Origin of the sequence: Enterobacter cloacae complex sp. IR5422 (assembly GCF_049238165.1) — a bacterium.
GTDB classification, from domain to species: Bacteria; Pseudomonadota; Gammaproteobacteria; order Enterobacterales; family Enterobacteriaceae; genus Enterobacter; species Enterobacter roggenkampii.
In genome coordinates this window covers 1-57671 of sequence record NZ_JBMKHT010000021.1, presented here as the reverse complement: position 1 = coordinate 57671, position 57671 = coordinate 1, and the positions used below count along the sequence as shown (strand labels likewise).

The 57671-nt window shown below is 57.5% G+C and carries 51 protein-coding genes (1 of these 51 running past the window's edge); 13 read left to right on the top strand and 38 right to left on the bottom strand.

All coding sequences use genetic code 11. The annotated features are described in order from the left end of the window. From ACOTXT_RS12355 to queA, 7 genes are all read right to left on the bottom strand, one after another. A protein-coding gene (locus tag ACOTXT_RS12355; protein WP_333165149.1) for a YafY family protein crosses the window boundary here: on the bottom strand, positions 1-330 show its beginning. 351 nt of this gene lie to the left of the window's left edge; 330 of the gene's 681 nt are visible here — the first part of the coding sequence; the start codon lies at positions 328-330; its stop codon lies beyond the left edge, outside the window. Between the two features lie 14 nt (positions 331-344). After that, positions 345-710 carry a VOC family protein gene (locus tag ACOTXT_RS12350; RefSeq protein ID WP_008503341.1) on the bottom strand — a complete coding sequence of 122 codons (366 nt, stop codon included), beginning with the start codon at positions 708-710 and terminating at the stop codon, positions 345-347. 142 nt (positions 711-852) lie between these two features. Then, a complete protein-coding gene (secF, locus tag ACOTXT_RS12345) occupies positions 853-1824 on the bottom strand; it encodes a protein translocase subunit SecF (protein WP_008503342.1) in 972 nt (323 codons plus the stop codon). Between the two features lie 10 nt (positions 1825-1834). Then, positions 1835-3682 carry a protein translocase subunit SecD gene (secD, locus tag ACOTXT_RS12340; RefSeq protein ID WP_021241665.1) on the bottom strand — a complete coding sequence of 616 codons (1848 nt, stop codon included), beginning with the start codon at positions 3680-3682 and terminating at the stop codon, positions 1835-1837. Positions 3683-3709: 27 nt separating this feature from the next. Further along, complete coding sequence (gene yajC / locus ACOTXT_RS12335) at positions 3710-4042, bottom strand: preprotein translocase subunit YajC (protein WP_000007630.1); 333 nt, start codon at positions 4040-4042, stop codon at positions 3710-3712. A 22-nt stretch (positions 4043-4064) separates the two neighbouring features. Next, complete coding sequence (gene tgt, locus ACOTXT_RS12330; protein ID WP_003859110.1) at positions 4065-5192, bottom strand: tRNA guanosine(34) transglycosylase Tgt; 1128 nt, start codon at positions 5190-5192, stop codon at positions 4065-4067. A 53-nt stretch (positions 5193-5245) separates the two neighbouring features. Further along, a complete protein-coding gene (gene queA, locus ACOTXT_RS12325) occupies positions 5246-6316 on the bottom strand; it encodes a tRNA preQ1(34) S-adenosylmethionine ribosyltransferase-isomerase QueA (protein WP_023326778.1) in 1071 nt (356 codons plus the stop codon). 92 nt (positions 6317-6408) lie between these two features. Here queA and acpH point away from each other — a divergent pair, with 92 nt between their 5' ends. Then, positions 6409-6990, top strand: coding sequence for an ACP phosphodiesterase (gene acpH / locus ACOTXT_RS12320; RefSeq protein ID WP_021241667.1), 582 nt, complete (start codon positions 6409-6411; stop codon positions 6988-6990). Between the two features lie 127 nt (positions 6991-7117). After that, the gene (locus ACOTXT_RS12315) at positions 7118-7720 is read left to right on the top strand and encodes a peroxiredoxin (RefSeq protein WP_008503347.1); all 603 of its coding nucleotides are present in this window, start codon (positions 7118-7120) and stop codon (positions 7718-7720) included. Between the two features lie 43 nt (positions 7721-7763). Here ACOTXT_RS12315 and ACOTXT_RS12310 read toward each other — a convergent pair whose 3' ends face one another. The 7 genes from ACOTXT_RS12310 to phoB form a co-directional block, all read right to left on the bottom strand. Further along, positions 7764-9149, bottom strand: a complete 1386-nt coding sequence (locus ACOTXT_RS12310; RefSeq protein WP_333165146.1) for a DUF3999 domain-containing protein — start codon at positions 9147-9149, stop codon at positions 7764-7766. Continuing rightward, a complete protein-coding gene (locus tag ACOTXT_RS12305; protein ID WP_126348523.1) occupies positions 9146-11767 on the bottom strand; it encodes a DUF2339 domain-containing protein in 2622 nt (873 codons plus the stop codon). The genes ACOTXT_RS12310 and ACOTXT_RS12305 overlap by 4 nt, the downstream gene beginning before the upstream one ends. 86 nt (positions 11768-11853) lie before the next feature. Further along, entirely contained in the window at positions 11854-13671 is a 1818-nt protein-coding gene (gene malZ, locus ACOTXT_RS12300; protein ID WP_008503350.1) for a maltodextrin glucosidase, read from the bottom strand. A gap of 162 nt (positions 13672-13833) precedes the next feature. Continuing rightward, positions 13834-15207 (bottom strand): proline-specific permease ProY, encoded by a 1374-nt coding sequence (gene proY, locus ACOTXT_RS12295; RefSeq protein WP_032674248.1) that lies wholly within the window; start codon positions 15205-15207, stop codon positions 13834-13836. Positions 15208-15288: 81 nt separating this feature from the next. Next, positions 15289-16608, bottom strand: a complete 1320-nt coding sequence (gene brnQ, locus ACOTXT_RS12290; protein ID WP_008503262.1) for a branched-chain amino acid transporter carrier protein BrnQ — start codon at positions 16606-16608, stop codon at positions 15289-15291. A gap of 408 nt (positions 16609-17016) precedes the next feature. Then, positions 17017-18312 (bottom strand): phosphate regulon sensor histidine kinase PhoR, encoded by a 1296-nt coding sequence (phoR, locus tag ACOTXT_RS12285; protein WP_008503264.1) that lies wholly within the window; start codon positions 18310-18312, stop codon positions 17017-17019. A gap of 21 nt (positions 18313-18333) precedes the next feature. Then, positions 18334-19023 carry a phosphate response regulator transcription factor PhoB gene (gene phoB, locus ACOTXT_RS12280; RefSeq protein WP_008503265.1) on the bottom strand — a complete coding sequence of 230 codons (690 nt, stop codon included), beginning with the start codon at positions 19021-19023 and terminating at the stop codon, positions 18334-18336. 187 nt (positions 19024-19210) lie between these two features. Between phoB and sbcD the strand changes: the two genes are divergently transcribed. Together sbcD and sbcC are read left to right on the top strand one after the other, a co-directional pair. Further along, complete coding sequence (gene sbcD, locus ACOTXT_RS12275; RefSeq protein ID WP_045371761.1) at positions 19211-20416, top strand: exonuclease subunit SbcD; 1206 nt, start codon at positions 19211-19213, stop codon at positions 20414-20416. After that, the gene (gene sbcC, locus ACOTXT_RS12270) at positions 20413-23544 is read left to right on the top strand and encodes an exonuclease subunit SbcC (RefSeq protein ID WP_055321820.1); all 3132 of its coding nucleotides are present in this window, start codon (positions 20413-20415) and stop codon (positions 23542-23544) included. The genes sbcD and sbcC overlap by 4 nt, the downstream gene beginning before the upstream one ends. 110 nt (positions 23545-23654) lie before the next feature. Here sbcC and mak read toward each other — a convergent pair whose 3' ends face one another. After that, on the bottom strand, positions 23655-24560 hold the full coding sequence (mak, locus tag ACOTXT_RS12265) for a fructokinase (protein WP_055321821.1): 906 nt from the start codon (positions 24558-24560) through the stop codon (positions 23655-23657). Between the two features lie 123 nt (positions 24561-24683). Here mak and rdgC point away from each other — a divergent pair, with 123 nt between their 5' ends. After that, entirely contained in the window at positions 24684-25598 is a 915-nt protein-coding gene (gene rdgC / locus ACOTXT_RS12260) for a recombination-associated protein RdgC (protein WP_008503269.1), read from the top strand. 48 nt (positions 25599-25646) lie between these two features. On the opposite strand, the gene ppnP is transcribed toward rdgC, so the two are convergent. The 5 genes from ppnP to ACOTXT_RS12235 form a co-directional block, all read right to left on the bottom strand. Beyond that, positions 25647-25934 carry a pyrimidine/purine nucleoside phosphorylase gene (ppnP, locus tag ACOTXT_RS12255; RefSeq protein WP_008503270.1) on the bottom strand — a complete coding sequence of 96 codons (288 nt, stop codon included), beginning with the start codon at positions 25932-25934 and terminating at the stop codon, positions 25647-25649. Positions 25935-26005: 71 nt separating this feature from the next. Beyond that, on the bottom strand, positions 26006-26683 hold the full coding sequence (locus ACOTXT_RS12250) for an AroM family protein (RefSeq protein ID WP_008503271.1): 678 nt from the start codon (positions 26681-26683) through the stop codon (positions 26006-26008). Positions 26684-26920: 237 nt separating this feature from the next. Beyond that, positions 26921-27112 carry a protein YaiA gene (gene yaiA, locus ACOTXT_RS12245; protein WP_008503272.1) on the bottom strand — a complete coding sequence of 64 codons (192 nt, stop codon included), beginning with the start codon at positions 27110-27112 and terminating at the stop codon, positions 26921-26923. A gap of 44 nt (positions 27113-27156) precedes the next feature. After that, positions 27157-27681 (bottom strand): shikimate kinase AroL, encoded by a 525-nt coding sequence (aroL, locus tag ACOTXT_RS12240; protein ID WP_008503273.1) that lies wholly within the window; start codon positions 27679-27681, stop codon positions 27157-27159. 141 nt (positions 27682-27822) lie between these two features. Further along, on the bottom strand, positions 27823-28284 hold the full coding sequence (locus ACOTXT_RS12235; protein ID WP_021241674.1) for a YaiI/YqxD family protein: 462 nt from the start codon (positions 28282-28284) through the stop codon (positions 27823-27825). A 97-nt stretch (positions 28285-28381) separates the two neighbouring features. On the opposite strand from ACOTXT_RS12235, the gene proC reads away from it, so the two are divergent. Continuing rightward, entirely contained in the window at positions 28382-29191 is an 810-nt protein-coding gene (proC, locus tag ACOTXT_RS12230; protein ID WP_021241675.1) for a pyrroline-5-carboxylate reductase, read from the top strand. Positions 29192-29207: 16 nt separating this feature from the next. Here the strand turns inward: proC and adrA are convergent, their stop codons facing one another. The 6 genes from adrA to ACOTXT_RS12200 all read right to left on the bottom strand — a co-directional run bounded on the left by adrA (position 29208) and on the right by ACOTXT_RS12200 (position 34874). Next, positions 29208-30311 (bottom strand): diguanylate cyclase AdrA, encoded by a 1104-nt coding sequence (gene adrA / locus ACOTXT_RS12225; protein WP_421625318.1) that lies wholly within the window; start codon positions 30309-30311, stop codon positions 29208-29210. A gap of 102 nt (positions 30312-30413) precedes the next feature. After that, a complete protein-coding gene (gene psiF / locus ACOTXT_RS12220; protein WP_008503278.1) occupies positions 30414-30734 on the bottom strand; it encodes a phosphate starvation-inducible protein PsiF in 321 nt (106 codons plus the stop codon). Positions 30735-30823: 89 nt separating this feature from the next. Beyond that, positions 30824-32239: an alkaline phosphatase gene (gene phoA, locus ACOTXT_RS12215; RefSeq protein ID WP_094944483.1), complete on the bottom strand. Its 1416-nt coding sequence runs from the start codon at positions 32237-32239 to the stop codon at positions 30824-30826. 99 nt (positions 32240-32338) lie between these two features. Further along, positions 32339-32599 carry an anti-adapter protein IraP gene (gene iraP / locus ACOTXT_RS12210; RefSeq protein ID WP_023293178.1) on the bottom strand — a complete coding sequence of 87 codons (261 nt, stop codon included), beginning with the start codon at positions 32597-32599 and terminating at the stop codon, positions 32339-32341. 209 nt (positions 32600-32808) lie between these two features. After that, positions 32809-34023 carry a multidrug efflux MFS transporter gene (locus ACOTXT_RS12205; protein ID WP_045335382.1) on the bottom strand — a complete coding sequence of 405 codons (1215 nt, stop codon included), beginning with the start codon at positions 34021-34023 and terminating at the stop codon, positions 32809-32811. A 167-nt stretch (positions 34024-34190) separates the two neighbouring features. Beyond that, a complete protein-coding gene (locus ACOTXT_RS12200) occupies positions 34191-34874 on the bottom strand; it encodes an extensin family protein (protein WP_025912610.1) in 684 nt (227 codons plus the stop codon). A 103-nt stretch (positions 34875-34977) separates the two neighbouring features. On the opposite strand from ACOTXT_RS12200, the gene ddlA reads away from it, so the two are divergent. Beyond that, on the top strand, positions 34978-36078 hold the full coding sequence (ddlA, locus tag ACOTXT_RS12195; RefSeq protein ID WP_021241680.1) for a D-alanine--D-alanine ligase: 1101 nt from the start codon (positions 34978-34980) through the stop codon (positions 36076-36078). Here ddlA and ACOTXT_RS12190 read toward each other — a convergent pair. Further along, positions 36075-36311 (bottom strand): DUF2754 domain-containing protein, encoded by a 237-nt coding sequence (locus ACOTXT_RS12190; RefSeq protein ID WP_008503286.1) that lies wholly within the window; start codon positions 36309-36311, stop codon positions 36075-36077. The genes ddlA and ACOTXT_RS12190 overlap by 4 nt on opposite strands. 247 nt (positions 36312-36558) lie before the next feature. Between ACOTXT_RS12190 and ACOTXT_RS12185 the strand changes: the two genes are divergently transcribed. After that, positions 36559-36858 carry a DUF2755 family protein gene (locus tag ACOTXT_RS12185; RefSeq protein ID WP_008503287.1) on the top strand — a complete coding sequence of 100 codons (300 nt, stop codon included), beginning with the start codon at positions 36559-36561 and terminating at the stop codon, positions 36856-36858. On the opposite strand, the gene ACOTXT_RS12180 is transcribed toward ACOTXT_RS12185, so the two are convergent. From ACOTXT_RS12180 to ACOTXT_RS12170, 3 genes are all read right to left on the bottom strand, one after another. Further along, positions 36855-37952 (bottom strand): DUF1615 domain-containing protein, encoded by a 1098-nt coding sequence (locus ACOTXT_RS12180; RefSeq protein WP_248249700.1) that lies wholly within the window; start codon positions 37950-37952, stop codon positions 36855-36857. The two genes, ACOTXT_RS12185 and ACOTXT_RS12180, sit on opposite strands and share 4 nt — an antisense overlap. Before the next feature lie 14 nt (positions 37953-37966). Then, positions 37967-39187: a peptide antibiotic transporter SbmA gene (sbmA, locus tag ACOTXT_RS12175; RefSeq protein ID WP_008503289.1), complete on the bottom strand. Its 1221-nt coding sequence runs from the start codon at positions 39185-39187 to the stop codon at positions 37967-37969. Positions 39188-39301: 114 nt separating this feature from the next. Further along, positions 39302-39835 (bottom strand): isochorismatase family protein, encoded by a 534-nt coding sequence (locus tag ACOTXT_RS12170; protein WP_023343468.1) that lies wholly within the window; start codon positions 39833-39835, stop codon positions 39302-39304. Positions 39836-40039: 204 nt separating this feature from the next. Here ACOTXT_RS12170 and ampH point away from each other — a divergent pair, with 204 nt between their 5' ends. Further along, positions 40040-41200 (top strand): D-alanyl-D-alanine-carboxypeptidase/endopeptidase AmpH, encoded by a 1161-nt coding sequence (ampH, locus tag ACOTXT_RS12165; protein ID WP_008503291.1) that lies wholly within the window; start codon positions 40040-40042, stop codon positions 41198-41200. A 2-nt stretch (positions 41201-41202) separates the two neighbouring features. On the opposite strand, the gene ACOTXT_RS12160 is transcribed toward ampH, so the two are convergent. Both ACOTXT_RS12160 and ACOTXT_RS12155 read right to left on the bottom strand, forming a co-directional pair. After that, complete coding sequence (locus ACOTXT_RS12160) at positions 41203-41826, bottom strand: helix-turn-helix domain-containing protein (protein ID WP_008503292.1); 624 nt, start codon at positions 41824-41826, stop codon at positions 41203-41205. 93 nt (positions 41827-41919) lie between these two features. Further along, positions 41920-44694, bottom strand: a complete 2775-nt coding sequence (locus ACOTXT_RS12155) for an autotransporter outer membrane beta-barrel domain-containing protein (protein WP_023343467.1) — start codon at positions 44692-44694, stop codon at positions 41920-41922. Between the two features lie 453 nt (positions 44695-45147). Between ACOTXT_RS12155 and hemB the strand changes: the two genes are divergently transcribed. Together hemB and ACOTXT_RS12145 are read left to right on the top strand one after the other, a co-directional pair. Continuing rightward, positions 45148-46122 carry a porphobilinogen synthase gene (gene hemB, locus ACOTXT_RS12150; protein WP_021241687.1) on the top strand — a complete coding sequence of 325 codons (975 nt, stop codon included), beginning with the start codon at positions 45148-45150 and terminating at the stop codon, positions 46120-46122. Positions 46123-46249: 127 nt separating this feature from the next. Next, positions 46250-47950, top strand: a complete 1701-nt coding sequence (locus tag ACOTXT_RS12145) for a lysophospholipid acyltransferase family protein (protein ID WP_049121525.1) — start codon at positions 46250-46252, stop codon at positions 47948-47950. 106 nt (positions 47951-48056) lie between these two features. Here the strand turns inward: ACOTXT_RS12145 and tauD are convergent, their stop codons facing one another. The 6 genes from tauD to mmuP all read right to left on the bottom strand — a co-directional run bounded on the left by tauD (position 48057) and on the right by mmuP (position 54010). Continuing rightward, positions 48057-48905, bottom strand: a complete 849-nt coding sequence (gene tauD, locus ACOTXT_RS12140; protein ID WP_087449776.1) for a taurine dioxygenase — start codon at positions 48903-48905, stop codon at positions 48057-48059. Further along, positions 48902-49729, bottom strand: a complete 828-nt coding sequence (gene tauC / locus ACOTXT_RS12135) for a taurine ABC transporter permease TauC (protein ID WP_023326764.1) — start codon at positions 49727-49729, stop codon at positions 48902-48904. The genes tauD and tauC overlap by 4 nt, the downstream gene beginning before the upstream one ends. Then, positions 49726-50493 carry a taurine ABC transporter ATP-binding subunit gene (gene tauB, locus ACOTXT_RS12130; protein ID WP_023343464.1) on the bottom strand — a complete coding sequence of 256 codons (768 nt, stop codon included), beginning with the start codon at positions 50491-50493 and terminating at the stop codon, positions 49726-49728. The genes tauC and tauB overlap by 4 nt, the downstream gene beginning before the upstream one ends. A 10-nt stretch (positions 50494-50503) precedes the next feature. After that, positions 50504-51466: a taurine ABC transporter substrate-binding protein gene (gene tauA, locus ACOTXT_RS12125; protein WP_023293188.1), complete on the bottom strand. Its 963-nt coding sequence runs from the start codon at positions 51464-51466 to the stop codon at positions 50504-50506. Positions 51467-51690: 224 nt separating this feature from the next. Beyond that, entirely contained in the window at positions 51691-52623 is a 933-nt protein-coding gene (gene mmuM / locus ACOTXT_RS12120) for a homocysteine S-methyltransferase (RefSeq protein ID WP_333166127.1), read from the bottom strand. After that, the gene (gene mmuP, locus ACOTXT_RS12115) at positions 52610-54010 is read right to left on the bottom strand and encodes an S-methylmethionine permease (protein WP_008503244.1); all 1401 of its coding nucleotides are present in this window, start codon (positions 54008-54010) and stop codon (positions 52610-52612) included. The genes mmuM and mmuP overlap by 14 nt, the downstream gene beginning before the upstream one ends. Positions 54011-54374: 364 nt before the next feature. On the opposite strand from mmuP, the gene ACOTXT_RS12110 reads away from it, so the two are divergent. Together ACOTXT_RS12110 and ACOTXT_RS12105 are read left to right on the top strand one after the other, a co-directional pair. Continuing rightward, positions 54375-55484 (top strand): AI-2E family transporter, encoded by a 1110-nt coding sequence (locus tag ACOTXT_RS12110; protein WP_055321830.1) that lies wholly within the window; start codon positions 54375-54377, stop codon positions 55482-55484. Positions 55485-55603: 119 nt separating this feature from the next. Beyond that, positions 55604-57388, top strand: a complete 1785-nt coding sequence (locus tag ACOTXT_RS12105) for a diguanylate cyclase (protein ID WP_055321831.1) — start codon at positions 55604-55606, stop codon at positions 57386-57388. The last annotated feature ends 283 nt before the right edge of the window (positions 57389-57671 follow it).

Sequence of the window (57671 nt, the reverse complement as noted above, 5' to 3'; positions counted from 1 at the left end):
CAGAATCGCCAGCACCTTTTCCTGAGCCGACTCCAGCTCGCGCGACAGCGATTCCCCGCCCCAGGTTTTGAGCAGGCGAATCGCGACGATCAGCGCCTCGGACTCCTTATTTGTCAGCATCAGCGGCGGCAGGTCAAAGCCCGACATGAGCCGATATCCGCTCCCCGCCTCACCTTCCACCGGCACGCCGGAAAGCGACAGGTCGCGGATATCGCGGTAGACCGTGCGCTCGGACACGCCAAGCCGGTCCGCCAGATGCGCTGCCGTTGTCAGACGCCTGCCCCGCAGGATCTGCACAATCTGAAACAAACGGTCAGCACGTCGGGTCAACTCTTAGTTCGCTCTCAGGCAGGTTGATGGAGGCCGACGCGGTTACCCTCGCTGTCGGTAAACAAGGCGATAGTGCCAATGCCATGCGGCAGTTCCAGCGGGCCAAACACGCACTCGCCGCCCGCAGAGGCGATGCGATCGAGCGTTGCCGCCAGATTGTCAGTATGCAGGTAAATAATAGCGCCCTGCAAAGACGGTGTAACGCCGTCAAATTTTGCAAGGGCGCCTCCGGTGGCGGGATCCTCATGCGGGAAAACGGCCAGCTCCGCACAGTCCATTTTCTCGCGACGCAGCGCAAGCTGCATCACCGGCTCATAAAATTTGATGGCGCGATCCATATCCGAGACCGGAATTTCAAACCAGTTAATGACGCTTTTCATACATCCTCCTGCCTGTTGTTTGGGTTCAGAAGGAGTCTACGACAGGGCTCCTGACAGCATACTGTCAGGAGTGTTTGTCAGGAGCAGATAAAAAAAATCCCGGTCAACAGACCGGGATTTTGATAACGCGCTAAACGTCGCCTTACGGCAGAATGGACGGCTGATCCGCCCCTTCTTTTTCGACTTTCTGCTGGAGCAGGTGCTCGCGCTTCATGCCGAGTTTCAGCGCCAGGGCGGACGCAACGTAGATAGACGACGCCGTACCGATGGTGACACCAATCAACATGGTCAGCGAGAAGCCTTCCAGAACCGGACCACCGAACAGGAACAGCATCAGGATCACCATCAGGGTGGTACCGGATGTGATCAAGGTACGGTGTAGCGTCTGGGTCAACGACACGTTAAAGATTTCGTACGGCGTGCCGCGACGGATCTTACGGAAGTTTTCACGGATACGGTCAGATACCACGATACTGTCGTTCAGTGAGTAACCGATGACGGACATCAGGGATGCCACAATCGTCAGGTCAATCTCAATGTGGAACAGCGACAGTATGCCCATGGTGATCACCACGTCGTGCGCCAGAGCGATAACCACACCGGCCGCCAGTCGCCACTCAAAGCGGAAACCGACGTACACCAGGATGGAGATCAGCGCCACCAGCAGCGCCATCGCGCCGGTCTGCGCCAGGTCAGCACCTACGCTTGGGCCGACGAACTCAATACGCTTAACCGCCGCGTTCTGGCTGGTTGTTTCGTTAATCACGCTAACAACCTTACTGCCCAGCTCCTGGCTGCCGTTGGCATCGTGCACCGGCGGCATACGTACCATGATGTCGCGACTGCTGCCGAAGTTCTGCAGCAGCGGCTCTTCAAAGCCCGCTTTCTGCAGCGATTCGCGCATCTGGTCCATATCGACCGGTTTTTCAAGGGAGATTTCAATTACCGTACCACCGGTAAAATCGAGCCCCCAGTTAAAGCCTTTCACGCCCATAATGACGATGGACAGAATCAGCAGGAAACCTGAAATGCCGAAGGCCCAGTAGTCCCAGCGCATAAAGTCCCAGACTTTACGGCCGTGGTTCAATTGTTCAACAGTATATTCCTGTGCCACAACGCACTCCTCAGATAGACAGCTTTTTGACGCGCTTGCCGCCGTACAGCAGGTTCACGATGGCACGGGTGCCGACAATAGCGGTAAACATTGACGTTGCGACACCGATACCGGTTGTAATCGCAAAGCCTTTGATCGCGCCAGTACCCACTGCATACAGGATAAGAACCTTAATCAGTGTTGTTACGTTCGCATCGAAGATAGAGCTGAACGCGCCTTTATAACCTTCATCAATCGCCTGCTGAACAGAGCGACCGTTGCTCAACTCTTCTTTGATACGTTCGTTAATCAGTACGTTGGCGTCGACCGCCACCGCAAGGGTCAGAACGATACCCGCAATCCCCGGCATGGTCAGCGTCGCTCCCGGCAGCAGGGACATGATGCCGATAATCAGCACCAGGTTCGCGATCAGCGCGGAGGTCGCAATCAGACCAAACTTCTTATAGAAGAAGATCATGAAGAGGATAGAGACCACCAGACCGGCCAGACACGCTTCCAGCCCCTGCTGGATGTTTTGCATACCCAGAGTTGGACCAATGGTACGTTCTTCAACAATCTGAATTGGCGCTATCAGCGCACCGGCACGCAGCAGCAGGGAGAGCTGACGCGCTTCGTTCGGGTTGTTAATACCGGTAATACGGAAGCTGTTACCCAGACGAGACTGGATATTGGCGATGTTAATCACCTCTTCCTCTTTCACCAGCACAGCACGGCCGTTTGCATCTTTCTTACCGCTGTCTTTGTACTCCACGAACAGGGTCGCCATCGGTTTACCGATGTTGTCCTTGGTGAAGTTAGACATGATGTTACCACCCGCGCTATCCAGCGAGATGTTAACCTGCGGCTGGTTGTATTCATCCTGGCTCGACGTGGAGTCGGTGATGTGGTCACCGGTCAGAATCACACGTTTGTACAGCACAACCGGCTGACCTTCGCGGGTCTGTTTCACTTCGGAGTCACCCGGAATACGGCCAGAAGCGGCAGCAGACTGGTCAACGTTGGTATTCACCAGACGGAATTCCAGCGTTGCGGTCGCACCGAGAATCTCTTTCGCACGCGCGGTGTCCTGGATACCCGGCAGTTCAACCACGATACGGTCAGCACCCTGACGCTGTACCAGCGGCTCGGCCACGCCCAGTTGGTTTACACGGTTACGCAGAATGTTGATGTTCTGCTGAACGGCATATTCACGCGCTTCTTTCAGGCGCGCATCGGTCATCACCGCGCGCAGCTGGTTGCTGCCCTGCGAGGAGATCACCAGGTCACGGTGACGTTGGGTCAGGTAATCTACAGCCTGATCGCGCGCCGCGCTGTCGCGGAACGTGATGCTCATGCCGTAGTTATCTTCTTTACGCACGGTGGTGTAAGCGATGCCTTTATCACGCAGATCGCTGCGCAGGCTGTCGATATTCTGTTCCTGCAGCTTGCCGAGCGCGGTATCCATATCCACCTCCATCAGGAAGTGAACGCCGCCACGCAGGTCAAGACCGAGTTTCATTGGCTCTGCATTCATCGCAGCCAGCCAACGCGGGGTTGCAGGGGCAAGGTTAAGCGCCACGACGTATTTATCACCCAGCACGCCCATCAGCGCTTCACGTGCGCGGAGCTGCGTGTCGGTGGTGTCGAAGCGAGCAAGAATTGCGCCCTCTTCCAGTGCCACAGACTTAGCGGTAATTTTTTCTTCTTGTAACGTTTTCTGGACCTGGATCAGCGTTTGCTCACTGGCGGCGACACCGCGCGCGCCAGTGATTTGAACAGCCGGATCCTCACCATACAGGTTGGGAAGCGCGTACAGCAGGCCGACGAGAATCACGACGACCAGCATGATGTACTTCCACAAAGGATAACGGTTTAACACGGCAGTTCCCTTTGGGAAAAGTTGGGATTACAGCGCCTTCATGGTGCCTTTCGGCAGAACGGCAGCTACGAAGTCACGTTTGATGACCACTTCAGTGGTGTCGTTCAGGGCGATTGCAATGTAGCCACTTTCAGCCACTTTGGTTACGCGACCGACCAGACCACCGTTGGTCAGCACTTCATCGCCTTTCGCGATGGAGTCCATCAGCTTTTTGTGCTCTTTGGTGCGCTTCTGCTGTGGGCGCAGGATCATGAAATAGAAGATCAGACCGAACACAACCAGCATCAGAATCAGAGACATTGGGCTGCCCTGCGCTGGAGCGCCTGTTGCTGCTACCGCATCAGAAATAAAAAAGCTCATTCAAATTCCCTCATTATTAAAATTAATCAACGTTCAACGGTGGAACATCCCGCCCCTGACGTTGGTAGAAATCGGTCACGAAGCTCTCTAATTTACCCTCTTCGATAGCCTTACGTAAACCAGCCATTAAGCGCTGATAATAACGAAGATTATGAATGGTATTGAGACGCGCGCCCAAAATCTCGTTGCAACGATCGAGATGATGCAGGTACGCGCGAGAATAATTGCGACAGGTATAGCAATCGCACTCGGAATCGAGCGGGCTGGTGTCACTCTTATGCTTCGCGTTACGGATTTTCACCACGCCATCGGTAACGAACAGATGGCCGTTACGCGCGTTGCGGGTTGGCATGACGCAGTCGAACATATCAATGCCGCGGCGTACGCCTTCAACCAGATCTTCCGGTTTGCCCACGCCCATCAGGTATCGTGGTTTATCCGCCGGGATTTGCGGGCAGACGTGCTCCAGAATGCGGTGCATGTCTTCCTTCGGCTCACCCACAGCCAAACCGCCGACAGCGTAGCCATCAAAACCTATCTCTACCAGACCTTTAACAGAGATATCGCGTAAATCTTCGTAAACGCTGCCCTGGATAATGCCGAACAGCGCATTTTTGTTCTGCAGGGAGTCAAAACGGTCACGGCTACGCTTCGCCCAGCGCAGAGACATCTCCATGGAACGCTTGGCGTAGTCCCAGTCGGCCGGATACGGCGTGCATTCGTCGAAGATCATCACGATGTCAGAGCCGAGATCGTACTGAATCTCCATTGATTTTTCGGGATCGAGGAAAATCGGATCGCCGTTGATCGGGTTACGGAAGTGAACGCCCTGCTCGGTGATCTTGCGGATATCCCCCAGGCTGAAGACCTGGAAACCGCCGGAGTCGGTCAGGATAGGGCCTTTCCACTGCATGAAGTCGTGCAGGTCGCCGTGGAGCTTCATGATCTCCTGACCCGGTCGCAGCCACAGGTGGAAGGTATTGCCGAGGATAATCTGCGCGCCAGTGGCTTCAACTTCTTCCGGCGTCATCCCTTTTACGGTGCCGTACGTGCCCACAGGCATAAACGCGGGGGTTTCCACCACGCCGCGATCAAACACCAGGCGACCGCGGCGCGCGCGACCGTCGGTGGTATCGAGTTCAAATTTCATTTTTTCTCCGACGTCAGAAAAACAGTCCAACGTTGTAAAACGGTGCCGCGGACTTATTCCCCGACACGCTCATTCAAAGCCTGCGGATTGTACGTGATAAACATCGCGTCCCCGTAGCTAAAAAAGCGATATTTTTGTTCTACCGCAGACTTGTAGGCATTCATCGTATGCTGATACCCCGCGAACGCAGAGACCAGCATAATCAGCGTCGATTCAGGCAGATGGAAGTTGGTCACCAGCGCGTCAATCACTTTGTACTGGTAACCCGGGTAGATAAAGATCTGCGTATCGCCAAAGAACGGCTCAATCAACTCGCTTTTCGCGGCCTGCGCGGCGCTCTCCAGCGAGCGCACCGACGTCGTACCGACCGCCACGACGCGGCTACCGCGCGCTTTCGCCGCCAGCACCGCGTCCACGACATCCTGCGGCACTTCAGCATACTCAGAGTGCATGATGTGGTCTTCAATGCTGTCCACGCGCACCGGCTGGAAGGTTCCCGCCCCGACGTGCAGCGTAACAAACGCCATCTCAACGCCTTTCGCGCGCAGTTTTTCCAGCAGCGGTTCATCAAAGTGCAGGCCTGCCGTCGGGGCCGCGACCGCGCCAGGCTTCTGGCTGTAGACGGTCTGGTACAGCTCGCGGTCAGCCTCTTCGTCAGGACGCTCAATGTACGGCGGCAGCGGCATGTGGCCGATGGCGTTCAGGATATCAAGCACCGTGCGCTCGTCGTTGAACTCCACCTCGAACAGTGCGTCGTGGCGCGCGGTCATGGTCGCCTTGATGCTCTCGTCATCGCCCAGCAGCAGCTCCGCGCCCGGCTTTGGCGCTTTGGATGCGCGAATATGTGCCAGAATACGTTTATCATCGAGCATACGTTCGACCAGCACTTCAATCTTGCCGCCGCTGGCCTTACGGCCGAACAGGCGCGCCGGGATCACGCGGGTATTGTTAAAGACCAGCAGATCGCCAGGGTTGAGCTTGTCGAGCAAATCGGTGAAAGTACCGTGCGTCAGCTCGCCCGTTGGCCCATCCAGTGACAGTAAACGACAGCTGCTGCGCTCAGGCATGGGATAGTGAGCAATCAGGGATTCAGGTAGTTCAAAGGAGAAATCGGCGACGCGCATGACGTATACTCGTGACTTAAAAACAGGCGGCATAGTCTAGTGCTCACACCCTTTTGCTGCAACAACTAGCCGCCCCCGGACAAATAAAACGCATGAATTTTCTCGCTCACCTGCATCTCGCTCACCTCGCTGACAGCTCCCTGTCCGGCAATTTGCTGGCAGATTTCGTACGCGGCAACCCCGCGGAAGCGTACGCCCCTGAGGTTGTCGACGGGATTTTTATGCACCGCCGCATCGACGTGCTGACGGATAAGCTGCCGGAAGTGACGGAAGCCAAAGCGTGGTTTCGGCCGGAAACGCGCCGCGTCGCACCGATCACGCTTGATGTGATGTGGGACCATTTCCTGTCGCGCCACTGGGCACAGCTCTCGCCGGAGCTACCCCTGCCGGAATTTGTGCGTTATGCCCATCAGCAGGTGTCGATCATTCTGCCCGACTCGCCGCCGCGCTTTGTGAATCTGAATAACTACCTGTGGTCAGAGCGCTGGCTGGAGCGCTATCGCGAGATGGATTTCATTCAGAACGTGCTGAATGGGATGGCGAGCCGTCGCCCGCGCCTGGATGCGCTGCGGGATTCCTGGTATGACCTGGATGAACATTACGATGCGCTGGAGACCCGCTTCTGGCAGTTTTACCCGCGCATGATGGCGCAGGCGAAAAACAAACAGCTCTGACAGAATTCGTATTGATAGGTAAAAGCTGGCGGAACGATTGTCACCACCTCTTTGTCTTATCCATGAACACTCTCTATACTGGCTCGCGTTGCGTTCCAAATAACCTTAGTATCTACAGGAGAATCATATGGTTCTGGTAACTCGTCCGGCTCCGGATTTTACAGCTGCAGCAGTTCTGGGCAACGGTGAAATCGTTGAAAACTTCAACTTCAAACAGCACACCAACGGTAAAGCGACCGTTCTGTTCTTCTGGCCAATGGACTTCACTTTCGTTTGCCCGTCTGAGCTGATCGCGTTCGACAAACGTTATGAAGAATTCCAGAAGCGTGGCGTAGAAGTGGTTGGCGTCTCCTTCGACTCTGAGTTTGTACACAACGCATGGCGTAACACCCCTGTCGACAAAGGCGGCATCGGTGCGGTGAAATACGCAATGGTTGCGGACATCAAACGCGAAATCCAGCAGGCTTACGGTATCGAACATCCGGACGCTGGCGTTGCGCTGCGTGGTTCCTTCCTGATCGACGCGAACGGCATCGTTCGTCACCAGGTTGTGAACGATCTGCCGCTGGGTCGTAACATCGACGAAATGCTGCGCATGGTTGACGCGCTGCAGTTCCACGAAGAGCACGGCGAAGTGTGCCCGGCTCAGTGGGAAAAAGGTAAAGAAGGTATGGCTGCTTCCCCAGACGGCGTAGCTAAATACCTGTCTGAGAACGTATCCAGCCTGTAATCGGCACGGTTTACGAGAAAGGCCCGCTTATGCGGGCCTTTTTTTATGCCTTGCGCTGCGTTTCCCGCCAGATGCGCCAGGCCATGCCCGCCAGCAGGAGCACGCCCGCGATCAGCACGCCCCACACCAGCAGGGCGTTCATCCAGCTCGCCCGCTCGCCTGCAGAGGTGGCGTTTAGCCGCCCCTCACCGCCCAACGCGACATCATCCAGAATATCGGCCTGCGGCAGGTTCGCCATATCATAGGTCTTGCGCAGATCGGCTGGGATCAGCATGTCAGGTTCCACCTGTGCAGGCTTTGCGGCGCCGTTGCCCCAGGCGAGCACGTACGGCGCTTTACCCTGCGCGTTGAACACCAGGTCATAGCGGTCGCGATGCCCCGTGACGCTCGGCAGGTATTCTGGCAGACGCGCATTCAGCGTCGTGATTTTCACGGCCTGCACCAGGTCCCCGTTAAGCGAAACCGGTCCGGATGTTTTCCCCTCCAGGCGGTAAATCACCTCTTTTTTCAGGGGATGCCATGTGTCTTTTTCCGTACGCCGCCAGGCGATCTCCACGGGAAGGACGCCATCGCCGTTCAGCGAGATGCTGACAGCGCTCAGCGGCTGCGGACGCGTCCAGCGCCACTGCGCTTCGGTTGTCGATAGCTGCTCCCCTTCCCCCTCAAGATTGATCTCTTCCGGGGCCGCCTGCGCAGGTGCGCTGATTGCGTTTACGCCGGTCAACGTTACCCCCTGGCCCTGCGTATTCAGCACCACCATGAGATAGCAATTCGCCTCGGGAGATAAAACCGTGTCGATATCGATCCGATCGAGCTTAAGGCGATCCTGGCCGCTGGCGACGTCCAGCAGCGGCATATCTTCGCGAAGGGTATACCAGCGCTTAAGATCCTCGCTGTAATAGACCGACGCCGTTCCCTGCCACGGCGTCTGCGGGGTATTCCAGAGCAGCTGCAGCTGGGATATGGCCAGCTCACCCGACGTCTGCTCCGGCAAGCTCAGCAGGTAATGTTGCCCGGCTGCGGCGGCTTTTTGCCCCTCCAGCACAATCTCAACGCCGTTTCGGGAACGGAGCCGGACCTTATCGCTGTCACCGGCGTCTGAGGCAGCCGCGAGCGGCGAGGCATCCAGCGGAAAGAGGCGCAGCGCCGTGGATTGCGCTGTGGCCTGCGGGCGCGTCGCGGCGATCAGGCTAAAGGGAACCGGCTCACCCGACTGGTTAAAGACGCGAACATCATGCAGATCCGCGGATGTGCTCTGCTCATAGACGGCAAGCGGCAGCATCACTCGATACCACCGGGAAGGAACGGACGTGTCGAGTGAACGACCAAAGGCGTAGTCCCGTGGCGATTCCGTTGGTACTTCGTCGCAGAACGCCGGGCCGGAAAGCGCCAGCAGCGCGGTACACGCTACCGCTTTCATCCATTTCATTTTTCATCTCCTGTTTTTGGCGGTAGCGGCGAGAAATAGCCCACTATCAGTACCAGTATCGCCACGCCGATAAACGCCACCGCGCGCGACAGACCGCCTCCGCCCGCGCTGTCCACCAGCATCAGTTTAACCATCACCACACCCAGCAGCGCGGCCCCGCAGAGCCACTCCTGCCGGGAAGCCCGACGGGTGGCATGGATCATGACCACCAGCGCACTCAGCATCCAGAACAGGGCAAAACTGGTCTGGATAAGCCGCGAATCCCACAGCGATGCCATATTCCAGGCCACGTCGCCGTACCAGGCCAGGGCGCGCATCAGCGCACCGTTCAGCCACCAGAAGCCAAACGCCATGAGCGCGACGCCAGGCCACGGACGCGCTTGCGCAAGCAATGCCGGGTAGTAGCGGTCCACCGCCCGATAAAAGACCACCAGCCCCAGCAACGCGAACGCTGCGCCTTCCTCAAGCGGGTTTACCAGCGGGAGCCAGGTCTGGCGATAGACCACGCCGTCCTGGAAATTAGTCACCACCAGCAATACCAGCAGCGCCACGACGGCAGGGATCGGAGCCAGACACGCATAGAGCGCAGGCCATTCCCGGAACGGCCACGCGCGACGCCGTACCGCAGCAGAGAGCGCCATAATCACCCCGCCGCCTGCGGCCATCGCTAATCCGCTGCCCCAGGCCGCCATGCCCCACGGCAGAGACCGGGCAAACCAGTAAAGCTCGGCGGCCAGCGCCAGTAAAATCATCCAGCACAGCGACAGGTGTAGCCCCATCGCGATACGCGGCAGAACCCTTTCACCATCGCGCCGCAACAGCATCAGCGCGGCAGGAAGCGCAACGCACCAGGCCAGGTTTGACCAGCCGGCGGCAACGATCTGCTGATGCCAGATCTGATACCCCACCATCAGCAGCATAACCGGCCACAGCAGCCATTTGCTGGCGTCCAGCTCTCGCCACGCCAGACGAGCGGCCACCTGCCGCCAGCACCAGGCTGACGCCGCCGTCAGCGCCAGCACGCCCGCCAGAATCGGTAATTCTTTCGTAAGTACAAGCTGCGACGCACCCAGCTGCGCTACCAGCCAGAACAGCAGCCCGCCTGCCAGCAGCGCCCAGCTGACCGGCAGAAAAAGAGTCCGCCACAGCCAGGCCGCTGCCAGCCAGCAAAGGCTGAGGATGGCGAAGATAAGGAGCAGGCTCAGCGACGTAACGCCGTCCGTTTGCGCCCACAGCGCGCTGCCGAGGGCCAGCACCAGCAGCGCCGTCCCGCTATAGCTCATGCGCCGCTGGTGCTGCTGCACGCCCAGCCAGAGGATACCCAGCCCCTCCAGTGCCCAGGCCATTGCCGTCCAGCGCGCCGACAGCGCCAGCGGAATGGCGAGCGTGGCAAACCCGCCGCCGATCGCCAGCGCCGCCATGACCAGCGGCCGTCCGAGGGAGGGATAGCGCCGCAGCGCGAGGTACGCGAGGGTGAGATAAAATGCGCCGTATCCCAGCGCGCTCAGCGCCGGGCCATATTCCCAGTGTCGGGTCATGCCGTACTGCATTCCGAAGCCGATCAGCGGCGGGGCAAACAGCAGCACACCGTCAACGATCTGCTTCCCTTTTTCCTGCGCCCGCAGCGACAGCGCCACGCTCAGCACGCCGAAGATCAGCGTATTGGCAATCAGGAACAGCTGGCAGATCCAATAGTCTTCAGGCTGGTAATCACTCAGCCCCCACAGGCCGCCCACGCCGAACGTGAACAGCAGCCCGAGCAGGTTCAGCTCGCGCCAGTGCTGCCAGATGCTGATAGCAAGAATGCCGATGGACAGCAGGAGATAGAAAGAGAACAGCGCGACAAAGCTGCCGCCCCCGGTAGACAACAGCAGTGGCGCAAGATACCCGCCGAGGCTCGCCAGCATGGCAAGGCTCAGGGCCTTCTGCAGCACCGCCAGCCCGACGCTCGCCGCGCAGATCACCACCAGCAGCGCAAAAGCCAGCGTCATCGGCAGCATTTGCCAGAGCCGGAAGGCGCCAAACACCGTCAGGTAGAGCACGCCGGTCGCCCCGCCCTGGAGGATCAGCGCATAGACCCGCTGCCTGTGCCGCAGCCGCCACCCAATCGCCAGCAGAACAACGGCAAACAGCGCCGCTGCCACGAGGCGCAGCTCAAGCGGGAACAGGGAATGTTCGACGGTATAGCGCAGCAGGAAAGAGAGGCCGAGGAAGAGCAGCAGAATGCCCAGCTTCGCCAGCGGATTGCCCTGCATGAACCAGCGCGCCAGCGACGTCAGGATGCCGCCAAAGGCTGAAGGCTGTTTTGCCGCAGGGGTCGGGGCCTGAGAAGAAGCGGGTTCTGCCACCGCTGCGGGAATATCGGGTCGCCAGGGGTCGACAGGCGCGAGAGCGTCCTCCACCACTGGCGCGGTAATTGCCTCCGGCGCGGCGGTCTGCACCGGTTCCGACGCGTTCTCAGGCACGCCGCGCTGCTCAAGCGCCTCTATGCGCTGGCGCAGCCGAGCGATCTCCTGCTGCGCCGCCGTACTGCGATTAAACCCGATAACCGCAAGCACGGGCGCAACCAGCAGCGCAAAAACCAGGAATAAACAGCCAAGGATGTAAAGCTCGTCCATGTTTCCACCTTCACCGTAAACGATCTGTTAAGATTGACACAAATCGTTGCATTTGCGCCATCTTAAAAGGTGGAAACAATCGCGTATTAGCTGCCGAACCAGATCGTCGCGGATATTGCAGGCAGCGCCAGCACGCCGTCCTGTATTGTCGCCTTGCCCTCTTTGCTCTTCCACGCAGCGACATTCAGCAGCGGTGAATCATCCAGCACCACTTCGCAGGCCTCGCCCCGGTTAATCGCCACCAGCACGCGCTGCTGGTTATAAACGCGGGCAAAGACCACGACGTTATCATGAGCGTATACCACCTGGCAGCCGCCGTAGCGCAGGGCAAGACTCTGCTTACGCAGCTTCGCCAGCCGCTGATACAGGCTGAACAGCACTTTGTCCTGTTTCTCTGGTGCCCACGGGAAGGTTTTGCGGCAGAACGGATCGTTGTTGCCGTCCAGCCCCACCTCGTCTCCGTAGTAGATGCACGGCACGCCCGGCCAGGTGAAGAGCCAGGTCACCGCCAGCGGCAGACGCGCGACATCCTTGCCCAGCAGGGATTTAAAACGCGCGGTATCGTGGCTATCGAGCTGGTTAAACATCCGCAGCTGCTGCTGATGCGACAGCCCGGCGCGGTAGTTCTCCATCCACGCCATGCAGGTTTCCGCGTCGATATGATTTGGATCGTAGGAGATATCGGTGTTGGCGAGGAATCCCCACAGCGGGAAGGTAAAGCCGCGATAGTTCATCGCCGCATCTTCCGCATCATTCTGCAGCCACTGGCGCGCGTCACCAAAGTGCTCGCCAAAAACGAACGCTTCCGGCTGTGCGGCTTTTGCCGAGCGCGTTATGCCGGCGACGTGCTGAAGATTGTTCCGCGCCCCGCCCGCTTCGCCGAGCATATGCACCACGTCCAGACGCCAGCCGTCCATATTCCACGGCGCCTTCAGCCAGTGTCGGACGATGCTGTCTTCGCCGCCGTAGATTTCATTAACGAGCGTTGGCGACTGGAAATCCAGCTTCGGCAGGCTCGGGTAGCCCAGCCAGTCCAGCGCGCGGCCCTCCTCGTTAAAGCTGTACCAGTCGCGCTGCGGCGAATCCGGGTTATGACATGCCCCGCCCATCGACTGGTTATGCCGATCAAACCACGCATGCGAATCGCCGCTGTGGTTGAACACGCCGTCCAGGATCAGGCGCATCCCCTCTTTTTGCGTATTCTTACGCAAGCGCAGCAGCGCCTCGTCGCCGCCAAACTGCTCATCAACGTGGCGATAATCTTCGGTATCGTATTTGTGCACGCTCGGGGCTTTAAACACCGGGTTGAGGTATAGCGCCGTCACGCCCAGTTTTTTCAGGTACGGCAGCTTTTCGCTGATACCGTCGAGATCGCCGCCGTAGAAGGTCGAGCCGCCCGCCTGCGCGGTTAACGGCTCATCCCACGCTTTCAGGATAATGTCGTGGCCCGCGGCATGGTGGTAATAGATCTTATCCTGGTCGGCAGTGCGCTTTTCGCTGCGCGCAAAACGGTCCGGGAAAATCTGGTAAAAGACCTGATCGTTAACCCACTGCGGGCCGTTATCCGGATAATCGACCGCAAACTGCTCCAGCCGTGCAGGCGGGAAACGGCTAAACCCCTGCGGGGTAAACCACAGCTGACGGTTGTTCCACAAAAGCTTAAAGCTGTAGCGGCGGCGCGGCTGTCCGCTGTTCAGGTCGATATTCGCCCGCCAGGCGGTGATACCCGGCTGCGGCTGGCTGCGCAGCTTGTGCATTTTCAACCCGGTCTCTTCGTTATCGATTTCGGCGCGGAGCGTCACGCGATCGGGCTGGTTTTCCCCCGCCAGCCAGAGCGTAATCACAAGGTTGTCTTTGTTTTGCTTAACAAATGGGGCAACCGGAAGGTGCCAGGCGTTTAACATCACGAATCCCCTCTGATGAAATTGACGTCACCTTGCCACAGGGTGGTTAAGGATAGCTCACCATGATGGGATTTATTGGGGGAGGAGGACGGGGGAGGAGTTTTTTGGGGGGTAAAAGGGAGTGTAGGCCGGGTAAGCGCAGCGCCACCCGGCATTTTTACCTTACTGCGCTTCCGCCAGCTGACGGTCGCGGCGGCATTTAAACACCCAGCCCACCAGCAGCAGCACGATCCACGCGCAGCCAACGTAGAGCGAAATGCGGGTGTCCGGATGGTAGCCAATCAGGCCAATGATAAACACCAGGAAGATCAGCCCGACGATGGTCGTCGCAACGCCGCCCGGTACTTTGAACTTCAGCGCTTTCGCCTCATCCGGCGACAGGCGACGGCGGAAGGCAATCTGCGACAGCAGGATCATGATCCACACCCACACCGTCGCGAAGGTCGCCAGAGATGCAATCACCAGGAAGACGTTCTCCGGCATGATGTAGTTCAGATAAACCGAGAACAGCAGCGCCACGGTCATCACCACAACGGTCACCCACGGCGTGCCGCGGCGCGAGGTTTTGGCGAACACCTTCGGCGCGCTGCCCTGCTCTGCCATGCCGTGCAACATACGACCCACGCCAAAGACGTCACTGTTGATCGCTGAAAGCGACGCGGTCAGCACCACAAAGTTGAGAATGCTGGCGGCAAACGCAATGCCCATATGCTGGAAGGTCAGGACAAACGGGCTACCGTTGGTACCCACCTGATTCCACGGGTAGATGGACATGATCACAAACAGCGTACCCACATAAAACACCAGAATACGCATCGGCACCGAGTTGATGGCGCGCGGAATGGATTTCTCCGGGTCTTTCGCTTCCCCGGCAGTAATACCGATAATCTCGATACCGCCGTAGGCGAACATCACCATCTGCAGCGACATCACCATGCCGAGCCAGCCGTTGCTGAAGAAGCCACCGTTGCTCCAGAGGTTATGGATCCCGGTCGGCTGCCCGCCGTTGCCAATCCCCCAGATGATGATCCCGAAACCGGCCACAATCATGATGATAATGGTGGCGACCTTGAAGAAGGAGAACCAGAACTCCAGCTCGCCGAACACCTTCACGCTCATCAGGTTGACGGCGCAAATGATCAGCACCACGCTCAGCACCCAAATCCAGTGCGGCACCGCCGGGAACCAGACGCCCATATAGATGCCAAACGCCGTCACGTCGGCTATTGCCACGATCAGGATTTCGAAGCAGTAGGTCCAGCCGGTGATAAACCCGGCCAGCGGGCCGAGGTTTTCCTGCGCGTAGCGCGAGAAGGAGCTGGCGGAGGGGTTATGAACCGACATTTCGCCGAGGGCGCGCATGATGATATACGCCGCCACGCCGCCGATGATGTACGCCAGCAGCACGCTTGGACCGGCCATTTTGATGGCATCTGCCGAGCCATAAAAAAGACCGGTGCCAATAGCAGAGCCCAGCGCCATAAAGCGGATGTGGCGCGTGCTCAATCCACGTTTAAGTTTGTTAGTGCTTTCCATTTAAATCTTGCCATTCAACACGAAAAAAACAAAAAACCACGGGGCCTTAAGCCCCGTGGTTAAACAGTTTGTTGCCGTTGATTAATGGGCGTTCGATGCGACCTGACGCCCTGCAGCACGGTCCCAGATAACCGCCAGAACCAGTGCAACAACGGTAGGCATCAGCCAGGCCAGGCCCTGCTCGGACAGCGGCAGACGCTGTGTCCAGGCTGGCAGAATTTCAGCGAACGCTGATGCTTTAATCCCGTCAAGGATACCAAAAATCAGGCTGATAAACATGGCTGGCGCAATAATTCGTGAGGAGTTGTTCCACCACGGGCGGGTGAAGCTCAGCACCACCAGCACGATGCACGGCGGATAGATCGCCGTCAGTACCGGAATAGAGACCTGAATCAGGTGGCTCAGACCGAGGTTGGATACCGCCATGGAGAAGATACCAAGGATAAACACCAGGGTGCGGTAAGAGAGCGGCAGGTACTGCGCAAAGAACTCAGCACAGGCGCAGGTCAGGCCAACCGCGGTAACCAGGCAGGCCAGGAAGATGAGCGCCGCCAGCAGCATACTGCCTGCACCACCGAAGGTGTGCTGGACGTAGGCGTGCAGGATAGCCGCACCGTTGGCGTTCTGGTCGACCAGCATCGCGCTATCGGAGCCCAGGCGGAACAGAGCCAGATACAGCAGCGTCAGGCCTACACCGGCCATCAGGCCAGCCCAGATGGTGTAGCGGGTCAGCAGACGCGCTTCGGTCACACCGCGGGAACGCGCGGCGTTAACGATAACGATACCAAACACCATCGCGCCAAGCGTATCCATCGTCAGGTAGCCGTTCACAAAGCCGTTAGAGAACGCGGCGTTTTTATAGGCGTCCATCGCGTCGCTAATCGGGCCTGCAGGCCAGACGATAGCCGCCACCGCCAGAACAATCAGCGCCACAATTTTCAGCGGAGCCAGGAAGTTACCCACGGTATCCAGCAGCTTGCCCGGATAGAGGGAAACCAGAATCACGATCGCGAAGTAGATCAGGCTGTAGATGAACAGCGGCATCGCGCCGTCACCGGTCAGCGGAGCAATACCCACTTCAAAGGAAACGGTCGCGGTACGCGGGGTGGCAAACAGCGGACCCACGGCCAGATAGCAGACGGTTGCCAGCAGAACGCCCGCCACTTTGCCAATCGGGGTGCTGAGGCTATCCACACCGCCGCCGACTTTCGCCAGCGCGATGACGGTCAGCACCGGCAGACCCACGGCAGTAATCAGGAAACCAAACGCGGCGGTCCAGACGTGTTCACCCGCCTGTAAGCCAACCATTGGAGGGAAAATGATGTTGCCTGCGCCAACGAACAGCGCAAATGTCATAAAGCCCAGCGCGATGATGTCACGCGATTTTAAGTGATGGGTCATAAAACCTTACTGCCTGTGGATGTGGTGTTGAAAACATTGAGATTTTCGCTGCCCCTGACGGGACGATACAGCCGAAAATTTGCTCAATTTTAGCGGGATATGCTCCCGTCCTGGCGTGGAGAAGAATAGTTTTTCGATTTACCACGCAAATACAGTCGGTCTGACAGTATCTGGGGGCAATTTAAACGCTTATAACGTTTAAAGGCAAGGTGGGATCGTAAAACCAGAACAATATGCCAGCATGAAAATACACTCCAGCACAATACGCTAATTATAAGAAAAACCCATGGCTAATCATGCGAACAAAAAACAGCCAGCCGTATAAAATTCACACGCGTTTCGCTTGACTGCAAAGCAAACGGGCCAGCGATGGCTGACCCGTGGAAAGGTAAAATGACACACCTGCCGTCAGGCGATCTTTTTGGCAATTAATCGTTCCGGGATCACGAAGCTGAAGCGGGTTCCTTTACCCAGGGTACTCTGAATATCGAGACGACTTTCATGGTGATTCACCGCGTGTTTCACAATCGCCAGCCCCAGGCCGCTTCCGCCCGTCTGCCGCGATCGCGCTTTATCCACGCGATAGAAGCGTTCGGTCAGACGCGGAATATGCTCCGGCGCGATCCCCGGCCCGTTGTCCTCCACGCTAAACTCGGCCCCCGTTGGGGTATGCTGCCAGCGCACCACGATCTCCGTCCCTTCCGGCGTATGGTTTACCGCGTTATACACCAGGTTGGAGATAGCGCTGCGCAGCTCATCTTCACTGCCCAGCACCTTTAGCGTGTTGTCGACCTCAAAGGTCAGGTGATGCTTTTTGTGGCTTAACGTCTGCGCTTCACGCTCCACGACCCGCAGCATCATCGGCACATCAATAGTGTCATTCAGCGCGAGCGTGGGTGCCGCTTCAATCTTCGAGAGCGTCAGCAGCTGCTTCACCAGGCCTTCCATCCGGTGCGTTTGCTCGCGCATGGTGTGCAGCGCTTTTTCACGCGGCGCACCTTCCAGCGTTTGCTCCTGCATCATCTCCAGGTAGCCTTGAAGCACGGTCAGCGGGGTACGCAATTCGTGACTGACGTTGGCGAAGAAGTTGCGGCGCGCCCCTTCCAGCTGGTGCATCTGGGTGACATCGCGCGCCACCATCAGCCACTGCTTATCGCTGTAGGGCATCACGCGGATCTCCAGATGGCGACCGTTATTGAGCTTGAGATTGTGCGGACGGGTAAAATCACGCTTTTTCAGGTACAGCGTAAACTCGGGATAACGCAGAAGGTTGAGGATATTCTGGCCATTATCGTCCGGCCAGCGCAGGCCCAACAGCTGCTGCGCCAGGCCGTTACACCAGAAGATCGTCCCTTCTTCGGTGGTCAGAATGACCGCATCCGGTAGCGACTCCGCACCGCTGCGAAAACGCTTAATCAGGCTTCCCAGCTCGCGGCGGCGCTTTTTATTTCGCATCTGCATCTGGTGCAGACCGTACAGCAGCGGCTCCCAGCTGCCGCTTCCGGGCGGCGGCGTCATGCTTCGGTCAACCCACAGCCACCAGGAGAGGCGCAGCAGGTTCCAGAAATGCCAGATCAGCAGCCCGGTGACCGACGCCAGCAGAAACCACGGCAGATGTCCAAGAAAGGCCCCCAGAATGAAGGCCGGAATACAGCATAAGATCAGTTCAAAGACGAGCCTTTTCCATGACAGACGTTCCAGCACGCGTCACACTCCTGTCATTGTTCAGAAACGGGTAGAAAAACGATAACCCGTGCCGCGGACCGTCTGCACCATGCGATCGTGGCCGCTCAGTTCCAGCGCTTTTCGCAGGCGGCGGATATGTACGTCAACCGTCCGGTCTTCGACATACACGTTAGTTCCCCAGACGTTATTCAGCAACTGCTCGCGGCTGTACACGCGTTCCGGGTGGGTCATAAAGAAGTGCAGAAGTTTAAATTCGGTAGGCCCCATGTCGAGGGGATTTTCACCGGTCATCACGCGGTGAGAAGTCGGATCAAGGCTCAGCCCCTGCATCTCAATCACCTCTTCCACCGCCATCGGCGAAATACGGCGCATCACGGCTTTAATGCGGGCCACCAGCTCTTTGGGGGAGAACGGTTTGGTAATGTAATCGTCCGCGCCGGTCTCCAGACCGCGCACACGATCCTCTTCTTCTCCGCGCGCCGTAAGCATCACAACCGGGATGTCGCGGGTCAGCGCTTCACGCTTCAGGTGTTTGATAAACTGCAGTCCGGAGCCGCCGGGCAGCATCCAGTCCAGCAGAATCAGATCGGGCCAGGGTTCATTCAGCTGGTTCACTGCGCTGTCATAATCTTCCGCTTCAACCGGCTGGAAGCCGTTTTGCTCGAGCACGAAGCACACCATTTCACGAATTGGAGCTTCATCTTCTACGACCAGAATACGTCTCGCCATACTTTGCCCTGTCTTATCTTATTTACGTTACAAGTTTGTAATTCGGCGCCATTATGCGTCAGATTTATGACAGATTTATGAAAAACAGTACCACTATAAATGGCAAACTGTTGTTTTATTACAGCGGTTATTTTCCCTTCTCTGAACGTTTATAATCCTGCTTTCTCTTTTTTGCCACGGATCAGCTATGCGCATACTTCACACCTCGGACTGGCATCTGGGTCAAAATTTTTACAGCAAAAGCCGTGCGGCTGAACATGAAGCGTTCCTGAACTGGCTGCTGGAAACGGCCCGGACGCATGAGGTGGACGCGATTATCGTGGCGGGAGATATTTTTGATACCGGCTCGCCGCCGAGCTATGCGCGTGAGCTGTACAACCGCTTCGTGGTGAATCTGCAGCAAACCGGCTGTCATCTGGTGATTGTCGCCGGCAACCATGATTCCGTCGCGACGCTTAACGAATCCCGCGACATCCTGGCGTTTCTCAATACCACCGTCGTCGCCAGCGCCGGGCACGCCCCGCAGATCCTGAAAAAGCGCGACGGGTCGCCCGGGGCGGTACTGTGTCCGATTCCCTTTTTGCGTCCGCGCGACATCGTGCAAAGCCAGGCGGGGCTGTCGGGCGCGGAAAAGCAGCAGCATTTATTACAGGCGATCGCCGACTATTACCGCCAGCAGCACGCCGAAGCCTGCGCCCTGCGCGGTGATCAGCCGATTCCGGTGATTGCGACCGGGCACCTCACCACCGTCGGGGCCAGTAAAAGTGACGCCGTGCGTGACATCTATATCGGCACGCTGGATGCCTTTCCGGCGCAGCACTTCCCGCCAGCCGACTACATTGCGCTCGGACACATCCACCGGGCGCAGATCGTCGGCGGCTGCGAGCACATCCGCTACTGCGGCTCGCCCCTTTCGCTCAGCTTTGACGAAACGGGCAAAGCCAAATCCGTACATCTGGTGACCTTCTCCGACGGAAAACTCAGCGCCGTCGACACGCTGGAGGTGCCCGTTACCCAGCCACTGGCGGTGCTGAAAGGCGATCTCGATGCCATCACCGCCCAGCTGGAGCAGTGGCGCGGCGTCGAGCAAGATCCCCCCATCTGGCTGGACATCGAAATCACCACCGACGACTACCTGCACGATATGCAGCGGAAAATCCAGGCGCTGACCGAAGACCTGCCGGTAGAGGTCTTGCTGGTGCGCCGCAGCCGCGAGCAGCGCGAGAAAATTCTGCTAAGCGCTCAACGCGAAACGCTCAGTGAACTGGGGGTCGAAGAGGTATTTGAACGCAGGCTCTCACAGGAGGAGATTGACGATGCGAAGCGCGCAAGGCTCAGCGAACTGTTCAGCCATACCCTGCATGCGCTCAATGATGAGGAAGAAAACGCGTGAAAATTTTGAGCCTGCGCCTGAAAAATCTCAACTCCCTCAAGGGCGAGTGGAAAATTGACTTTACCGCTGAGCCGTTTGCCAGCAACGGGCTGTTTGCCATCACCGGCGCGACCGGGGCAGGTAAAACCACCCTGCTCGACGCCATCTGTCTGGCGCTTTATCACGAAACGCCGCGCCTGAATAAAGTCTCCCAGGCGCAAAATGACCTGATGACCCGCGACACCGCCGAATGTCTGGCGGAAGTGGAGTTCGAGGTAAAAGGCATCGCCTATCGCGCCTTCTGGAGCCAGAACCGGGCGCGCAACCAGCCGGACGGCAACCTGCAGGCGCCGCGCGTGGAGCTGGCGCGCTGCGAAGATGGCAAAATCCTGGCCGACAAAGTGACGGATAAGCTGGAGCAAACCGCCGCACTCACCGGGCTGGACTACGGGCGCTTTACCCGCTCGATGCTGCTCTCTCAGGGGCAGTTTGCCGCCTTCCTTAATGCCAAGCCGAGCGATCGCGCCGAGCTGCTGGAAGAGCTGACCGGCACCGAAATCTACGGTCAGATTTCCGCCATGGTGTTTGAGAAACACAAAGCGGCCCGCAGCGTGCTTGAAAAGTGCGAGGCGCAGGCGGCGGGCGTCGTGCTGTTGAGCGAAGAACAACAGCAGCAGTTACAGCAAAGTTTGCAGGCACTTACTGACGCAGAGAAAACCCTGCTGGAACAGCAGCAAAACCAACAGAAACATTTTCAGTGGCTTACGCGCTATGATGAGCTCGTGCGCGAGCAACAGCGCGCCGCCGCGATGCAGCAGCAGGCGCAACAGGCGCTGACGGACGCTGCGCCTGAGCTGGCAAAACTGCAGCTTGCTCTGCCCGCCGCCCAGCTGCGACCGCTCTGGGAGCATCAGCAGGAGCAAACCGCGCGTCTGGCACAAACGCAGCAGCGAATTATCGAAGTAAATACTCGCTTACGAGCCAGAACCGCGCTGCGTTCACGTATTCGCAATACCGCCCTGCGTAACCACGAGCAGCTTCAGACCGAACTGACGGCGTTGGCGCAGTGGCTGGCGGAGCACGAGCGCTATCGTCTGTTAGGCCAGGAGATTGCAGGCTGGCGCGCCCAGTTCTCGCAGCTTAACCGCGATAAAACGCAGTTAGCCTCGCTTGCTGCGCGGATAGGTGAATTACGCAACAGGCTGGCTGCGATGCCGGAAAACGCGCTGACGCTGACGGCGGATGAGGTCAGCGCGGCCATGGAGCAGCAGTCCAGGTCCCGCACGCTGCGCCAGCAGCTGACGTCGCTGCATGCCCGCTATCAGCCGCTGCAAAAGCGCCTGCGCCAGAGCGGTGAAAACGTGCAGAAGGCGCAGGCCGAACAAAATAAACTCAATGAAACGCTGACCCTGCGCCGCCAGCAGTACAAAGAGAAAAACCAGCACTATCTCGACCTGAAAGCCCTGTGCGAAACCGAAGCAACAATTAAGAAGCTGGAGCATTACCGCTCCCGGCTTGAGGCAGGCAAACCCTGTCCGCTGTGCGGTTCCTGCGAACATCCGGCCGTTGAGCAATATCAGTCACTTGAGCTGACGGATAACCAGCGCCGCCGTGATGCCCTCGAAAAAGAGGTCGCCGCCCTTAAAGAGGAAGGCCTGCTGGTGCTGGGACAGGTCAATGCTCTGACTCAGCAGATCCAGCGCGAGACAGACGACGCGCAGACGCTTTCTCAGGAAGAGCAAGCGCTCACTCAAGAGTGGGTGGCGGCCTGCACGTCCCTGAACATTACCTTGAATATTCAGGACGATATCGCGCCATGGTTGAACGAACAGGAACAGTACGAGCGCCAGCTTTATCAGCTCAGTCAGCGTCTCACCCTGCAGAACCAGCTCAACGAACAGGACGCGCAGGAGCGGCAGTATCAGCAGCAGCTGGCGGCCACGCGGCAGGCGCTGGAACATGCCCTGCTCGCGCTCTCACTTAACGCACCTGAAGAGGGTCAGGAAGCCGCCTGGCTTCAGGCCCGCGAAGCGGAATTCGCGCAGTGGCAGGAGAAGCAAACGCAGCACGGCGTGCTTCAGGAACGCATAAACGCCCTGAAGCCGCTGCTCGACGCGCTTCCGGCAGCGAACAGCGAAGACGCCGAACCGGTTATTCCTGATAACTGGCGCGCCATCCACGACGAGTGCGTGTCGCTGCAAAGCCAGCTGACCGCGCAACAGCAGCAGGAAGCGCTGGAGCGAGAGCGCCTGCAGCAGTCGCAGACGCAGTTCACCGCGGCGCGCTCGGCGAGCTGCTTTGCCGACCAGGACGCGTTTCTTGCCGCCCTGCTGGATGATGATGCCATTCGCCACCTTGAACAGCTGAAACAGTCGCTGGAAAACCAGATCCAGCAGGCTGCGGCGCTGTCCGGGCAAGCGAACCAGCAGCTGCAGTCTCATCTGGCGCTGCGCCCGGAAGGGCTCGACGCCGATGCCGCCACGCTGCAAATCCAGCTGCAGCAGCTGGCGCAACAGCTGCGCGAGAACACCACGCATCAGGGCGAGATCCGCCAGCAGCTTAAGCAGGACAGCGATAACCGGCAGCACCAGCTGGCGTTGATGCAGGAAATTGAAGAGGCCGCGCGCCAGGCAGACGACTGGGGGTACCTGAACGCGCTGATCGGCTCGAGCACCGGCGACAAGTTCCGCAAGTTCGCCCAGGGGCTGACGCTGGACAATCTTGTCTGGCTTGCTAACCAGCAGCTTAACCGTTTACACGGGCGCTATTTATTGCAGCGTAAGGCCAGCGACGCGCTGGAGCTGGAAGTGGTGGATACGTGGCAGGCGGATGCGGTCCGCGATACCCGCACCCTCTCCGGCGGCGAGAGCTTCCTGGTCAGCCTGGCGCTGGCGCTGGCGCTTTCCGATCTGGTGAGTCATAAAACGCGAATCGATTCCCTGTTCCTGGATGAAGGATTCGGCACGCTCGACAGTGAGACGCTGGATACCGCGCTGGATGCGCTCGACGCGCTGAACGCCACCGGGAAAACCATTGGCGTGATCAGCCACGTTGAGGCGATGAAAGAGCGTATTCCGGTGCAGATCAAAGTGAAGAAGATTAACGGGCTGGGGTACAGCAAGCTGGATAAAGAATTTGCCGTGCAGTAAAGGTCCACTCCACATGTAGGCCGGGTAAGGCGTAACCGCCACCCGGCTTTTTTATTGTGGCTGCCTGAATTCGCCCGGTGGCGCTTCGCTTACCGGGCTTACAGAGCCGTTTATTCTGGCCACAGCCACGCCGCGCCGCGCACGCCGCTGGAGTCCCCGTGGACGGCTTTGCGGATCGGCGTTTCACACTCGCCGCCGAAGACCCACTGCTTCACCAGGTTCGGCACCGTGGCGTACAGCCGGTCGACGTTGCTCATGCCGCCGCCCAGCACAATTACGTCTGGGTCGAGAATATTCACCACGTGCGCCAGGGATTTCGCCAGCCGCATTTCATAGCGGCTCAGGGCCAGCTCCGCCACCGGATCCTGCGCTTCGACCAGACGCATGATCTCATTTCCCTTGAGCGGCTGGCCGCTCAGGCGGTGGTAATCGGTCGCAAAACCGGTACCGGAGATAAAGGTCTCAATACAGCCCTGTTTTCCGCAGTAGCACGGCACTTCGGTGCGGTATTTGAGTTCGTCTTCATCCATCCACGGCAGCGGGTTGTGCCCCCACTCGCCCGCGGTGCCGTTACCGCCGGTATGGGCGCGCCCGCCGAACGCTACGCCCGCACCGCAGCCGGTGCCGACGATCACGGCAAACACGGTCTGGGCACCGGCCGCCGCGCCGTCGATGGCCTCAGAGACCGCCAGGCAGTTGGCGTCGTTGGCCAGACGCACTTCCCGCTTCAGGCGCGCGCTTAAATCTTTATCAAACGGCTGACCGTTGAGCCAGGTGGAGTTGGCATTTTTCACCACGCCGGTATACGACGAGATCGACCCCGGTATCCCCATCCCGACGCTGCCGGTTTGCCCTGTCGCCTGCTCGGCCATCTCGACCAGCCTGGCAATCGTCTCGATAGTCTGGTGATAATCATCGCGCGGCGTTGGCAGACGATGGCGAAACAGCTGCTCCCCCTGCTCGCTCAGTGCGATGACTTCTGTTTTGGTGCCGCCCAAATCGATCCCAATACGCACAAGACTCTCCTCATTATTTTGATTATCAACAGAGTAGAAGCACGCTTCCCGATTAGCAATGCAAGCGATGCGACAATTCGTTATCATGCCCGCTGATTTAACGACAAGGCCGTGGAAATTATCATGCTGTGGTTCAAAAATTTGATGGTTTACCGTCTCAGCCGCGACGTTTCGCTGCGTGCAGAAGAGATGGAAAAACAGTTAGCCGCTTATACCTTTTCCCCTTGCGGTAGCCAGGATATGGCGAAAACCGGTTGGGTTCCGCCAATGGGTTCACAAAGCGATGCACTGACCCACGCCAGCAGCACGGGTCAAATCATCGTCTGCGCCCGTAAAGAAGAGAAAATACTGCCGACGCCGGTGGTTAAGCAGGCACTCGAAGCGAAAATTCTCAAGCTGGAAGCCGAACAGGGCCGCAAGCTGAAAAAGACCGAAAAAGATTCGCTGAAAGATGAAGTACTGCACTCCCTGCTGCCGCGCGCCTTCAGCCGCTTCAGCCAGACCATGATGTGGATCGACACCGTTAACGGGCTGATCATGGTGGACTGCGCCAGCGCCAAGAAAGCAGAAGATACGCTGGCCCTGCTGCGAAAAAGCATCGGATCTTTACCGGTCGTTCCGCTGGCGCTGGAAACGCCGATCGAGCTGACGCTGACCGAATGGGTACGCAGCGGTGCTGCGGCTCAGGGTTTCCAGATCCTTGATGAAGCCGAGCTGAAAGCCCTGCTGGAAGATGGCGGCGTGATCCGCGCGAAGAAGCAGGATCTGGTGAGCGACGAAATCGCCGTCCACATCGAAGCGGGTAAAGTGGTCACCAAGCTGGCGCTCGACTGGCAGCAGCGTATTCAGTTTGTGATGTGCGACGACGGCTCCGTGAAGCGTCTGAAGTTCTGCGACGAGCTGCGCGATCAGAACGAAGATATCGACAGGGAAGATTACGCCCAGCGTTTTGACGCGGACTTCATCCTGATGACCGGCGAGCTGGCCGCGTTGATTCAGAATCTGGTGGAAGGTCTCGGCGGCGAAGCGCAGAGATAACGGGCAAACCGTAGGCCGGGTAAGCGTTAGCGCCACCCGGCTAATTTTTTATTTCAGGTAGCGGCACAGATAAGAGGTAGGTTCAGCCACCTGCAGATGGAACTCACTGTGGCCAGGGACGTTGAAAACCTGTCCGGCTGCGTAAACTTTCCATTCCGTTTCACCCGGTAGTAAGACGTTCAGCGCCCCGCTGACGACCGTCATCTCTTCCGCTTCCGCCGTGCCGAAGGTGTATTCCCCTTCCGCCATGACGCCAACGCTGGCGCGGCCAGTGCTGCTGCTGGTAAAACCAATGGATTTCACTTTACCGGAAAAGTATTCGTTACTCTGAAGCATGAACTGGCCCTTATATTTTTAGATAAAAATTCACTATAGGGGCCATGCTCATCACCTGTCACGCAAAATCATTACATGAGCAGTTCCGAGGCCAGGCGAGCCATCAGAACATTGGATAACAGCACCGGCACATCCAGCGCTTTTTGCAGTAAATCACGATGATGCTGGTGGAACCCCAGGCAGTCCAGAATCAGGACATCGGCCCCTCTTTCCAGCAGTTCCTTCCCGGCCGCAATGAGTTTGGCCTCGCTGTCCCAGAACGGATTCGCCAGCGCGTACAAGGGCACTTTTTCCAGCACGTGCCATTTTGCCTCCTGGTTATCCATGAGCTCCTCGATGGGGACAATCACCCCCACCTGATGACCATCCACGATGGAGGCCACCAGCGGCGGAATGATGCGCATCGGTTCCAGCAAAATCGCATTGCGCGCCGTAAGTCCCTTTATGGGGGCGGTGCTCATCAGCAAAATAACGTCATATCCCTGATTATCGAGCACTTCTATTACGCCCTGCAGCGAGCGCTCGATCTTCTGGCGGGAAACATGCGCCAGTTTACCGTCACTTAATAACGTCGCCAGGGGATCCTCCCCCGCCTCGACAGCGTAGTCCTCCATGACCTCTTCCCGACTCATCTTGCCCAGCAGGCTGAGATGCGTAATCTGTTGTTCAGATACATGCTCGGTTAAGAGCGGTAACACTTCGCTTACAGGGACCACACCAATGGTGAGAATCGCCAACGTTGCCTTCATCTTTATCGCCTTCCATTACTCCAACATCGTGCACACAGGTACAGGCTCACTACGCTGCACAGTTCGTTTTTTCAACAAAACAGCACCAAGCGTAGCAGGTGATCCCGACACCGAAATGTAAAGATCGCCTGCCGATACCAGAGTTACTTGTATTAACTAAATATTAACTCCTGCTTAACTTTTACGATGAGTAAAAAGTGTGATTCAGGCACGATCCTGGAGCGTTTAGGAAACCGCTCAGGTTATGTCGGGATCTTCATAGCGCCGCTTCGCATCCAGCGCTTCCTGTTCCGTCTCGTGTTCACTGATCAGCGAGTCGGGTTTGGGGTGATCGGCACGCAGTTGATACCAGGTCACAGTGTGACCTGTCTGGCCTTTTTCAACGGTCACAATGCGCGCTTCACGCGGATAGGGAGGTCTTGTTGGCATAGCTCATCCTTTTTTTATGTCTGAGCTATAAGTATAGACGCCGCTTAGCTGGCACACGCCAAACGCAGGGCGGTAATAATCTGAATCACAACGTCTTCGGGAGAGGCGGACGCATCCACCACGTGGTGAGCCGCTTCGCGGTATAACGCATCGCGTTCGGCCAGCACTTCACTCACCTCTTCGTTCAGCGGCCTGGAGGTCAGCGCAGGGCGTTGCCCCTCTTCCGGAAAGGCTTCCAGACGCCCAACCAGGGCCGACACCGGCGCGCTGAGGTAAATCACAATCCCCTTTTCGCGCATAAAGTGACGATTACACTCCGCCAGAACAATGCCACCGCCGGTGGCGATCACCGCGGACGGGGTCGTGACCGCTTTCAGCGCGGCCGTTTCGCGTGCGCGAAAGCTCTCCCAGCCTTCCTGCTCAACAATGTCGGCGATGGTTTTTCCGGCCTCGGTTTGCAGCCAGTGGTCGGTATCCACAAACTGGCGATGACACACGCGTGCCAGCTCCAGGCCAACGGTGGTTTTCCCACAGCCGCGGGGGCCAACTAAAAAGATGGGTTGGGTCATAGCCAGGTGTTCCCCTTGATGCCGGAAGGCTGAAGAGTGTAAAGAAATAATTGCAGAAGATGTTGCGATTACTTTACTGCAAAGCGGTACGGGATGACAACCCTGTGGAGGCCACACTGTACCACACATTGACAATAATTATCATTTCGCTGTACGGCGCTTCACTTCCAGCAGCCATTTATCCAGCTCGGCAGCAAACTGCTGGCGATCGCGCTGTGACAGGCTGTCCGGCCCACCGGTCTGCACGCCGCTGGCCCGCATGGTATCCATAAAATCGCGCATCGTAAGCTTCTCGCGGATGGTCGACGGCGAGTATCGCTCTCCGCGCGGATTGAGCGCCGCCGCCCCTTTCTCCAGCACGTCGGCCGCCAGCGGAATGTCCGCCGTGATCACCAGATCTTCCGCGCTGCACAGGCGGACAATTTCGTTGTCTGCCACGTCGAATCCGGCAGGCACGCGCAAAGAACGAATGAAGCGCGAAGGCGGCACGCGAATGTTCTGGTTCGCCACCAGCGTCAGCGGCATCTGAACGCGCTCGGCGGCGCGAAATAAAATCTCTTTAATCACGTTCGGACACGCGTCCGCATCAACCCAAATCGCCATATTGTCTCCCCATAATGACTCTGCCGACTATTGTCGCCTGCATTTCGTTGTTAAGCTATCAATCAGAGAAAACAACGCATAATGACGGAGGATCGTGATGGACAAGAAAATCGGGTTTATCGGCTGCGGTAACATGGGCAAAGCCATTCTGGGCGGCCTGATCGCCAGCGGGCAGGTGCTGCCGGGTCAGATTTGGGTCTATACCCCGTCACCGGACAAGGTCGCCGCGCTGCGCGATCAATACGGGATTAACGCCGCCGAAAGCGCGCAGGAAGTGGCTCAGGTCGCCGATATCGTCTTTGGCGCCGTCAAGCCGAACATCATGATCAAAGTGCTGAGCGACATCACCTCCAGCCTGAATAAAGAGACGCTGGTGGTGTCGATTGCCGCGGGCGTGACGCTTGACCAGCTGGCGCGCGCGCTGGGCCATGACCGCAAAATTGTTCGCGCAATGCCTAATACCCCCTCGCTGGTTAACGCCGGCATGACCTCCGTCACGCCTAACGCGCTGGTGACCCCGGAAGACGTAGCCGATGTGCTGAACATTTTCCGCTGCTTCGGCGAAGCGGAAGTGATTGCCGAATCGATGATCCATCCGGTGGTGGGCGTGAGTGGTTCTGCGCCTGCGTATGTCTTCATGTTCCTGGAAGCGATGGCCGATGCCGCCGTGCTTGGCGGAATGCCGCGCGCCCAGGCGTATAAGTTCGCCGCGCAGGCCGTCATGGGCTCCGCCAAAATGGTGCTGGAAACCGGCAAACACCCGGGTGAACTGAAAGATATGGTTTGCTCCCCGGGCGGTACCACCATCGAAGCGGTGCGGGTGCTGGAGGAGCGCGGATTCCGCTCGGCCGTCATTGAAGCAATGGCAAAATGCATGGAAAAATCAGAGAAGCTGAGTAAATCCTGATCGTTTCAGTCGGGCGTCAGGCGGCCACTTCGGTGCGGCTGCGCCCGGCATTTTTCGCCCTGTACAGCGCCACGTCAGCCGCCTTTAGCCATTCCCGATAATGTGCAAACTGCGGCCCCCAGGGGGCAACGCCCACGCTGATGCGCAGCGCCTCTTTTGGCGCGCACGGTAGCGACAGCTTTTCCAGCCGCTCATGCACCCGGGACATGACGGCGATGGCGCTTTCCGCTGCGGTCTGCGACATAATCACCGCAAACTCATCCCCGCCAAACCGGCCGATGGCATCACCTGACCGCACCGACATCTGAAGCTGGCGCGTGATGGCAATGATCGCCTCATCCCCCACGGCGTGCCCCCAGGTATCATTGATATTTTTAAAGTGGTCGATATCAATCAGTAAAATCGTGGCGGTGCAGCGATCGCGGCGGCAATGCTCAAATTCATTTCGCAGCAGCATTTCCCAGTGTCGGCGATTATAGACCCCGGTCATGCCGTCGCGGGTGCTCATCATTTCCAGCCGCTGCTTGTGCTCAGCAAGCCTGACGGCGGTGCGGTGGCTGAGCCAGGCAAACAGCATGGGATAAAGCACCAGTACGGGAAGCGTTAAGCTCCACTCCACGAGGTCGGGGTTGAAGACGGCCACGCGCCCAACAAGCGGCAGCGTCACCAGCGCGGAGAGCAGAGTCAGCAGGATCCCTGGGATAAACAGACGACAGCCCCCGGAGCCCATCATATTCATCCCGACCATCATCACCAGCGCTGCCGTGGGTAACGCGCTCATCCCTATCACGCCGATCCAGAGCCCGGCAATAATGGCATCGATCTTAAGATTGAACTCTTCCTGCTGATGAGGTGACGCGGCCCGGCAGGATAACTGCCAGGCGAAATGGGGCCAGACGAATGCCCACCCCACCAGTAAAAGCCACCAGCCGCCGGGTAAAAAATGGGTGACCAGCATGCCCGCAACCGGGAAAAACATCGCTGCCAGCCCCACGGCGCGCGCCAGCCGAACCCGCCGGGCAAACTGAATGCCGGCGCGGTGAGGGTCATCCTGAGAAAGGGTTAAATTCCACTCTTCCCGAATGCGCTTTGTGTTGTAATACGTTTCATCATTCATCATTTTTGGGAATATTCTGAAACATTTTCCCAAATTATAGAGAGGGGGTCTGCGGGGAAAGTATGAAATTTCGGGTGAGCCGCCGGAGCCGCTCACCCGTTCGAACTACACTTTTTTCTTCAGGCAGGCACTCATGAACTTGCTGCGGTCATCCCCTTTCAGGGACTGCTCGGTTGCCTTGGCATTACACTCGCGCATCTTTTGCTGCTGAGGCGTCAGGCTTTTTTCAGCTGGCTTTGAAGCGCCGTTTTTGAGGCAGTCGCTCATGTAGGTCTTGCGGGCATCGCCCTTCAGACTCTGAGACGTCGCCTGTTGATTACAGGTGGTCATACGCTGCTGCTGCGGCGTTAATGTTTTCTCTTCCGCGTTCGCCGAGGCGACCAGGAACAGGCCTGAGAGCAGAGTAACCAGTAATGTTGTTTTCATTGCACCATCCTTTTGTGAACATTCCCTGTAAGTCTGGTTCGTGACAGGAAAAAAACCACCCGGCAGATGTGATTTCCACCAGGAATTTATCATTTCAGACCCAGCGCCGCCTTCATGGTGTAGAACAGATCCGTTTGATCGGTCAGGCCTACCACATTGGCCGCGTGCGGGCCGTAGGCGGCAATGCGCAGCTGGGTGCCGGTGTGCTCCATGGACTCTTCTTCAGAGTTGCCGTAGCTCATCACCATGACGGCGCCATCTTTGGTGTTGAGCGCCTGCGTCAGGCCAGGGGCTTTGGTATCTGGCGGAACGATCTGGCTGGCGTGCGCGTGATCCGCAGTGACGATCACCAGGGTGTTACCGTCTTTTTTCGCGAACGCGAGCGCCTTCTGCACCGCTTCGTCCAGATCGACGGTTTCGCCAATCTGACCGCACGGATTTGCCGCATGATCCTGCTTATCGATCGACGCCCCCTCAACCTGCAGGAAGAACCCTTTTTCGCTCTTGCTCAGCAGATCGATCGCTTTATCGGTCATCGCCGCCAGCGTCGGTACGCTGTCCGTGCGTTTAGGGTTAGGCGTACAGGTCACCGCTGGCTTATCGATATTGCCGTGATATGAGGCTTTTGGACCTTCCCAGCGCACGGGCATGTTGCCGTCAGAGAACAGCCCCAGCAGCGGTTTGTCCTGGTTCGCCTCGGTTATCGCCGCCAGCGAATTTGCGTCACTCACCAGCTGATAGCCGCGCGCCTGCGCCTGCTCGCGCAGCGTTTTGCCCTGCCACTCGCCCGCCGTCGCGGTTTCCGCGAAGGTTTTCGCGCCGCCGCCCAGCGTCACGTCAGGACGCGCATTCAGCAGCTGTTCCGTAATCGAGCCTTTGCCACCTTTTTCCAGCGCGTTCGTTGGGCATTTTTCGCTGGTCACTGACGGGCCGTAGCATTTACGCGAGGTCACGTGTGCCACCAGCGCCGCAGGCGTCGCATCCTGAAGTTCAGCGGTGGAGACGTTACCGGTCGCCAGGCCCGCCGCTTTTGCCATCTCCAGAAGGGTTTGATGATCTTTTTCGTGAATATCCACGCCCAGCGCGCCATTATAGGTTTTCACGCCGGTGGACCACGCCGTGGCCGAGGCCGCAGAGTCCGTTACGTAATCCGGTTTACCGGTTTTTTTATCCAGCGCGTAGTGGGTATATTGTCCGGTCAGCGGTAATGCGTCGATACCTTTAAAAAAGCCGCCCGCCCCCTCGGCATAATTTCGCGCCGCCGTGATTTCGGAATCACCCATTCCATCGCCAATCAGCAGAATAATATTTTTCGCCGGTTTTTCATTAAGCGAAGCGCGAATGGCGGCGGTTTGATCTTCCGACAATCGGCGCGCGCCGCCGGGCTGGGTGATATCCCCTTTTGCCGCACGATTATCCAGGACGCTGGTTTGCGTCGTGTCAGCATAAATGGCAGGGGTAATTAACAGAGGAAGTAATGCGATGAAAAGTGCGCTCTGTTTCAATTTATTTTCTCCATGTAAAAATACATAAAAATAAAAACAGAGCGACTATAGGCATCCTGCATGACAATTCTATGACACGTCGTTACGTCCTGTGACGGTTTAGCTGCGCGGATGCCTTAACAGCTTCTTTACGTACTGGTGGAGCATCTCAGCATCTTCAACCGGTACCTGCGATTCAGGCCTGACGCTCTCCAGCGCGCCTTCCACGCTCTCAATCAACGCCTGCTGATCGGTTTTCGCCATTTGTCGCAGCAGCGCGGTGACCACAATTTCAAGCGCTTCGACCTGGGCCACCAGCTCTTTTGACTCTTCTTCCTTTTGTGCCAGCTTGACCAGCAATTCAGCAATGAGGTTTTTCATCGTGCCAGTTCCTTTTCAGTTTTATCTGACGTTATCACTCTGAATCCATAATGCAAAGAGAAGAAATTAATTATGGTATGCAAAAGTGATACAGAAACGGAAATAAAGAGACCTCGCCGTGAGCGAAACGTTTTTCTATAAAAAGATGCCGCATTTTGTTATATAAAAATGCGGCTACCATAAGAATATATAATACATCTGCGAAAGCGTTATCTCGCCGATTTCGCCTCCGCCATTTGTCTGCGGCGTCGCAGCGCAATAGCCAACTGGATAATATTGATTAAAACGACCATCGCCGTCGCCGCAAATACCCAACGAAAACCGGCCATCGCGGAAACGGAGGCGCCAATAAGCGGACCGGCAACATTCCCCAGATACATAAATGACTGGTTATATCCAAAAATACGCCCCGTCACCTGGTCGCTGGAATATTTGACCAGCAGGGTCTGTACCGCAGGCAACATGGCGCCATCGGCAAACCCGAGAAGAAATCGCAGTACGCCAAGCTGAAGCGGAGAGGTGACGAACGACATCGCAAAGAAGAGCACCACCGCAAAGATCAGCGTCGCCATCAGGATGCGCGCCGTACCGATCCTGTCACCCAGTTTTCCGAGACGCGGCGCGGAAATCAGGGCGGATACGCCCGGCACGGCGGCAATCATGCCGCTTAAAAAAGCGATGTTCGTGCTCTCCGGCTCCATTGACTTGATAAACAGCGCCAGTATCGGCCCCACCGAACCGTTACAGAGCTGGATCACCATGGTGGTGACAAACAGGCTGATCATCAGCCCCGGATAAGGCAGCGAGGCGAAAACGGCCTTGCCGCTCAGGCGTTCAGATTTACTGATAACCGGGCGGCCTCCCTCTTTAATCAGAAAGAGCGTGACCAGAAAACTGACCACCAGCAGAACCGCAGTGATGATAAATACCGCGCGCAGTCCGACGTGGTCCGCCAGAAAGCCCCCCAGCAGCGGGCCACCGATGACGCCGCTGATCTGCGCCGTGGAGAGCGTGCTCAGCGCCCAGCCGCTCCGCTCGCGCGGCACCTGAGAGGCGACCAGCGCCATGGCGTTTGGAATATACCCGGACGTCAGCCCCATCACCGCCCGCAGGAAGAACAGCTGCCAGACGTTGGTGGCGAAGGCCTGCAGCAGAATGGCTATCGCCATCCCGAGCGAGGCGCGCAGCAGCATCAGTTTTCTGCCTTTTCGATCGGCCAGGCTGCCCCACATGGGTGACACAATCGCGGAAACCAGAAAGGTGACGCTGAACGTCAGGCCGGACCACATAGAAAGCGCTTCGTGCGAGGTGACCCCCAGCTGCGAGACGTACAGCGGCAGGAACGGCAAAATCTGGCTGATGGCCAGCCCGGTGAAGAAGCAACCGAACCAGACCGAGATGAGATTAACTTTCCAGGATTCCATACAGAATAGTCTTCATTTTTAGGCGAATTCGCCGTCAGATTAGCAAGTTACGCGTGTTAACGTCGCACCAGAGATGCGGCCTGACCGACTTTGGTGTTTTATCTTCCCAGTCATCATATTTGTGAAATAAGTCACAATTCATCCATTTTCTGGCGGAATATTATGCTTCACCGGCACAGGCCAAAACCGCGCATTCCGAGATGAAAATGGTTGGCATGCGCCGCGTTGTACTCTGGCCCCAGACCGTTCCCGTAGTACCCGCAGCTTGCCGCCAGCATCGCCTTCAGCCAGGGCTGCGTCGTGGCCGCCTTCCAGCCGTTCAGCACCGTGACGCGGTCGCCGTTCGCCAGACGAAAAGCGGCGACATCCAGCGCCTCCGCCGTGGCATGCTCGCTGCGGCGCGCGTCAGGGCGGTGGTAAATATTGCGGCAGGCAAAGCTGCCGAGATGATCGATACGCGCCAGGTCGCTGCCCGTATAGCGTTTTGTCAGCGGCCGGGCCTGCTGGCTGATAAAGAGGGCTGAGCTGAGCGCCAGCGGACAGCTGGCGAGAAAACTGCTGTTCAGGCCGACCGGACCGAAGTCACGCACGCGTACAACGTTATTAAGCGGACACGCGCCGCCGCTGTCAGCCACCGGCTGGGTGCGGATGAGATCGCGTTGATTAGCCTGCGCAAGCAGGCTTGCGCAGGCCTCGGGCGTTAAGCGCCGAAGCTTATACTGGGTGATTCGGCCTGGCGGATCGTCAAGCGTCAGCGGTATGAAAGGGTTGTAGTAAGGCGGCAACCAGCGGTAACCCACCGTTGCGACGGCGATAAGAATCAAAACGGTCAGCAGCGTTTTTCCTTTCACTCGCCCCCCTGAACATTCCCCCAAACATTATGGCAGAAGGTCGCGAAACCCGCCGGGCATCGTGGTATGTTATTGGCTTTTCGTCAGACTGGAAGAGAGTGAGATGGCTAAGCAGCGCGTAGGTATTGTCTTTGGGGGAAAATCAGCGGAACACGAAGTGTCATTGCAATCGGCTAAAAATATCGTTGATGCGATCGATAAAAGCCGTTTCGACGTGGTGCTGCTGGGCATTGATAAACAGGGTCAGTGGCACGTTAACGATGCCAGCCAGTATCTGCTGAATGCTCACGATCCGGCCCATATCGCCCTGAATCCTTCAGAAATTAGCGTCGCCACCGTACCCGGCGTCGCGAAGGGGCAGCTTATCGATGCAGGCAATGCACAGGCTCTCGCCCAGATCGACGTGGTCTTCCCTATCGTGCACGGCACGCTGGGGGAAGATGGTTCCCTGCAGGGGATGCTGCGCATGGCCAACCTGCCGTTCGTCGGCTCGGACGTACTCGGCTCCGCCGCGTGCATGGACAAAGACGTCACCAAACGCCTGCTGCGCGACGCCGGGCTGAATATCGCGCCGTTTGTGACGCTCACCCGCGCCAACCGCGACAAGCACAGCTTCGCGCAGATTAGCGCTGAATTGGGTCTGCCGCTGTTTGTGAAGCCAGCAAACCAGGGCTCCTCCGTGGGCGTCAGCAAAGTGACCAGCGAAGCTGAGTTCACCCAGGCCGTCCGCCTGGCGTTTGAGTTCGACCATAAAGTGGTGGTTGAGCAGGGCATCAAAGGCCGTGAAATTGAGTGCGCCGTGCTGGGCAACGATTTTCCACAGGCGAGCACCTGCGGCGAAGTGGTCTTAAACAGCGACTTCTACTCGTACGACACCAAATACATTGATGATAAAGGCGCGCAGGTTGTCGTGCCTGCGGATCTCGATCCGGCGGTTAACGATAAGATCCGGGCGATCGCCATTCGCGCTTATCAGACGCTCGGCTGCTGCGGCATGGCGCGCGTGGATGTGTTCCTGACGGCGGAAAACGAGGTGGTGATCAATGAAATCAACACGCTGCCGGGGTTCACTAACATCAGCATGTATCCGAAGCTGTGGCAGGCGAGCGGCCTCAGCTATCCGGAACTGATCACCCGCCTGATCGAACTGGCGCTGGAGCGTCACGCCGCCGACAGCGCGCTTAAAAGTTCCGTAAACGGTTAATCGGCGCGCTTCGCCGACGCTGCCTCATCCGCTGTCGTCTCTTCAGGACGGCGGCGGATAATCAACCCCGCCAGCCAGAAACTGATAACCCAGGTCACCAGCCCGACGGCATAGGTTTGCCAGCCTTTTGCCTCAAACCCCAACAGGCCCACGACACCGTTAAGAATAAAGATCAGCCCGATAGCGAAGGCGTAGTAGTGCCAGTCACGGCGTAGTTTGGACGTGAGCTTCATAACAACTCCGGCAGGAAAAAAAGACATCCTCTCACAGTTTTACGGCCAGGTCTGTGGCAGATACGGAAATTCTGAAACGCGACGCAATTTCACTTAAGTTAATAAATTGTGACGTGCTGCAGAAATCAACAATCCAGGAGGATTCCGGCGCGTAAATTACCACGATTCTGATATTGACAAATGCGATGACCTGTCAAACTCACCCTGTACGAAGCGTATTAACAGAGCGATTTATCCGGAGGTCATCATGGCTGACTTTACATTGTCGAAACCGATTTTTGGCGGAAAACCAAAAACCTCCACGGCGGGTAATATCGCGTATGCCCTGTTTGTTCTGTTCTGCTTCTGGGCTGGCTCGCAGCTGCTCAATATGCTGGTCCATGCGCCTGGCGTTTACGAACACCTGATGCAGGTGCAGGATAACGGACGGCCGCGAGTTGAGATTGGCTTTGGCGTCAGCACCCTGTTCGGCCTGATTCCCTTCCTCGCGGGATGTATGATTCTGGGCGTTGTGGCATTAGTGCTGCGCTTTCGCCGCCGCCGTTAAAGCCCCATACAGCGAGCCCGGCGATCGTCCACGCGTTTCGCGAACCACGCGGTGGTCAGGTTACGCGTGATCTTCGGGCTTTCCAGCTGGATCCCCGGCAGGATAGCCCTCGGTAACGTTTTCCCGCTTTTCTTATCGGCAAGCGCAAACACGTTCTTGTAGAGATCCGTTTTCTCAAAGGCCAGGCTATCGCCTTTCTCAAGCTGGCGGCGAATGTCGCTATTGCTCAGGCCAAGCGTTGTCGATAATTTCCGTACGGCAAGCTCGGTGCTTCCTGCCTCGCTGCTGCCGTAAGCGATGAGATCGCCGTCAAGCGCCAGCTTAACGCCGCTTGCGCGGCTGACCGCACTCTGGAATGCCGCATTACGGCTGGCATACCAGCCTGCGTTAAAGTCGGCAAAGCGGTACAGCGGCTCATCGTAGTTCGCCGGGTAGTTCAACAGGTGATACGTGCCGAACCACAGTCCGCCGCGCAGGGAGAAGACCTCCTGGCGCACCGTACCGTCGATTTTCCACGGATAGCCGTCGGTGTGTTTCTCCGCGAACGCGATGCTTACCTGCATTGGGCCACCGGTGTGGACCGGGTTCAGTGAGCCAAACAGCTTCTGACCCATCGGCACCATGTTGATGAAATCATCGAAAATAGCGCTAAGCTGTTTTTCGGTTTTCACCGTATCCAGCCGTTCGCTGTAGCTTTTGCCGTTCGGCGAGGTGATTTTAAGCGCGGTATGCACGAGGAACACCGGGATATGCATGGACTCCGCGCGGCGGTCGATCTCTTTCCAGGCGATTTTATTCAGCCCCGGCACAGCCGGGTCTGACTGGTACATCGACTCCTGCTGTGCCACCGCCAGCACCGAACAGATGTTCTCCTCGGTCGGCGCGATCTTTTGGCTTTCAAAGGTTTTTGCCAGCGCGTCTGCCCACGCATTGCGATCTTTCACGCTGGCGGGCATTTTCTGCCGCACAACGCTCGCCACATCAACGGGCTTCTCGCCCTTTTTGAGCGGAGCGGCCCCCTTTTCGGCACAGCCTGCCAGCACAAAAGCGGCCAGTATGGTCAACGGTAACGCGCGCGGTACGGCAAAAGGCATAGCAACGTCCTGTATTAGCTAAATGTGTTGGTGACTTCCTGCAGGTCACGATCGTCCAGCTCGCGTTCAAAGCTGCGCAGACGTTTGTAGATGGACATCAATTCCACCAGCGTGGTCCAGGAGCTGATCAGGTACTGGAACGACCCACGAACCTGACCGAAAACGTTGGTGATCTGCGTCATCAGACCGAGCGTAATCGTACCCGCAACAATGGACGGAAACAGCAGGAACAAACCGAAAACGTTATCCACCTGCAGATACAAAATACGCGCAATGTTGAAATACATATAGTGGAAGTAAAGACGGAAATAGTTACGACGCACGGCGCCAAACAGCTCGCGGACGGTCGGCGGCGAGGCGCGGTTGGCATCGTCTTCACCGTACACCAGCTCTTTACGGTATGCGGCTTCGACGCGTTGATTTTTAAACTCCAGACCCGGCAGTTTAATCCCAACTACCGCCAGCAGGCCCGTGCCCATCAGCGACCAGACAATCGCGGCAATCACCAGACCATACGGAATGTGGCCGACAATCGGCAGATCCGGCACGTGCGCCGAGAGCGTCACCAGCACCGGCAGGAAGGCAATCAGCGTCATGATGGCGTTGATAAAGCTGACGCCCATGTCTTCAAGCGTGGAGGCAAAACGCATGGTGTCTTCCTGCACGCGCTGTGCGGCACCTTCGATATGACGCAGGTGCTGCCAGTGCGCCATATAATGTTCGTTCATCGCGGTACGCCAGCGGAAAACGTAGTGGCTAACGAAGAAGTTGTTCATCACGCCGATGATCACCGCAATCAGGGCGATGCCGAGGAAGACGCCGACCTCATGGTAGAACTGATTGATGGTCACCTTGTGTGGCGAGCTCAGCGCGGTCTGGATCAGATCGTAGAACGGTGCATACCAGGCGTTAACCGCTACGCCCACTTCCACCAGGAACCAGGTCACAAAGATAATCAGCGATGTGCCAAGGATCGACCAGTACTGCCAGCGGTGGGGTGAATAGACAAACCAGAACAGGGCAAACAGCCCTACGCACACCATGTAGTAGGCGTAAAACAGCAGGTAGCTCAGCGACCAGAAGCGCGCCGCGCTAATCGGCACCTCGCCTGTCGCCCCCGTGATGCGCGTCAGCCATGCGCCGCCGCCCGCCTGCCAGAAAATGACAGCGATCAGTGCCCAAATAAATGCCGACAGGAAAAAAGGCCCCGGCTTTGGGAAAAAAGACTTAAACATAATGCTTCCTTCTTGTTGTTATGGCTGTTGCTGTGTACAACACGTCACCACACGAAAACCTGCCCGAGCCAGCCTCCCGGCTCCGGCAAAAAGGTCAGACCCGAGCGTTAATTATTAGTTCGCTTTCCAGTTTTCAAGAATTGTTTCGGTGCGTTTCACCGCGAGAGGATTCGCTGGCGCAATGAAGTTACGCCAGACGTCGTTGTGATGGTTAATCAGGATCTGTGCATCAGCAGCCGGACGGTTGGCGGTGGTATGGGCATCTTCGGCAACGGTGATGTGATAACCCCGGCTAACGCCGTTCTTGATCGTCGCATCGACGCAGTAATCGGTGGCGCAGCCGCAGATGACAAACTCGCGAATGCCCTGCTCCCGCAGCAGCGCCTCAAGCCCGGTGTTGTAGAAGGCATCGCAGGCGGTTTTGGTCACGTAAAGCGCACCAGCAGGCTGATGGAGTTCAGGCAGTAGCGCAAACCCTTCGCTTCCCTCTTCCAACCCCCCGGCCTCGGTATGCTGTATAAAAATCACCGTGTCGGCTGCCTGCGTAAGCTGGTTGATCAGAGAGACACACTTTTCGCGCTGATGACGAGGGGTTTCAAACACCCCGTTTTGCATATCGACAACCATAACCACACGCTTCTCAGACATACCGTTCTCCGTAAGATTGAGTGACACTGGTGCCTATCATAAGCCCGATGTCACAAAATGGGAGATGGCTCGCAAGTAAATTGTTCATATTTACCCATGGTTACGTTTTTCTCGCTATCGTTATGCAATTCGGGGCATTGCACGGTACCGATTAGTAGTATAAATACCCATTACTTTCCTCATTCACTTCATGGATGCTTTTCGTTGAAACGTTGTCTGCTCTCTTTTGCCGCGCTGTGTGCGGTGAGCTTCTCTACCGCCCAGGCAGCCCAACCGCTGACGGCTCCCGTTTTAGCTTCAGATATTGCCGATCGCTACGCGAACCTTATCTATTACGGCAGCGGCGCGACCGGTATGGCGATGGTCGTTATCGACGGAAACCAGCGTGTATTTCGCAGCTTTGGCGAAACGCGCCCGGGCAATAACGTTCACCCGCAGCTGGATTCCGTTATCCGCATCGCATCCTTAACCAAGCTGATGACCAGCGAAATGCTGGTGAAACTGCTCGATCAGGGCGTGGTGAAGCTCGACGATCCGCTCAGCAAATACGCGCCGCCAGGCGCCCGGGTCCCCACGTATCAGGGTACGCCGATCCGGCTTGTGAACCTTGCTACCCACACCAGCGCCCTGCCGCGTGAACAGCCAGGCGGCGCGGCGCATCGTGACGTCTTTGTCTGGCCAACGCGCGACCAGCGCTGGAGCTATCTGAGTACCGCCACGCTGAAGGCGGCGCCGGGTTCGCAGGCCTCATATTCAAACCTGGCGTTTGACCTGCTGGCGGATGCCCTCTCAACGGCGGCTGGCAAACCCTACACCCAGCTGTTTGAAGAGCAGATCACCCGTCCGCTGGGCATGAAAGACACCACCTTTACCCCGTCCCCGGACCAGTGCCGTCGCCTGATGGTGGCAGAGAAAGGCGCCAGCCCCTGTAATAACACGCTGGCGGCCGTGGGCAGCGGCGGGGTTTACTCCACGCCTGGCGACATGATGCGCTGGATGCAGCAGTTCCTTTCCTCGGATTTCTACTCTCGCAGCAGCCAGGCCGATCGTATGCAGACCCTGATTTATCAGCGTACTCAGCTGCATCGGGTCATCGGGATGGACGTGCCGGGTAAAGCCGATGCGCTCGGCATGGGCTGGGTCTATATGGCACCGAAAAATGGCCGGCCGGGGATTATTCAGAAAACCGGCGGCGGCGGCGGATTCATCACCTATATGGCTATGATTCCGCAGTCGAACGTGGGCGCGTTTGTGGTGGTCACTCGCTCCCCGCATACGCGTTTCGTCAATATGAGTGACGGTGTTAATAACCTGGTGGCGGAATTGAGTGCCAATAAAGCCCAGGTGCTTACCGCATCCAACTGAGATTAATATTCCGTGGGCAAGCGGTTGATGCTGACCAGCTTGCCCCGGCTCATATTGATATAATTTCCCTGTCGCAGGGCGGCCAGAACCTCGGCAACAACAGAACGTGAAATGCGTGTGCTTTGCTGAATATGATTCATCACACCGATTTTTGAACGCAGCGTTTCATCCCACTCGGCCATATTAAGCAGCATCGCGCGGATCTGGTGATAGGAGTTATTGCCAACCAGCTGCTTATCGCGCTTCTCAAGAATGTAATTTATCCAGGATAACCAGCTGAAGGCCTCTTTCCACAGTGAAAATTGCTGGATTTGTTGTCGGGTAGTTTCTGTGGATAAATAAAAACCGGTACAGGCCGTTTTGGCAATCACTCTGTATTCCTGTGAATGATTAATCATCACCGTAGCCAGACCAAAAATAAAGGGGGCAGTCGCAATCCCCACCAGAAGTTCATCAGAAGGGCGATAGATCTCAATAACGCCGGTTTGTAATACGATCGTGCGAGGCTCATTCGATTCGCCCGACGTAATTAATTGTTGGGGTGCACATGTAAAAGGGGTACTGGCTGCTATTAACCCCTGTTCGAGCCGGCGTAATTCAGAAAGTGGTTTCGCATTAACGTTCATGCAGACCTCAAGTCATCCGTATTTGTCGGTTCAATATTATTTTTATTGCTTCGCTAAAAAGCGGAGGAGATACCCCCTCCCCCGCTTTATTCATTACCAGGTATATTTCACACCCAGGTTTGCGCCCCAGTTCTGGTCAACGTCGCCGCCGCCAAGATATGTGGCATCCGTGTAAGCGCTGAAGTTCTTCGTGAAGCTGAACTGGGTGCCCAGCCCAACACGAACAGCTGAACCTTTCACGCCGTTATCAATGCTGTCACCGTTAATATCGGCATTGTTATCGGCGTCGTCATAAACCCAGGCCAGTTTGAAGTAAGGGGTCAGAGCCTGATCGCCGCCGTAGTTGAAGGTGTAACCCGTATCAACACCGAGTTCATAACGCAGGCTATCGTATGATTGTCCATCCATGCGCATGTCATTGCTGAGGCGATAATCATCGCCTGACTGGAACAGACCCGATACGGCTGCGTATGGCGTTACGTAGCCAGAGAGGTTTGGTTTCCAGTCATAACCCAGCTTCAGACCAAAGCCAACAGCGTCACTGGTGGTATTGCCGTCAACATACTGACCGTTGCTCATGTTAGCGGAGAGATCGTTGTTGAAGCGGGTGTAGCTCAGGGAGCTGTCGAGGAAAAGATCGTTCATGAACTTCGCTGACGCGTAGATCATCGCCGTCTGGCTATCCTGATCGACCTGACCGGTACGATCGCTGATATCGCCCTTCGCGAAACCTGCCGCACCACCGACGATCCACTTCGCGTTATTACCGTCAATCTGGGTATCCAGACCCACCATAATACCGCTCACGTCCTGATCGTAGCTGATAACGCCGTTGTCACCGTCGAAGTTGCCGCCGAAGTAGCTCACCCACGCCCCGCCGTTATCCGCCAGGCCGTGACGGCTGTTGGTCAGACGCGCACCTACGGTATCCTGCTGCAGATTCCAGATATTGGTATTAGCAGAAGGGATGCTCAGCGCCATATTGGCATAGTCGGTCAGTTCTTTCTGCTGCAGAACGACGGTGTCACCCTGCTGCTGCGCCTGGTAGGTATAAGCACCTAAATCGGCTTTGTTTGCGGCAGTAAAGCTGGCCGCCGTATCCGCGTTATTGTCATAGACACGGACAATCTCTTTATTTTTGTAATCAGCGACGGAACCTGCTCCGGTCGCGTCGTCGATACGGACTTTATAGTTGCCTGCGACGTCACCGTTCACCGCCAGATGGCCGTCAGAGTGAATGGCCACTACGCCGTAGTCATAATCGGCGCTGCGCTTGTCGTTAGTGATATAGCGTGCGTTGTTCAGATCGCTGTTCAGCACGTAATCGCGGCTCGCAACATTCAGCACGCCGCCATCGGTCAGAACCATAGTGTGCGTATCAACCTGGCCCAGACCCAGCGCCAGCTCTGCACCGTTATCCACGGTGATGGTGTTGGCATACAGCTCGGCCGTTTCTTCCGTCAGTGCCGCACGGCTATCGCTGTCCAGATACAGATGGTCGGTGGCCACGCCGCCGTTGTCGCCGATGTTCAATGAGGAAGCATTGGTCAGAGTGATGGTATCCGCCAGCAGGCCTGAGTTTTCAACATTGACCTGAGACTGGTTGTTTACCGTCAGCGTGTCAATGTTTGACATCTTGCGGGTATCCCACTCGGAGCCGTTATCCAGCGCAATGTTAAACAGACCGCTCTGATACACCGCTTCACCCGCAACATGTGCGTTGCTGTCATAGGTGGAATCCGGCCAAATGCTGTTCGGGGACAGCGTGCGCCAGTCTACGTTGCTGTAGCCCTGGCCATACATCTGCGTCGTGCCGATAGCCTCAACGCTGGACTGCGCAGCACCGACCCATTTGCTGCCGTTGGTCAGGGTGACATCCAGCTTATCGGTGCCGTCCCAGCCGTTGGTGGTAGGGTTATAGACACCGTCTTCGGTGGTATCGGTTGCCGGATCGCCGTTCGGGTAGAAGTTGTTGTCGAAGGTGCTGGAGAACAGGATGTCGCCCGTAACGGTGGAGTGATCGAAGGTGGCAGCGGTCTGCATCGCGTTATCAGACGCGCTGGCGGTAACAATCAGCGCGGCATCATCTGCCCCTGTCGCGTCGGTTTCACTATAGTCGCTCGGCTTCGCGGTCTGACCGTAGAATCCGCTGGTACCTAAATCGCGGTACGCACCGGAAGTCAGTACCGAATCTTTTACCAGCAGCGTGTCGGTAAAGACCTTGCTGCTGTTGGCTACGCCTTCAACGCCGTCGTACGGGGTATTATCCCGTTCCTGATACCCCTGCGTCAGGGTAATCCCCGCGACGTGAGAATTATTCTGGATAACAATATCTGATTCCACGTCCAGGGTAATCGCATTACCCATATCATAGGTATCCAGATAGTGTCTTTCCGTATTTTCCCCATTTACAACATCATACGCATAATGTTCATACGTATCGTTAATGGTGGAATTATCAACTGTCAGGCTAAAACGATCGTATTGAGCATGTTGGGTGCCGTCGGCATCCAGACCATCAGCACAGGTGGCGGTCATACACTGAGAGGTAATCATGCCATTAATGGTGCTGTTGGAAATACTCAACGCATTCGCCCGACCATTGATGCCATCATCGAGATAGTACGTTGAAATAACACCATTCACGGTGGTTTTATTAATCACCGGGTAAATATCACCATCGTGGATGGCATCTGAGAAATCCCAGTCGGCATAGCCATAATACCAGGGAGTGGTCGCTGTATTATCGTATCCGAAGGTATTATATGTCGTACCGGAAATATCCTTCGCATTGGCCTGAGAAGCGATAGCCAGGGTGCAGGCTAATGCAAGTTGAGATACAACGAGTTTCTTTTTCCATGTTTGCATTGGGTCATCCCTCCTCAGGGACGTAAGCAAGTTTGTCCATCAATGAATTTGCAATATTTAATTGCGGAGGGAATTATGCAGTTTCATTTCGAAAAGGTTCAATGAATGTTTCCATTAAGTCCGCATTCAGACAAAAAACAGATTCAGGCCACAACGCACAGGGTGTCATAAAATAAATATTATAAAAACAAAATGTTAATGCACGGGCAAAGCAACCAGGGAAACATCATAAAAAATAATAAATCATTTTTAATGATACATTCATTTCTATATAGAAATAACACAAATATCTCATTCTTCTCTCAGCGTTATACTGTCCTGCATTATATATTATTGGTAACAGGCAAACTCATCTGCCGCATTTCGCAAAAGCAAAATGCCCACTTTAGTAAAACACCCGTCGCCACTTTGAGGTACACTAGCCCTCTTTGTTCCACAAACATCAGGCATACCATGACCGATTTAATTGCACGTCCCCGCCGTCTGCGTAAGTCACCTGCACTGCGCGCTATGTTTGAAGAGACAACCCTGACCTTAAACGATCTGGTGTTGCCGATTTTTGTTGAAGAAGAGATCGATGACTACAAAGCCATCGAGGCCATGCCGGGCGTCATGCGCATTCCGGAGAAATATCTGGCGCGTGAGATCGAACGTATCGCCAACGCGGGGATCCGCTCGGTGATGACCTTCGGCATCTCCCATCATACCGACGCCACCGGCAGCGACGCGTGGAAGGAAGATGGCCTCGTCGCCCGCATGTCGCGCATCTGCAAAGAAACCGTGCCGGAAATGGTGGTGATGTCCGACACCTGTTTCTGTGAATATACCTCTCACGGCCACTGCGGCGTGCTGTGCGATCACGGCGTGGATAACGATGCCACCCTGCTGAACCTCGGCAAGCAGGCGGTCGTCGCGGCCGCTGCGGGTGCGGACTTCATCGCACCGTCTGCGGCGATGGACGGACAGGTTCAGGCGATTCGTCAGGCGCTGGACGCGGCCGGTTTCACCGACACCGCCATCATGTCCTACTCCACCAAATTTGCCTCCTCCTTCTACGGCCCGTTCCGTGAAGCAGCCGGCACGGCGCTGAAGGGCGATCGTAAAACCTATCAGATGAACCCGCTGAACCGCCGCGAAGCGATTCGTGAATCCCTGCTCGATGAAGCCCAGGGCGCAGACTGCCTGATGGTAAAACCGGCTGGCGCGTACCTTGATATCCTGCGCGACATCCGCGAACGCACCGAGCTGCCGCTGGGCGCTTACCAGGTGAGCGGCGAGTACGCAATGATCAAGTTCGCCGCGCTGGCAGGGGCGATCGACGAAGAGAAAGTGATCCTTGAAAGCCTGGGTGCGATCAAACGCGCCGGCGCGGATCTGATCTTCAGCTACTTCGCCCTGGATCTGGCCGAGAAGAAAATTCTGCGTTAATCCGCTTTAGCGCCGGGTGGCGGCTTCGCCTTACCCGGCCTGCTCTCTGCTCAAATCTTCACCCAACTGCAATACAACCGACATCTGCGCCTTCTACTGTCTTCGCAAGACGGCAGGAGGAGTGACCATGTTTAGCCTCGATAGCGTTCTCGACGATCTTTGGCCTCAGGCGAGGCCCGCACCCTGGCAAAAAAGTCTGTTAAAAAGACTGTTCTACGAAGACGAGTTTCAGCAGTTTGCCGCCGCCCACCGCCATCTGAAAGGACTGGATATGGTGGAGCAGGTTCTGGAACACCTGGATATTCTCTGCACCGTTTCCGCCCGCGATCTCGAACAAATCCCCGAACATGGCCCGCTGGTCATCATTGCCAACCACCCGACGGGTACGCTGGACGGTCTGGCGTTGCTGTACGCCGTCTCCCGCGTGCGGCGCGACGTTAAAGTCGTGACCAACCGGATGCTGACCCACCTTGAGCCCCTCAGCTCGCTGTTTATTCCGGTGGACAATATGGGTGGCAGGACGGCGAAGTCGTCGCTGGTGCAGATGGAACAGCACCTGCAAAACGCGGGCGTACTGATCTTCTTCCCGGCAGGCGAAGTTTCCCGCCCCACGCGCAAAGGCATTCGCGATAAGAAATGGCACTCTGGCTTTATCAAACTCGCCGGCAAGCTGCGCGTCCCGCTGCTGCCGGTGCATATTCAGGCGCACAACAGCCTGCTCTTTTACGCCAGCACGCTGGTCTCCCCGACGCTGTCGATGCTGCTGCTGATGCAGCAGATGTTCCGCCGCCGCCACAGCCAGCTGCCGATTAAAATCGGCCAGCAGATTGCGTGGCATCACTGGCACAGCGCCACCCTTTCGTCGCGTGAGATGGCCGAGCAGTGCCGTCAGCACGTGATGCGTCTTGGCAAGGGAGTGCCCGGCGTCTTTAAAACCCAGTGCGCGATTGCCCGTCCGGAAGACCGGGCCACTTTGAAGCGCGCGCTGGCGCAGGCCGAATCTCTGGGCAAAACCAGCGACGGGAAAACCATCTATCTTTGGCAGCGCAACGGTCAGGAAGACGCCCCGCTGCTGCGGGAGCTGGGCCGCCTGCGCGAGATTGCCTTTCGCGCGGTGGAGGAAGGGAGCGGCAAACGCCGGGACACCGACAGCTACGACGATGATTATCTGCACCTGATCCTGTGGGATGAGGAGGATCTGGAGATCGTCGGCGCGTATCGCTTTATGCCGACGGCCATGCAGATCGAAAAGCGCGGCGTTGAGGGGTTGTACAGCTATAGCCTGTTCCACTACGACGACAAAATGCAGGACGTGCTGGCACACGGCATTGAGCTGGGGCGCAGCTTTATTCAGCCGCGCTACTGGGGGCGCCGCGGCCTGGACTATTTATGGTCCGGCATTGGGGCGTATCTGGCGCGTTATCCGCACTACCGCTACCTGTTTGGCCCGGTCTCGATTTCCGGTGGCTTACCGCCTGCCGCGCGGGATCTGCTGGTGGCATTTTACCGCCTGTGGTTCCCGGCGACGCATCCGCTCGCCGCCTCGCGCCAGCCGTATCCCGCGTCCCTGCCGGACGTGCTGGCGCAGTTTGGCGGCGTGGATTACGTGGACGATCTGACGAAGCTGAAATCCCTGCTCGGCAATCTTGGCTGCGGCATTCCGCCGCTTTACAAGCAATATTCCGAGCTGTGCGAGCCCGGCGGCGTGCAGTTTATTGATTTTGGCAGCGACCCGGCGTTCAACAACTGCGTTGACGGGCTGGTGCTGGTGGATTTGTGTTACCTGAAGGCGAACCGCTATCAGCGGTATATTGAGGCGCACCTTTAATTGGCCTGGGATTGGTAGGCCGGGTAAGGCGTAGCCGCCACCCGGCAATTGTGCACCGTTTTCGCCGGGTGGCGCTGCGCTTACCCGGCCTACGGGTACTACAGGATCAGGGGCGGTAAAACGGCTTATCGCCCAAAATTGTCGCCCGCTGCATAATCCTCCGCTGCGGCAGATAGTCCGCATTGGCATAGTGCTGCGTCACGCGGTTATCCCAGATCGCCAGGTCGTTCTCCTGCCAGCGCCAGCGCACCTGAAACTCCGGTTTAGTGATATGTGCGAACAGGAAACCTAACAGCGCCTCGCTCTCTTTTTCCGTCACGTCCACAATGCGCGTCGTAAATCCTTCGTTCACGAACAGCGCCTGCTTGCCCGTGACCGGATGGGTGCGCACCACCGGGTGCAGCAGCGGCGGATGCTTCGCCACCGCCTCCTGCCAGCGCTGATGCTCCTCTTCCGTTTTACGGTACTTGTACTCCTGGAACGATTTTTTGAAGTCGTGCTCCGCCCGCAGCCCGCTCAGCAGCGTCCGGAACGGCTCGGAGAGCGCCTCATACGCCGCAATGCCGCTGGTCCACAGGGTATCGCCCCCCGTCTCCGGCAGCAGCTTCGCCGCCAGAATCGCCCCCGCAGGCGGCGTCTCGATAAAGGTCACATCGGTGTGCCAGTTATCGTTATCCGGCGGGTTATCGTTGTGGGTGTCGAGGACGATAATCTCCTCCACCCCTTCCGCATGCGGATAGACCGGGTGGATATGCAGATCGCCAAAGCGCAGGGCCAGCGCGCGCTGCTGCTGCGGGGTGATCGCCTGCTCACGCAGGAACACCACCTGATGTCGCAGCACCGCGTGGTACAGCTGCTCGAACTGGTTATCGCTCAGCGGACGGGTCACATCCAGGCCCGACACCTGCGCGCCAATGTACGGCCCCAGCGGGGTAATAGTCAGACGTTCACTCATTGTATTTCTCCATGCCAGGGCGTCAGGCGGCGCTGTAACGCGCGTAGCCCCAGTTCTAATCCGAAGGCGATCGCGGCAATGACCGCAATCCCTGCCAGCACCACGTCAGTCGCCAGGAACTCCCCCGCCGACTGCACCATAAACCCTAACCCTCGCGTGGCGGCGATCAGCTCTGCCGCCACCAGCGTGGACCAGCCCACGCCAAGCCCGATGCGTATCCCGGTTAAAATCTCCGGCAGCGCGCCCGGTAAAATCACGAACAGCAGCACCTGCGTGCGGCTGGCCCCCAGCGACTGCGCCGCGCGGATCCGCACCTGCTGGGCGCTCTTCACGCCCGCCAGGGCCGACATGGCCACCGGGGCGAAAATCGCCAGATAAATCAGCAGGATTTTTGAGGTTTCACCGATGCCGAACCAGATCACCATCAGCGGCAGATAGGCCAGCGGCGGGACCGGGCGGTAAAGCTCAATCAGCGGGTCGAGGATGCCGCGCACCGTCGGGCTCAGCCCCATCGCAATCCCCACGGGAATGCCGATAATCACCGCCGCCAGCAGCGCCACCAGAATACGCGCCAGGCTGGCACCTAAGTGCTGCCAGAGCGTGGCATCCATAAAGCCCTGCGGCCCGGCGATGGTAATAAGTTTGCTCAGCACCTGTCCCGGCGGCGGCAGAAACAGCGGGCTGACCCACTGCTGGGCAGCAACCGCCCACCACACCGCCAGCAGCACCAGCAGCGTACCGACGCTCAAGGTAATTTGGCGCGAGAAAGGCCAGCGCAGCGCCAGACGCGTGCGGCGCGTTTTTTCACTGAAGACGATGCTCATGAGAAAGCCTCCCGCTGTTCAAACACGCGGCTTAAGACGTATTCACGCTGTTCGATAAACAGCGGGTCGGATTTGATGCTGCGCACGGGTTCTCCCGCGACGTAGCGGCGGGCAAAATCCAGCGGCAAGCGCTCCAGCACGCGGCCCGGCCCCGGCGAGAGCAGCACCAGCTCGGTAGCCATAAACACTGCCTCTTCGATATCATGCGTAATCAACAGTACCTGCTTGCCCGTCTCATGCCACAGGCGCAGCAGCAGGGTTTGCATCTGCTCGCGGGTGAAGGCATCCAGCGCCCCGAACGGCTCGTCCAGCAGCAACAGCTGCGGATTCGCGGCCAGCGCGCGGGCAATCCCGACACGCTGCCGTTGGCCGCCGGAAAGCTGCCAGATATAGCGTTTTTCCGCGCCTTCCAGCCCCACTTTTTTCAGCATCGCCCGCGCGGTTTCCAGCCGCTGTTCACGATGGATGCCCGCAAGCTGCAGCCCAAACGCCACGTTTTCCTGCACGTTGCGCCAGGGGAGCAGGCCTTCATTCTGGAAGACCACGCCGCGCTCGGCGCCGGGGCCCTCCACCTTTTTGCCTTCCAGTTGAATGGTGCCATGCTGATAAGGGACAAACCCGGCGATGAGATTCAGCAGGGTGGTTTTTCCGCACCCGGACGGGCCCAGCACCACCAGCAGCTCACCGCTGTCCAGCGTCAGGTTGATGTCCTGTAAGGCGGGTTTACCACCGTAATCGGCAGACAGATTTGTAATATTCAGCATGGCGAACCCCTTATTTCACAAAACGATCGGTCACGTACTGGCTGTAATCCGCCGCTACTGCGGGCACTTTACCCTGCTCCTTCAGGAAGGTGGCGGTATCCACAATCGCTTTGTTAACCGGCCCGGTCAGCTGCTGCACCTGCTGCGCGGGCGTCAGATAGGTATTGCCCTTCACCAGCCCCGGCACGTCCGCTTCCGGCACGCCGCTCAGGCGGGAGAGTTTCTCCAGGTTGGCGGGCTGCTTCAGCCATTCATCCGGGTTACTGATGTACGGCTGCTGGGCGTCAATCGCGCTTTTCGCGAAGGCTTTCACCACCTCAGGATGTTTCTCGGCGAAGTCTTTGCGCACGACCCACACGTCGAGGGTCGGCGCGCCCCACTGGCCCACTTTTTCGGAGTCGGTCAGCACGGTGCCGTCTTTTTCCAGCTCGTTCACCGCAGGCGCCCACACATAGGCCCCGTCAATGTCGCCGCGCTGCCAGGCCGCAATAATCGCCGGCGGCTGGAGGTTAATAATTTGTACCTGCCCCGGCTTGATGCCCCAGTGTTTCAGCGCCGCCAGCAGGCTGTAGTGGGTGGTGGAGATAAACGGCACGGCGATGCGTTTGCCGATCAGGTCTTCCGGTTTGGTGATGTTTTTCTTCACCACCAGCGCTTCAGAGTTACCGAGCTGCGAGGCGAGCAGGAACACCTCAATCGGCACCTGCTGGCTGGCCGCAACCGCCAGCGGGCTGGAACCGATATTGCCGATCTGCACGTCGCCGGAGGCTAACGCACGCACCACGGACGCGCCGCTGTCGAACTTGCGCCAGTCGACTTTCGCGCCGCTCTCTTTGGCAAAGGTGTTATCCGCCTGCGCGACTTTCGCCGGTTCCGCAGAAGTTTGATACGCGACGGTGACGTCCACCGCCTGCGCCTGAAATGCCCACAGCGCCAGTGCGCCGAGTAGTGTGATTCGCGATGAAATTGCCATAGTGCCTGCTCCCCTTGTTGTTATGAGGGCAGTATTTCCAACGCGGGAATTTTGATAAAGGAATAAAAATGAATCGCTCATAACGATTCGTTTTTAGATAAAAAATGGGAAAGGATAGTTGGTTTTGTGCGGTTGTTTTATGCCGGGTGGCGCTGCGCTTACCCGGCCTACACATTGTGCGATCCGTAGGCCGGGTAAGGCGCAGCCGCCACCCGGCAAAAAACTCAGCGCTTCGCGTTAAGCTCAGCAATATCCTTCGGCGTGGTGCGACAGCAGCCACCAATCAGCTTCGCTCCGGCGTCCAGCCACTGGGGCAGATACCCCGCAAGCGTCTCACACGCTTCGCCGTGGTGGTGCCAGGTTTTGGTCACCGCATCATAATGCTCGCCCGAGTTCGGGTAGACCACCAGCGGCAGCGACGTCAGGCTCTGCAGGTGCTTCAGCGCCGCCGTGGTATTTTCCAGCGCGATGCAGTTAATGCCCAGCGCGACGATATGCGGAGAGTCGGCCAGCACGCTGACCACGTCACGCAGCGGCGTGCCGTCGCTCAGGTGCTCGCTGTCCCGCAGGGTAAAGGAGAACCACGCCCGGGCGCGGGGATACCCGGCCAGAAGGGCCGCCAGCGCCTTAATCTCGGCAAAAGACGGCAGCGTTTCGCAGGCCAGCAGGTCAGCGCCCGCGTCCAGCAGCGCTTCCACGCGCGGGCGGTGGAAGGCCGTAAACGCCTCAGCGCTGCGCACGTAGTCACCGCGATACTCTGAGCCATCCGCCAGATAGGCACCATACGGCCCAACGGAGCCCGCCACCAGCAGCGTGCCCGCATGCGGGTTTTCGGCCAGATACGCTTCACGCGCCTTACGCGCCAGCTCCACGCTTTTGCCAATCAGCGTTCGGGACTGCGCCTCGTCCAGGCCGCGCGCCGCAAAGCCCGCAGGCGTGGCCTGGTAACTGGCGGTGATCGCCACCTGCGCGCCCGCGCGGTAGTAATCAAGGTGCACTTCACGGATAAGCTCCGGGTTTTCCATCAGCACTTTGGCAGACCAGAGGCTGTCTGCCAGGTTACAGCCGCGCGCTTCCAGCTCCGTCGCCATCGCGCCATCCAGCACCACAAACGGCTGCTTTTCAAGGAGGGCGGTAAGCGGATTATTCTGCGACATGTTCAGGCTCCTGCGATGTCATATTTCGGGTCAGGTAGTAGGCACCATAACACAGGGCGACAAACGGGATCCCGCAATAAAGGGCAATGCGCTGGCTTGGGTCAAACCACAGGCCGACACAGGCCACCACGCAGAGGATAAACCCGAGGACCGGCACCAGCGGATACCACGGCGCACGGTACTGCAGCGCAGAGAGCGGCTGGCCGGACTGCAGATGGCGACGACGGAAAACGAAGTGCGACGCGCAGATGCTGATCCAGACGGCTACCACCGCAAAGCCAGAAATCGCCGAGAGCGCGACAAATACCGTGTCAGGCGCCACGACGCTTGAGAAGAGCGCCAGCACGCCGCCGAGCATAGAAACCGAGAGCGCCGTCAGCGGCACGCCGTTTTTGTTCACGCGGGCAAAGCAGCGCGGGAGCGTTTTCTCGTTAGAGAGCGACCACAGCATGCGCCCGGAGGCGTACAGCCCGGAGTTCGCCGCCGAAAGGATCGCCGTCAGGATCACGAAGTTAAAAATATCCGCCGCGTAAGGAATACCGACCTTTTCAAACACCAGCACGAACGGGCTCTTTTCCACGCCCGCCTGCTGCATCGGGATTAGCGCCGCCAGCACAAACACGGTGCCGATAAAGAAGATGATCAGGCGCGCAATGGTGGTGCGGATCGCCACCGGGATGACCTTGTGCGGGTTTTCCGTTTCCCCTGCTGCGATACCGATGAGTTCGGTCCCGGAGAACGCAAAGTTCACCGCCACCATGGTCATCAGGATCGGCAGGCCGCCGTGCGGGAACCAGCCCTCGGCGGTGATGTTGCTTAAGCCCGGCGCGGGTGAACCGTCCTGCATCGGGATAAAGCCAAAGACCGCCGCGCCGCCAAGAATAATAAAGGCGATGATGGTGATGACCTTCACCAGGGAGAACCAGAACTCACCTTCCGCAAAGAAGCGCGTGGAAATGACGTTCAGGCCAAAAATCACCACGCAGAAGACCACGCACCACGCCCAGACGGGCACCTGCGGGAACCAGTACTGCATGCAGAAGCCCGCGGCGGTAAAGCTCGAGCCGAGCGCCACCGTCCAGGTGAGCCAGTAGAGCCACGCCACGGTGTAGCCCGTCGCCGGGCCAAGATAACGCGCGGCATAGACGTGGAACGCGCCGGTTTCCGGCATCGCCACGGAGAGTTCGCCCAGACACTGCATCACCAGCCAGACCACCAGCGCACCTATCAGGTAGGCCAGCAGCGTGCCCGCCGCCCCGGTCGTGGAAATGATGTAGCCGGTATTAAAGAATAACCCTGTCCCAATCACGCCACCCAGCGAGAGCATTATCAGGTGGCGTGTTTTCATGGTGCGCTTAAGCTGCCCATTTTCTTGTTGTGTTTGCATATTACCTTCTATACGTATGGACATCTAAACATCCAAAGAAGGTGTGTTATACCGCGATTGTTAATAAAAAGCTAGATGACCAGACGCAAACGGGCGCGCCGCGCGCTGAGTCTGGGGTGGGTTGTGAGGATCACATAGAGAATCGGACGCCAGGCCATAAGCACCTCCGCAAGCAGATACTTACAGCATGGTGCGGGAAAAGTCGATCTTCGGTCAGTCGAAAGTGGTATCCGTAAAGCGCGAAGTCATACCGTAACACTCCCCCGTAGGACGGGTAAGGCGCAGCCGCCACCCGGCGCAAGGTTGGTAATTCTCACAATCAGTTCTATAGTCGTCACAGTTTCTTAGTAACCAGGACTGACTGATGCGCTTTAACGGACTGACTAAAGGTTTCTTTATTTTCATTCTCGCCCTTGTGACCTGGGCCTTCTTCGACGTGCTGTCGCCCTACTTCTCCGCGATACTGTGGGCCGCCATTCTGACCGTTATCTTCAATCCGGTAAAAAACAAGCTTCGCGCCGCGCTGGGGGATCGCAACGGGCTGGCCTCGCTGTTGACCATCGGTATTATCTGCCTGATCGTCTTTATTCCGCTGATGGTGATCCTCTCCTCGCTCGCCATTGAGCTGAACGTGGTTTACACCAAACTGCAGGAGAACAACACCCAGTTCCCGGAAGTGGTGGCGCGCATCTTCAACCACCTGCCTGACTGGGCCAGCGGCTTCCTCGCGGATCACAACCTGACCAACGCGGCGCAGATCCAGAAAAAACTCTCCGACGTCGCGCTGCAGGGCGGACAGTATCTCGCGGGCAGCGCGTTCCTGATCGGCAAAGGCACGTTTGGCTTTGCGATTAGCTTCGGCATCATGCTGTATCTGCTGTTCTTCCTGCTGAAAGACGGCCCGTATCTGGTACGCCAGATCCTCGACTCCCTGCCCCTGTCCGATTTTGCCAAGCAGCATCTGTTCGCCAAATTCGTCGGCGTGTCGCGCGCCACGGTAAAAGGGACGGCGGCGGTGGCCGTGGTTCAGGGCATCCTCGGCGGGATTGCCTTTGCCATTGCCGGTATCGACGGCAGCGTGCTCTGGGGCGCATTGATGGCCTTCCTCTCACTGGTGCCCGCCATCGGCTCGGCGATTGTCTGGGTGCCCGCCGCTATCTTCCTGTTCGCCACGCACCAGATCTGGCAGGGGCTGTTTATTGTCGGCTTCTTCGTGATCGTCGTCGGGCTGGTGGATAACATCCTGCGCCCGCTGCTGGTGGGGAAAGACACCAAAATGCCGGACTACCTGATTCTGATCTCCACCCTCGGCGGCATGGAGCTGTACGGCATTAACGGCTTTGTGATTGGGCCGCTCATCGCCGCGCTGTTTATCGCCTGCTGGAACCTCTTCTCCGGTCGCGATCACGAAGGCAACGCCGAAGAGCTGGACGCGGATTTCATCGAAGAAGGAAAAAATCCTCCAGATTTGTAAGGACGTGACGATAAAGACCACACCAGGCGGCGCCGTGCCGCCTTTTTTTTCGCCTTAAATCAGACGTTTTCTATAATTTGAAGAACGCCATCCTACTCATGTCGTAAAAGGATCATCTGGTGCGAATCGCGACGATAACAAACTGGGCCTATGGGGCCACGGTCTGCCTGACCATCGCCTCCGGCATCATCATGCTGATGGCGTCCAGTGCGGATACCCTCGAGCGTCAGGCCGTTGAACAACGGCAGAAATTTGATCAGCTGACGGAAGATATCGAAACCGATATCTGGGCGCAGTCTGATTTAGCGCGGCTGTACGCCATTAAAAAAGATCCTCAGGTGCTCAAGGAATATAACCAGGCAGAAAACAGCCTGAAGCGCATCGAGCTTCGGCTGGAAAAGCTGCAGGATAACGGCGCATCGGATGAAGAACTGGCCCTGCTGCATGAAGGAATAAAGATCGTCGATGAGCTGCAGGACGAGCAGCAAACCGCCCTCGAAAGCCTGGAACGCGGTGAAGACGCCCAGGCCGTAGCCTTGCTCTATGGCCAGCCCTATGAGCAGGAGCTTGAGCGCGCGCAGAATCAGCTCGATCACTTCCGCCAGATACTCGACAAGCGCGTCATCGCCGCCGTTCAGGAGGCGACCAAAAAATCGAAAGCGCTGCGTACCGCCTCTGAGCTGACGGTCGGCCTGACCGCCCTGCTGTTCCTGTTTGTGCTCGGCTTTATATTAAAACGCCGCGTGCTGCGCCCCGTGGTCCGCCTGAGCGACGTGGTGCACCGCCTGGCATCCCAGGATTACGCGGTTGAAACGCCCAATTTCAACCAGATTGATGAAATAGGCGATATGGCTCAGGCCATCAGCATCTTCCGTGAAAACGGCCTGGCGCGGCAGCGTCTGGAAAAAGAGCGCGATGCCGACTGGGCCATCCGCGAGCTGCTGGCGCGCATGACCCAGCGGCTGCAGGGGTGTGAGAACTTTAACGATGTGATTAACGTGGCGGAGCTGTTTGCCCCCAATATCGCGCCGGGGATCGCGGGCCGACTCTACGTCCTTGACCGCGAGCCGTGGCAGATGCGCTGCGTCGCGCAATGGCTTTCGCCGGTGGGTGAAGAGACGACGTTCCACCCGGACGAGTGCTGGGCCGTGCGTCGCGGGCAGAGTCACCCGCCGGTGAACGGCGAGCCGGATATTGCCTGCTACCATCTTCCGGCATCCCAGGCGGAAAGCGCGCTTTGCGTGCCGCTTATCGCTCAGGGTGAGGCCATTGGCCTGCTCTCCTTCCAGAATATCACGGCGGATAATGCCCCTTCCCGCGCGTATCTGGAGCTGATGGCCGAGGCGCTCGGGCTGGCGCTGGCCAACCAGCGTCTGCGCGACGCGTTGCTGGAAAAAGCGTTGTTTGACCCGCTCACCGGCCTGCGTAATCGTCATCATCTGGAAGATACCCTGCAAACCCAAAAGGCACAGGCGATACGCACTGGCGTACCGTTAAGCTGCATGATGATTGATATCGACCACTTCAAGAGCATTAACGACCGTTTCGGCCATGAAGCGGGCGATCTGGTGATCAAAAGCGTGGCGTCAATTGTTCAGCGGGCCGCACATGACAACGGGCTGGCATTCCGCTACGGGGGCGAGGAGTTTCTGGTGCTGCTTTCCGGTGCCGATGAAGCAGAAGCGTACGCCTGCGCGCAGAAGATTTACACCGGCGTGCATGAGCTGTCGCTTCGCTACGGGTTGACCGAGATTGGGCCGGTGGACGTGTCGATTGGCATTGCCAGCTACCCACAACATGCCCAGACCGACAACCTGCTGCGCGCTGCGGATGTGGCGCTATACCGGGCAAAAGAGCTGGGACGCGCGCGGATTGTGAGTTTTGGGATGCTGGAGGCGGGTTAGCGGATTTTCGCTTTAGTCGCGCGTCACCTCTGTAATCAATATCGACAAGCCATTCATGTCATGACTTTTTTTAGCCATCTCACGGTATTTGGTTGGGGAGAGTCCATATTGGTTTGAGAACGCTCTGCTGAAGGTGGACGGCTCTTCATAGCCTAGGGAAGGTGCGAATAAGTCCGAGATGTGAGATCATCGTGTTGTAACCTGAACCCAGAATGAGTAACCGGATGAGCCAGCAACTGACTTTTGCCGACAGTGAGTTTTCCAGTAAACGCCGCCAGACCCG

Coding starts and splice junctions, on each gene's coding strand:
- ACOTXT_RS12350 (WP_008503341.1), bottom strand. CDS start 710: ATGAAAAGCGTCATTAACTGGTTTGAAATTCCGGTCTCGGATATGGAT.
- yajC (WP_000007630.1), bottom strand. CDS start 4,042: ATGAGCTTTTTTATTTCTGATGCGGTAGCAGCAACAGGCGCTCCAGCG.
- tgt (WP_003859110.1), bottom strand. CDS start 5,192: ATGAAATTTGAACTCGATACCACCGACGGTCGCGCGCGCCGCGGTCGC.
- queA (WP_023326778.1), bottom strand. CDS start 6,316: ATGCGCGTCGCCGATTTCTCCTTTGAACTACCTGAATCCCTGATTGCT.
- acpH (WP_021241667.1), top strand. CDS start 6,409: ATGAATTTTCTCGCTCACCTGCATCTCGCTCACCTCGCTGACAGCTCC.
- ACOTXT_RS12315 (WP_008503347.1), top strand. CDS start 7,118: ATGGTTCTGGTAACTCGTCCGGCTCCGGATTTTACAGCTGCAGCAGTT.
- ACOTXT_RS12310 (WP_333165146.1), bottom strand. CDS start 9,149: ATGAAATGGATGAAAGCGGTAGCGTGTACCGCGCTGCTGGCGCTTTCC.
- ACOTXT_RS12305 (WP_126348523.1), bottom strand. CDS start 11,767: ATGGACGAGCTTTACATCCTTGGCTGTTTATTCCTGGTTTTTGCGCTG.
- malZ (WP_008503350.1), bottom strand. CDS start 13,671: ATGTTAAACGCCTGGCACCTTCCGGTTGCCCCATTTGTTAAGCAAAAC.
- proY (WP_032674248.1), bottom strand. CDS start 15,207: ATGGAAAGCACTAACAAACTTAAACGTGGATTGAGCACGCGCCACATC.
- brnQ (WP_008503262.1), bottom strand. CDS start 16,608: ATGACCCATCACTTAAAATCGCGTGACATCATCGCGCTGGGCTTTATG.
- phoB (WP_008503265.1), bottom strand. CDS start 19,023: ATGGCGAGACGTATTCTGGTCGTAGAAGATGAAGCTCCAATTCGTGAA.
- sbcD (WP_045371761.1), top strand. CDS start 19,211: ATGCGCATACTTCACACCTCGGACTGGCATCTGGGTCAAAATTTTTAC.
- rdgC (WP_008503269.1), top strand. CDS start 24,684: ATGCTGTGGTTCAAAAATTTGATGGTTTACCGTCTCAGCCGCGACGTT.
- ppnP (WP_008503270.1), bottom strand. CDS start 25,934: ATGCTTCAGAGTAACGAATACTTTTCCGGTAAAGTGAAATCCATTGGT.
- ACOTXT_RS12250 (WP_008503271.1), bottom strand. CDS start 26,683: ATGAAGGCAACGTTGGCGATTCTCACCATTGGTGTGGTCCCTGTAAGC.
- yaiA (WP_008503272.1), bottom strand. CDS start 27,112: ATGCCAACAAGACCTCCCTATCCGCGTGAAGCGCGCATTGTGACCGTT.
- aroL (WP_008503273.1), bottom strand. CDS start 27,681: ATGACCCAACCCATCTTTTTAGTTGGCCCCCGCGGCTGTGGGAAAACC.
- ACOTXT_RS12235 (WP_021241674.1), bottom strand. CDS start 28,284: ATGGCGATTTGGGTTGATGCGGACGCGTGTCCGAACGTGATTAAAGAG.
- proC (WP_021241675.1), top strand. CDS start 28,382: ATGGACAAGAAAATCGGGTTTATCGGCTGCGGTAACATGGGCAAAGCC.
- adrA (WP_421625318.1), bottom strand. CDS start 30,311: ATGATGAATGATGAAACGTATTACAACACAAAGCGCATTCGGGAAGAG.
- psiF (WP_008503278.1), bottom strand. CDS start 30,734: ATGAAAACAACATTACTGGTTACTCTGCTCTCAGGCCTGTTCCTGGTC.
- iraP (WP_023293178.1), bottom strand. CDS start 32,599: ATGAAAAACCTCATTGCTGAATTGCTGGTCAAGCTGGCACAAAAGGAA.
- ACOTXT_RS12205 (WP_045335382.1), bottom strand. CDS start 34,023: ATGGAATCCTGGAAAGTTAATCTCATCTCGGTCTGGTTCGGTTGCTTC.
- ddlA (WP_021241680.1), top strand. CDS start 34,978: ATGGCTAAGCAGCGCGTAGGTATTGTCTTTGGGGGAAAATCAGCGGAA.
- ACOTXT_RS12190 (WP_008503286.1), bottom strand. CDS start 36,311: ATGAAGCTCACGTCCAAACTACGCCGTGACTGGCACTACTACGCCTTC.
- ACOTXT_RS12185 (WP_008503287.1), top strand. CDS start 36,559: ATGGCTGACTTTACATTGTCGAAACCGATTTTTGGCGGAAAACCAAAA.
- ACOTXT_RS12180 (WP_248249700.1), bottom strand. CDS start 37,952: ATGCCTTTTGCCGTACCGCGCGCGTTACCGTTGACCATACTGGCCGCT.
- sbmA (WP_008503289.1), bottom strand. CDS start 39,187: ATGTTTAAGTCTTTTTTCCCAAAGCCGGGGCCTTTTTTCCTGTCGGCA.
- ACOTXT_RS12170 (WP_023343468.1), bottom strand. CDS start 39,835: ATGTCTGAGAAGCGTGTGGTTATGGTTGTCGATATGCAAAACGGGGTG.
- ACOTXT_RS12160 (WP_008503292.1), bottom strand. CDS start 41,826: ATGAACGTTAATGCGAAACCACTTTCTGAATTACGCCGGCTCGAACAG.
- ACOTXT_RS12155 (WP_023343467.1), bottom strand. CDS start 44,694: ATGCAAACATGGAAAAAGAAACTCGTTGTATCTCAACTTGCATTAGCC.
- hemB (WP_021241687.1), top strand. CDS start 45,148: ATGACCGATTTAATTGCACGTCCCCGCCGTCTGCGTAAGTCACCTGCA.
- ACOTXT_RS12145 (WP_049121525.1), top strand. CDS start 46,250: ATGTTTAGCCTCGATAGCGTTCTCGACGATCTTTGGCCTCAGGCGAGG.
- tauD (WP_087449776.1), bottom strand. CDS start 48,905: ATGAGTGAACGTCTGACTATTACCCCGCTGGGGCCGTACATTGGCGCG.
- tauC (WP_023326764.1), bottom strand. CDS start 49,729: ATGAGCATCGTCTTCAGTGAAAAAACGCGCCGCACGCGTCTGGCGCTG.
- tauB (WP_023343464.1), bottom strand. CDS start 50,493: ATGCTGAATATTACAAATCTGTCTGCCGATTACGGTGGTAAACCCGCC.
- tauA (WP_023293188.1), bottom strand. CDS start 51,466: ATGGCAATTTCATCGCGAATCACACTACTCGGCGCACTGGCGCTGTGG.
- mmuM (WP_333166127.1), bottom strand. CDS start 52,623: ATGTCGCAGAATAATCCGCTTACCGCCCTCCTTGAAAAGCAGCCGTTT.
- mmuP (WP_008503244.1), bottom strand. CDS start 54,010: ATGCAAACACAACAAGAAAATGGGCAGCTTAAGCGCACCATGAAAACA.
- ACOTXT_RS12110 (WP_055321830.1), top strand. CDS start 54,375: ATGCGCTTTAACGGACTGACTAAAGGTTTCTTTATTTTCATTCTCGCC.